General features: G+C 36.2%; 65 protein-coding genes, 1 riboswitch and 1 other annotated feature (1 of these 67 running past the window's edge). Of the genes, 43 read left to right on the top strand and 22 right to left on the bottom strand.

The window, feature by feature from the left end; all coding sequences use genetic code 11:
- Both ACVWY7_RS00325 and ACVWY7_RS00320 read right to left on the bottom strand, forming a co-directional pair.
- Positions 1-382 carry the 5' portion of a MarR family winged helix-turn-helix transcriptional regulator gene (locus ACVWY7_RS00325; protein WP_000445822.1) on the bottom strand. 65 nt of this gene lie to the left of the window's left edge, so only the first 382 of its 447 coding nucleotides appear in the window; its start codon is at positions 380-382; the stop codon falls past the left edge of the window.
- A 72-nt stretch (positions 383-454) separates the two neighbouring features.
- Complete coding sequence (locus tag ACVWY7_RS00320) at positions 455-1,234, bottom strand: GDSL-type esterase/lipase family protein (protein WP_000755833.1); 780 nt, start codon at positions 1,232-1,234, stop codon at positions 455-457.
- A gap of 366 nt (positions 1,235-1,600) precedes the next feature.
- On the opposite strand from ACVWY7_RS00320, the gene cpdB reads away from it, so the two are divergent.
- The gene (gene cpdB, locus ACVWY7_RS00315) at positions 1,601-3,943 is read left to right on the top strand and encodes a bifunctional 2',3'-cyclic-nucleotide 2'-phosphodiesterase/3'-nucleotidase (RefSeq protein ID WP_105989986.1); all 2,343 of its coding nucleotides are present in this window, start codon (positions 1,601-1,603) and stop codon (positions 3,941-3,943) included.
- Positions 3,944-3,992: 49 nt separating this feature from the next.
- On the opposite strand, the gene nhaC is transcribed toward cpdB, so the two are convergent.
- Entirely contained in the window at positions 3,993-5,366 is a 1,374-nt protein-coding gene (gene nhaC / locus ACVWY7_RS00310; protein ID WP_062923496.1) for a Na+/H+ antiporter NhaC, read from the bottom strand.
- A gap of 277 nt (positions 5,367-5,643) precedes the next feature.
- Positions 5,644-5,864, bottom strand: a binding site (T-box leader).
- Positions 5,865-6,004: 140 nt separating this feature from the next.
- On the opposite strand from nhaC, the gene ACVWY7_RS00305 reads away from it, so the two are divergent.
- From ACVWY7_RS00305 to ACVWY7_RS00270, 8 genes are all read left to right on the top strand, one after another.
- Positions 6,005-6,361: a hypothetical protein gene (locus ACVWY7_RS00305; RefSeq protein ID WP_000726890.1), complete on the top strand. Its 357-nt coding sequence runs from the start codon at positions 6,005-6,007 to the stop codon at positions 6,359-6,361.
- A 122-nt stretch (positions 6,362-6,483) separates the two neighbouring features.
- Positions 6,484-7,872: an adenosylmethionine--8-amino-7-oxononanoate transaminase gene (gene bioA, locus ACVWY7_RS00300; RefSeq protein WP_000144310.1), complete on the top strand. Its 1,389-nt coding sequence runs from the start codon at positions 6,484-6,486 to the stop codon at positions 7,870-7,872.
- On the top strand, positions 7,872-8,600 hold the full coding sequence (gene bioD / locus ACVWY7_RS00295) for an ATP-dependent dethiobiotin synthetase BioD (RefSeq protein WP_062923493.1): 729 nt from the start codon (positions 7,872-7,874) through the stop codon (positions 8,598-8,600). Before bioA ends, bioD begins: the two co-directional genes overlap by 1 nt.
- Complete coding sequence (gene bioF / locus ACVWY7_RS00290; protein ID WP_073524981.1) at positions 8,566-9,753, top strand: 8-amino-7-oxononanoate synthase; 1,188 nt, start codon at positions 8,566-8,568, stop codon at positions 9,751-9,753. Before bioD ends, bioF begins: the two co-directional genes overlap by 35 nt.
- Complete coding sequence (locus ACVWY7_RS00285; RefSeq protein ID WP_073524979.1) at positions 9,750-10,490, top strand: alpha/beta fold hydrolase; 741 nt, start codon at positions 9,750-9,752, stop codon at positions 10,488-10,490. Before bioF ends, ACVWY7_RS00285 begins: the two co-directional genes overlap by 4 nt.
- Entirely contained in the window at positions 10,456-11,265 is an 810-nt protein-coding gene (gene bioC / locus ACVWY7_RS00280) for a malonyl-ACP O-methyltransferase BioC (RefSeq protein WP_073524977.1), read from the top strand. Before ACVWY7_RS00285 ends, bioC begins: the two co-directional genes overlap by 35 nt.
- Before the next feature lies 1 nt (position 11,266).
- On the top strand, positions 11,267-12,265 hold the full coding sequence (gene bioB, locus ACVWY7_RS00275) for a biotin synthase (protein ID WP_000815842.1): 999 nt from the start codon (positions 11,267-11,269) through the stop codon (positions 12,263-12,265).
- A 179-nt stretch (positions 12,266-12,444) separates the two neighbouring features.
- Positions 12,445-12,765, top strand: coding sequence for a hypothetical protein (locus tag ACVWY7_RS00270; protein ID WP_105989983.1), 321 nt, complete (start codon positions 12,445-12,447; stop codon positions 12,763-12,765).
- Between the two features lie 28 nt (positions 12,766-12,793).
- Here ACVWY7_RS00270 and ribH read toward each other — a convergent pair whose 3' ends face one another.
- The 5 genes from ribH to ACVWY7_RS00245 form a co-directional block, all read right to left on the bottom strand.
- The gene (gene ribH / locus ACVWY7_RS00265; RefSeq protein WP_000230892.1) at positions 12,794-13,255 is read right to left on the bottom strand and encodes a 6,7-dimethyl-8-ribityllumazine synthase; all 462 of its coding nucleotides are present in this window, start codon (positions 13,253-13,255) and stop codon (positions 12,794-12,796) included.
- Positions 13,256-13,273: 18 nt separating this feature from the next.
- The gene (gene ribBA / locus ACVWY7_RS00260) at positions 13,274-14,467 is read right to left on the bottom strand and encodes a bifunctional 3,4-dihydroxy-2-butanone 4-phosphate synthase/GTP cyclohydrolase II (RefSeq protein ID WP_000469013.1); all 1,194 of its coding nucleotides are present in this window, start codon (positions 14,465-14,467) and stop codon (positions 13,274-13,276) included.
- Positions 14,468-14,479: 12 nt separating this feature from the next.
- Entirely contained in the window at positions 14,480-15,124 is a 645-nt protein-coding gene (ribE, locus tag ACVWY7_RS00255; protein ID WP_000493928.1) for a riboflavin synthase subunit alpha, read from the bottom strand.
- The gene (gene ribD / locus ACVWY7_RS00250) at positions 15,106-16,218 is read right to left on the bottom strand and encodes a bifunctional diaminohydroxyphosphoribosylaminopyrimidine deaminase/5-amino-6-(5-phosphoribosylamino)uracil reductase RibD (protein WP_000131962.1); all 1,113 of its coding nucleotides are present in this window, start codon (positions 16,216-16,218) and stop codon (positions 15,106-15,108) included. Before ribD ends, ribE begins: the two co-directional genes overlap by 19 nt.
- Positions 16,219-16,529: 311 nt before the next feature.
- Positions 16,530-16,673, bottom strand: a riboswitch (FMN riboswitch).
- A 190-nt stretch (positions 16,674-16,863) separates the two neighbouring features.
- A complete protein-coding gene (locus tag ACVWY7_RS00245) occupies positions 16,864-17,070 on the bottom strand; it encodes a CDGSH iron-sulfur domain-containing protein (protein ID WP_001151582.1) in 207 nt (68 codons plus the stop codon).
- Positions 17,071-17,209: 139 nt separating this feature from the next.
- Between ACVWY7_RS00245 and ACVWY7_RS00240 the strand changes: the two genes are divergently transcribed.
- Positions 17,210-17,455 carry a DUF2552 family protein gene (locus tag ACVWY7_RS00240; RefSeq protein ID WP_000360810.1) on the top strand — a complete coding sequence of 82 codons (246 nt, stop codon included), beginning with the start codon at positions 17,210-17,212 and terminating at the stop codon, positions 17,453-17,455.
- A gap of 10 nt (positions 17,456-17,465) precedes the next feature.
- Here the strand turns inward: ACVWY7_RS00240 and ACVWY7_RS00235 are convergent, their stop codons facing one another.
- Positions 17,466-18,389 carry an alpha/beta hydrolase gene (locus ACVWY7_RS00235; protein ID WP_000819224.1) on the bottom strand — a complete coding sequence of 308 codons (924 nt, stop codon included), beginning with the start codon at positions 18,387-18,389 and terminating at the stop codon, positions 17,466-17,468.
- A gap of 81 nt (positions 18,390-18,470) precedes the next feature.
- Here ACVWY7_RS00235 and ACVWY7_RS00230 point away from each other — a divergent pair, with 81 nt between their 5' ends.
- Together ACVWY7_RS00230 and ACVWY7_RS00225 are read left to right on the top strand one after the other, a co-directional pair.
- Positions 18,471-18,953, top strand: coding sequence for a GNAT family N-acetyltransferase (locus ACVWY7_RS00230; protein WP_000233405.1), 483 nt, complete (start codon positions 18,471-18,473; stop codon positions 18,951-18,953).
- Between the two features lie 99 nt (positions 18,954-19,052).
- Positions 19,053-19,916, top strand: coding sequence for a LacI family DNA-binding transcriptional regulator (locus ACVWY7_RS00225; protein WP_073524974.1), 864 nt, complete (start codon positions 19,053-19,055; stop codon positions 19,914-19,916).
- Between the two features lie 23 nt (positions 19,917-19,939).
- On the opposite strand, the gene ACVWY7_RS00220 is transcribed toward ACVWY7_RS00225, so the two are convergent.
- Positions 19,940-21,259, bottom strand: coding sequence for a Na+/H+ antiporter family protein (locus ACVWY7_RS00220; protein WP_000994828.1), 1,320 nt, complete (start codon positions 21,257-21,259; stop codon positions 19,940-19,942).
- A 131-nt stretch (positions 21,260-21,390) separates the two neighbouring features.
- Positions 21,391-22,389, bottom strand: a complete 999-nt coding sequence (locus tag ACVWY7_RS00215; RefSeq protein WP_000898981.1) for an alpha/beta fold hydrolase — start codon at positions 22,387-22,389, stop codon at positions 21,391-21,393.
- A gap of 121 nt (positions 22,390-22,510) precedes the next feature.
- Between ACVWY7_RS00215 and ACVWY7_RS00210 the strand changes: the two genes are divergently transcribed.
- A complete protein-coding gene (locus ACVWY7_RS00210) occupies positions 22,511-22,987 on the top strand; it encodes a ribbon-helix-helix domain-containing protein (RefSeq protein WP_000151914.1) in 477 nt (158 codons plus the stop codon).
- 128 nt (positions 22,988-23,115) lie between these two features.
- Here ACVWY7_RS00210 and ACVWY7_RS00205 read toward each other — a convergent pair whose 3' ends face one another.
- Positions 23,116-24,705 carry a bifunctional metallophosphatase/5'-nucleotidase gene (locus tag ACVWY7_RS00205; protein ID WP_000265568.1) on the bottom strand — a complete coding sequence of 530 codons (1,590 nt, stop codon included), beginning with the start codon at positions 24,703-24,705 and terminating at the stop codon, positions 23,116-23,118.
- A 201-nt stretch (positions 24,706-24,906) separates the two neighbouring features.
- On the opposite strand from ACVWY7_RS00205, the gene ACVWY7_RS00200 reads away from it, so the two are divergent.
- From ACVWY7_RS00200 to ACVWY7_RS00190, 3 genes are all read left to right on the top strand, one after another.
- A complete protein-coding gene (locus tag ACVWY7_RS00200) occupies positions 24,907-25,170 on the top strand; it encodes a YqkE family protein (RefSeq protein ID WP_000727557.1) in 264 nt (87 codons plus the stop codon).
- 69 nt (positions 25,171-25,239) lie between these two features.
- Complete coding sequence (locus tag ACVWY7_RS00195; protein ID WP_001227157.1) at positions 25,240-25,764, top strand: GrpB family protein; 525 nt, start codon at positions 25,240-25,242, stop codon at positions 25,762-25,764.
- A gap of 129 nt (positions 25,765-25,893) precedes the next feature.
- Complete coding sequence (locus tag ACVWY7_RS00190) at positions 25,894-26,721, top strand: aldo/keto reductase (RefSeq protein WP_456523621.1); 828 nt, start codon at positions 25,894-25,896, stop codon at positions 26,719-26,721.
- Between the two features lie 29 nt (positions 26,722-26,750).
- Here the strand turns inward: ACVWY7_RS00190 and lolS are convergent, their stop codons facing one another.
- Positions 26,751-27,665 (bottom strand): aldo/keto reductase, encoded by a 915-nt coding sequence (gene lolS, locus ACVWY7_RS00185; protein ID WP_000747187.1) that lies wholly within the window; start codon positions 27,663-27,665, stop codon positions 26,751-26,753.
- Positions 27,666-27,718: 53 nt separating this feature from the next.
- Positions 27,719-27,847: a Z-ring formation inhibitor MciZ gene (gene mciZ / locus ACVWY7_RS00180; RefSeq protein ID WP_000870298.1), complete on the bottom strand. Its 129-nt coding sequence runs from the start codon at positions 27,845-27,847 to the stop codon at positions 27,719-27,721.
- A gap of 74 nt (positions 27,848-27,921) precedes the next feature.
- On the opposite strand from mciZ, the gene ACVWY7_RS00175 reads away from it, so the two are divergent.
- The gene (locus ACVWY7_RS00175) at positions 27,922-28,461 is read left to right on the top strand and encodes an NUDIX hydrolase (RefSeq protein ID WP_000067038.1); all 540 of its coding nucleotides are present in this window, start codon (positions 27,922-27,924) and stop codon (positions 28,459-28,461) included.
- A 24-nt stretch (positions 28,462-28,485) separates the two neighbouring features.
- On the opposite strand, the gene ACVWY7_RS00170 is transcribed toward ACVWY7_RS00175, so the two are convergent.
- A complete protein-coding gene (locus ACVWY7_RS00170; RefSeq protein WP_144507640.1) occupies positions 28,486-29,037 on the bottom strand; it encodes a GNAT family N-acetyltransferase in 552 nt (183 codons plus the stop codon).
- 155 nt (positions 29,038-29,192) lie between these two features.
- Between ACVWY7_RS00170 and spoIIM the strand changes: the two genes are divergently transcribed.
- The 9 genes from spoIIM to corA all read left to right on the top strand — a co-directional run bounded on the left by spoIIM (position 29,193) and on the right by corA (position 37,251).
- On the top strand, positions 29,193-29,810 hold the full coding sequence (spoIIM, locus tag ACVWY7_RS00165; protein ID WP_223290733.1) for a stage II sporulation protein M: 618 nt from the start codon (positions 29,193-29,195) through the stop codon (positions 29,808-29,810).
- Between the two features lie 106 nt (positions 29,811-29,916).
- Entirely contained in the window at positions 29,917-30,372 is a 456-nt protein-coding gene (gene fur / locus ACVWY7_RS00160) for a ferric iron uptake transcriptional regulator (protein ID WP_000392655.1), read from the top strand.
- A gap of 103 nt (positions 30,373-30,475) precedes the next feature.
- Positions 30,476-30,706 carry a YqzK family protein gene (locus ACVWY7_RS00155; protein ID WP_001255255.1) on the top strand — a complete coding sequence of 77 codons (231 nt, stop codon included), beginning with the start codon at positions 30,476-30,478 and terminating at the stop codon, positions 30,704-30,706.
- Between the two features lie 6 nt (positions 30,707-30,712).
- Positions 30,713-31,603 (top strand): site-specific tyrosine recombinase XerD, encoded by an 891-nt coding sequence (gene xerD, locus ACVWY7_RS00150; RefSeq protein ID WP_000390080.1) that lies wholly within the window; start codon positions 30,713-30,715, stop codon positions 31,601-31,603.
- A 143-nt stretch (positions 31,604-31,746) separates the two neighbouring features.
- Positions 31,747-32,490, top strand: a complete 744-nt coding sequence (locus tag ACVWY7_RS00145) for a FixH family protein (RefSeq protein ID WP_001984077.1) — start codon at positions 31,747-31,749, stop codon at positions 32,488-32,490.
- Positions 32,491-32,895: 405 nt separating this feature from the next.
- Entirely contained in the window at positions 32,896-34,080 is a 1,185-nt protein-coding gene (deoB, locus tag ACVWY7_RS00140) for a phosphopentomutase (protein ID WP_001046067.1), read from the top strand.
- A 12-nt stretch (positions 34,081-34,092) separates the two neighbouring features.
- Positions 34,093-34,914, top strand: coding sequence for a purine-nucleoside phosphorylase (locus ACVWY7_RS00135; RefSeq protein WP_001078446.1), 822 nt, complete (start codon positions 34,093-34,095; stop codon positions 34,912-34,914).
- A 7-nt stretch (positions 34,915-34,921) separates the two neighbouring features.
- Complete coding sequence (locus tag ACVWY7_RS00130) at positions 34,922-36,226, top strand: pyrimidine-nucleoside phosphorylase (RefSeq protein WP_001243079.1); 1,305 nt, start codon at positions 34,922-34,924, stop codon at positions 36,224-36,226.
- Between the two features lie 62 nt (positions 36,227-36,288).
- On the top strand, positions 36,289-37,251 hold the full coding sequence (corA, locus tag ACVWY7_RS00125; RefSeq protein WP_033682433.1) for a magnesium/cobalt transporter CorA: 963 nt from the start codon (positions 36,289-36,291) through the stop codon (positions 37,249-37,251).
- Positions 37,252-37,285: 34 nt separating this feature from the next.
- Here the strand turns inward: corA and ACVWY7_RS00120 are convergent, their stop codons facing one another.
- Positions 37,286-38,575, bottom strand: coding sequence for an NCS2 family permease (locus tag ACVWY7_RS00120; RefSeq protein WP_000676251.1), 1,290 nt, complete (start codon positions 38,573-38,575; stop codon positions 37,286-37,288).
- Positions 38,576-38,709: 134 nt separating this feature from the next.
- Positions 38,710-39,381, bottom strand: coding sequence for an SIMPL domain-containing protein (locus tag ACVWY7_RS00115; RefSeq protein ID WP_144507638.1), 672 nt, complete (start codon positions 39,379-39,381; stop codon positions 38,710-38,712).
- A gap of 159 nt (positions 39,382-39,540) precedes the next feature.
- Between ACVWY7_RS00115 and ACVWY7_RS00110 the strand changes: the two genes are divergently transcribed.
- Positions 39,541-39,960, top strand: a complete 420-nt coding sequence (locus ACVWY7_RS00110; RefSeq protein ID WP_001003313.1) for a MarR family winged helix-turn-helix transcriptional regulator — start codon at positions 39,541-39,543, stop codon at positions 39,958-39,960.
- Between the two features lie 102 nt (positions 39,961-40,062).
- Complete coding sequence (locus ACVWY7_RS00105; protein WP_000820921.1) at positions 40,063-40,608, top strand: hypothetical protein; 546 nt, start codon at positions 40,063-40,065, stop codon at positions 40,606-40,608.
- A 19-nt stretch (positions 40,609-40,627) separates the two neighbouring features.
- Here ACVWY7_RS00105 and ACVWY7_RS00100 read toward each other — a convergent pair whose 3' ends face one another.
- Genes ACVWY7_RS00100 through ACVWY7_RS00085 form a run of 4 tightly spaced genes read right to left on the bottom strand, consistent with a single transcriptional unit; the run spans position 40,628 to position 44,037 of the window.
- Positions 40,628-41,701, bottom strand: coding sequence for an ABC transporter permease subunit (locus ACVWY7_RS00100; RefSeq protein WP_000486517.1), 1,074 nt, complete (start codon positions 41,699-41,701; stop codon positions 40,628-40,630).
- A 12-nt stretch (positions 41,702-41,713) separates the two neighbouring features.
- Positions 41,714-42,781 carry an ABC transporter permease gene (locus ACVWY7_RS00095; protein ID WP_000468542.1) on the bottom strand — a complete coding sequence of 356 codons (1,068 nt, stop codon included), beginning with the start codon at positions 42,779-42,781 and terminating at the stop codon, positions 41,714-41,716.
- Positions 42,771-43,652, bottom strand: coding sequence for an ABC transporter ATP-binding protein (locus ACVWY7_RS00090; RefSeq protein ID WP_000922159.1), 882 nt, complete (start codon positions 43,650-43,652; stop codon positions 42,771-42,773). Before ACVWY7_RS00090 ends, ACVWY7_RS00095 begins: the two co-directional genes overlap by 11 nt.
- Complete coding sequence (locus tag ACVWY7_RS00085) at positions 43,618-44,037, bottom strand: GntR family transcriptional regulator (protein WP_000548032.1); 420 nt, start codon at positions 44,035-44,037, stop codon at positions 43,618-43,620. The genes ACVWY7_RS00090 and ACVWY7_RS00085 overlap by 35 nt, the downstream gene beginning before the upstream one ends.
- A 166-nt stretch (positions 44,038-44,203) precedes the next feature.
- On the opposite strand from ACVWY7_RS00085, the gene dacF reads away from it, so the two are divergent.
- The 14 genes from dacF to ACVWY7_RS00015 all read left to right on the top strand — a co-directional run bounded on the left by dacF (position 44,204) and on the right by ACVWY7_RS00015 (position 54,826).
- Positions 44,204-45,394, top strand: coding sequence for a serine-type D-Ala-D-Ala carboxypeptidase DacF (dacF, locus tag ACVWY7_RS00080; protein WP_000831985.1), 1,191 nt, complete (start codon positions 44,204-44,206; stop codon positions 45,392-45,394).
- Between the two features lie 170 nt (positions 45,395-45,564).
- Positions 45,565-45,915, top strand: a complete 351-nt coding sequence (gene spoIIAA, locus ACVWY7_RS00075; RefSeq protein ID WP_000059134.1) for an anti-sigma F factor antagonist — start codon at positions 45,565-45,567, stop codon at positions 45,913-45,915.
- On the top strand, positions 45,916-46,356 hold the full coding sequence (gene spoIIAB, locus ACVWY7_RS00070) for an anti-sigma F factor (protein ID WP_001243400.1): 441 nt from the start codon (positions 45,916-45,918) through the stop codon (positions 46,354-46,356).
- A gap of 12 nt (positions 46,357-46,368) precedes the next feature.
- Positions 46,369-47,127 (top strand): RNA polymerase sporulation sigma factor SigF, encoded by a 759-nt coding sequence (gene sigF, locus ACVWY7_RS00065; RefSeq protein ID WP_000350729.1) that lies wholly within the window; start codon positions 46,369-46,371, stop codon positions 47,125-47,127.
- Between the two features lie 137 nt (positions 47,128-47,264).
- Positions 47,265-48,791: a sodium-dependent transporter gene (locus ACVWY7_RS00060; RefSeq protein ID WP_000450062.1), complete on the top strand. Its 1,527-nt coding sequence runs from the start codon at positions 47,265-47,267 to the stop codon at positions 48,789-48,791.
- Positions 48,791-48,889: a methionine/alanine import family NSS transporter small subunit gene (locus tag ACVWY7_RS00055; protein ID WP_000016826.1), complete on the top strand. Its 99-nt coding sequence runs from the start codon at positions 48,791-48,793 to the stop codon at positions 48,887-48,889. The genes ACVWY7_RS00060 and ACVWY7_RS00055 overlap by 1 nt, the downstream gene beginning before the upstream one ends.
- A 116-nt stretch (positions 48,890-49,005) precedes the next feature.
- On the top strand, positions 49,006-49,626 hold the full coding sequence (gene spoVAA, locus ACVWY7_RS00050; RefSeq protein ID WP_101194847.1) for a stage V sporulation protein SpoVAA: 621 nt from the start codon (positions 49,006-49,008) through the stop codon (positions 49,624-49,626).
- Positions 49,619-50,035: a stage V sporulation protein SpoVAB gene (gene spoVAB / locus ACVWY7_RS00045; protein ID WP_000572931.1), complete on the top strand. Its 417-nt coding sequence runs from the start codon at positions 49,619-49,621 to the stop codon at positions 50,033-50,035. The genes spoVAA and spoVAB overlap by 8 nt, the downstream gene beginning before the upstream one ends.
- 14 nt (positions 50,036-50,049) lie before the next feature.
- Positions 50,050-50,508: a stage V sporulation protein AC gene (spoVAC, locus tag ACVWY7_RS00040; RefSeq protein WP_000147736.1), complete on the top strand. Its 459-nt coding sequence runs from the start codon at positions 50,050-50,052 to the stop codon at positions 50,506-50,508.
- A 13-nt stretch (positions 50,509-50,521) separates the two neighbouring features.
- Positions 50,522-51,538 carry a stage V sporulation protein AD gene (gene spoVAD / locus ACVWY7_RS00035; protein WP_101194846.1) on the top strand — a complete coding sequence of 339 codons (1,017 nt, stop codon included), beginning with the start codon at positions 50,522-50,524 and terminating at the stop codon, positions 51,536-51,538.
- Between the two features lie 3 nt (positions 51,539-51,541).
- On the top strand, positions 51,542-51,892 hold the full coding sequence (gene spoVAE, locus ACVWY7_RS00030) for a stage V sporulation protein AE (protein ID WP_000384637.1): 351 nt from the start codon (positions 51,542-51,544) through the stop codon (positions 51,890-51,892).
- A gap of 5 nt (positions 51,893-51,897) precedes the next feature.
- Complete coding sequence (locus ACVWY7_RS00025) at positions 51,898-52,467, top strand: stage V sporulation protein AE (protein WP_001254415.1); 570 nt, start codon at positions 51,898-51,900, stop codon at positions 52,465-52,467.
- On the top strand, positions 52,454-53,926 hold the full coding sequence (spoVAF, locus tag ACVWY7_RS00020) for a spore germination protein SpoVAF (RefSeq protein WP_000165582.1): 1,473 nt from the start codon (positions 52,454-52,456) through the stop codon (positions 53,924-53,926). The genes ACVWY7_RS00025 and spoVAF overlap by 14 nt, the downstream gene beginning before the upstream one ends.
- Positions 53,927-54,022: 96 nt before the next feature.
- Positions 54,023-54,826 (top strand): Cof-type HAD-IIB family hydrolase, encoded by an 804-nt coding sequence (locus ACVWY7_RS00015; RefSeq protein ID WP_001989656.1) that lies wholly within the window; start codon positions 54,023-54,025, stop codon positions 54,824-54,826.
- Positions 54,827-54,856: 30 nt separating this feature from the next.
- Here the strand turns inward: ACVWY7_RS00015 and ACVWY7_RS00010 are convergent, their stop codons facing one another.
- Complete coding sequence (locus tag ACVWY7_RS00010) at positions 54,857-55,723, bottom strand: DUF1002 domain-containing protein (RefSeq protein ID WP_071736881.1); 867 nt, start codon at positions 55,721-55,723, stop codon at positions 54,857-54,859.
- 187 nt (positions 55,724-55,910) lie between these two features.
- On the opposite strand from ACVWY7_RS00010, the gene ACVWY7_RS00005 reads away from it, so the two are divergent.
- Complete coding sequence (locus ACVWY7_RS00005; RefSeq protein ID WP_098543978.1) at positions 55,911-56,348, top strand: peptidylprolyl isomerase; 438 nt, start codon at positions 55,911-55,913, stop codon at positions 56,346-56,348.
- Positions 56,349-56,483: the final 135 nt, after the last annotated feature.

Below are 56,483 nucleotides of genomic sequence, written 5' to 3'. Positions count from 1 at the left end.
CTTCCTCAGATAATGTTTGAAAACTTTCTTTTAGTTTGTCTAAAATGAATTGCTGATACTGATTTACTAACAATTTCCCTTCAGCTGTTAGGGAAATTAAAATGACCCGTCGATCTTTTTCGCTATAATGACGCTCTATTAGTTCTTCTTGAATCAGTTTGTTTAATAGAGGTGTCATGTTAGGCCGTGAAATCGCTAGCCGCTTGCCGATTTCGGAAACTGCTAATGTGCCATTTTCATGCAGAAGCAGTAATACTTGTGTATGTGATGGCGGCATATGTCTTTGAGAAGAAAATTCTCCAGGAAGCATAAATTTGCGATAAAAAAGAGGCACTAGCGAAAGAAGATGATCAACAATACGTTCCCACTCGCGTGATTCCATATAAAGGCCCCCTTCCACTCTCATTGTAACAAAAAAGACATGTTATAAAAATAGAATTGTTTCATAGGAATTTTAATATTTGTAGGCCAACACTTTTTTTGTAAATGAATCGGCAATAATCGTATAGCCTTTATCATTTGGGTGTACTTGGTCAAAGAGTAATTCTTTTTTATCATTCGATATTAATTTACGAATTGGCAAAACGATAGATGGTTGATTTGCTTTTGAAATGGAATAAACGGATTCATTCCAGCCATCTAAAAACATATCTGCATAACTTGCGATGGAGTCATCGAGTTGTAACGGGTTATAGAGTTCAGAAAGAATGAGTAAAGCATCCGGATTTTGATCTCGGACTGTCTTTACAATATTTTTTACATCCGCTTCAAAATGAGCTTTTTCCTTATTTAACATTTTAATACCGTCTATAACACCGACATCACGATTTAAGCGAAATAAATTATTTCCTCCAATATTAATTGTAATGATATTTGCTGCTCTAATTTTTTGTTTTACATCTTCTGATTGAACTTTTTTAGCGAGGCGATCTGTTGTAAGACCGTTTATCCCAAGGTTTTCTACAGTAATTGGTTTATGAATTTGTGCTTCTATTTGTGTAGAGGCTAATTCAGCAAATCCACCTTGTGTCGATCCATATCCTTTGGCGAGCGAATCACCTAGTACGAGATGATAAAAGGAATCGTTTGTTTGCTTATCAATCCAACTGGGAGTAGATGTTTTTTCTATTTTTTCTGCGGGTTCATTTTGTTTTGTCTCATCGTTCTTTTCAAAATAAGAATAAGAAATGATTAGAAGGAGGAGACAAACAATTGTTAAGATGACTTTTTTCATAAATTCATCCTCCTTGTAATTGGTAATTGTATCATATTCAGCAGTATTAACAATGTAAGGGCATATTATATGTTTATGAAAAGTTTACAATAACTTTACAGAAAATTTGTAGAAGTATGTCAAAAAATATTGACGATATGAAAGGACATTATATATGATAATGTCAGATAAGGTAAAATTCTACATAGTGGGAGCTTTATCTCCCGTTAATTGCTAGTCTTCATCAATTGATCGTTTAAGGGGACTACCCGTTAGCGTAGGGTGAAATGAAAATCGTGTATCTAATAGAAGAAAAAAGGTATGTGGTTAGAGACTGATAGAAATTCATTTCATTATTTTTTGGTAATTGTATAAGGGGGATTTTTTGTGAAAAAGTCAAAAAAAATGCTGGCTGGAGCAACTCTTGCTATTGGTGTAATAGCGCCGCAAGTATTGCCAGCAACAGCTCATGCGGATGAGAAAACTGGGGAGAGTACAGTTAACTTACGAATTCTAGAAACATCAGATATTCACGTTAACTTAATGAATTACGATTATTACCAAACGAAAACAGATAATAAAGTAGGTCTTGTGCAAACTGCAACACTTGTTAATAAAGCGCGTGAAGAAGCGAAGAACTCTGTCCTATTTGATGATGGGGATGCATTACAAGGGACACCGCTTGGAGATTATGTAGCGAATAAAATAAATGATCCGAAGAAGCCTGTGGATCCTAGTTATACACATCCATTATATCGTTTAATGAATTTAATGAAGTATGACGTCATCTCTCTTGGGAATCATGAATTTAACTACGGTTTAGATTATTTAAACAAAGTGATTAGTAAAACAGAGTTCCCGGTTATTAACTCAAACGTCTATAAAGATGATAAAGATAATAATGAAGAGAACGACCAAAATTACTTTAAACCATATCATGTTTTTGAAAAAGAAGTAGAAGATGAATCAGGGCAAAAACAAAAAGTGAAAATTGGCGTAATGGGATTTGTTCCACCTCAAGTTATGAACTGGGATAAAGCAAATTTAGAAGGAAAAGTGAAAGCAAAAGATATAGTTGAAACAGCGAAGAAAATGGTGCCAAAAATGAAAGCAGAAGGTGCGGATGTTATCGTTGCACTAGCGCATTCCGGTGTTGATAAGAGTGGATACAACGTCGGTATGGAAAACGCGTCGTATTATTTAACAGAGATTCCTGGTGTAGATGCAGTATTAATGGGACATTCACATACTGAAATGAAGGATGTATTTAATGGTGTTCCAGTTGTAATGCCTGGTGTCTTTGGAAGTAACTTAGGTATTATTGATATGCAATTGAAAAAAGTAAATGGAAAATGGGAAGTACAAAAAGAGCAATCGAAGCCGCAACTTCGTCCGATTGCTGATAGTAAAGGAAACCCACTCGTACAATCTGATCAAAATTTAGTTAATGAAATTAAAGATGATCATCAAGCGACAATTGATTATGTGAATACAGCTGTAGGAAAAACGACAGCGCCAATTAATAGTTATTTCTCATTAGTACAAGATGATCCTTCTGTACAACTTGTGACAAATGCACAGAAATGGTATGTAGAAAAGTTATTTGCTGAAAATGGACAGTATAGTAAATATAAAGGAATTCCAGTTTTATCTGCAGGTGCACCATTTAAAGCAGGTGGCCGAAACGGTGCTACATATTATACGGATATTCCAGCTGGAACGTTAGCGATTAAAAACGTTGCAGATTTATATGTATATCCAAATACGTTATATGCTGTAAAAGTAAATGGGGCACAAGTAAAAGAATGGCTTGAAATGTCTGCAGGTCAGTTTAATCAAATTGATCCAAAGAAAACAGAAGAACAGCCATTAGTAAATATCGGATACCCTACATATAACTTTGATATTTTAGATGGCTTAAAATACGAAATTGATGTAACACAACCAGCGAAATACGATAAAGATGGAAAAGTTATAAATGCTAATACGAATCGTATTATAAATATGACATATGAAGGTAAGCCAGTAGCTGACAATCAAGAGTTTATCGTCGCTACAAATAACTATCGTGGAAGTAGCCAAACGTTCCCAGGTGTAAGTAAAGGGGAAGTTGTATACCAATCACAAGATGAAACACGTCAAATCATTGTGAAGTATATGCAAGAAACACCAGTTATTGATCCGGCAGCAGATAAAAATTGGACGTTTAAACCGATTGTTGCAGATAAATTAAATACAACATTTGATTCTTCACCAAATGCACAAAAGTATATAAAGAAAGATGGGAACATATCATATGTTGGACCATCTGAAAATGAATTTGCTAAATATGCAATTGATATAACGAAGAAGACCGATGATGATAAGGAAACTGGTGGAGAGAACCCGACAACACCGCCAACTGGTGAAGGAAATAATGGAGAGAACCCGACAACACCGCCAACCGGTGAAGGAAATAATGGAGGAAATCCAACGACACCACCAACCGGTGAAGGGAATAATGGAGGAAATCCAACAACACCATCAACAGATGAAGGTAATAATGCTGGATCTGGACAAACTACAACGGATAATCAAAACTCAAAAGAAACAACAACTGTAAGTGAGAACAAAGAAGAACGTGATTTACCGAAAACAGGTACAAGTGTTGCGTCTACAATTGGAGCAGGTTTGGCGTTTATCGGAGCTGGATTCCTTCTGTTATTTAGAAGAAAGAAAGCAAATAGATAATCGAGAAATAGAAAAAGGATTACCGATTAAGGTAATCCTTTTTCGTATATTATGAAATTGTTACTGCCTTTTCTTTCTTCCATGAAAGGCCAAATCCAGTGAAACCAACAATAATTGTTACGATTGGACAAGCTAAGCAGAAGATTGCGAATGGAACGTAATCAAATGTCGGAACACCAAGGACGTTCGATAAGAATACACCACTTACTCCCCATGGTACGAGGGGGTTAATAACTGTACCTGCGTCTTCTAATACACGTGATAAATTACGACGTTCTAAACCGACTTCATCGTATTTATTAGCAAATGCTTGTCCTGTTAAGACGATAGATAAGTACTGCTCACCAAGTAAGAAGTTTACACCGATTGCAGTTGAGGCAGTAGAGATGATTAAGCGTGTGCTAGTTTTTACGAAGCTAGAGATGATATTCATTAGCTGCGTGATAATACCCATCCCTTGTAATAATCCTCCCATACAAAGAGCTAGGAAAATAAGAGCGATTGACATCATCATACTTTGCAGGCCACCGCGAGATAATAAGCTATCAATATCTTTTATACCAGTTTTAGAAACGTAACCGTCTTGCATAATTTTCATTAAATCAGTTAAAGAAGTACTAGGTTTAAATATAAAGAGGATAATGATCCCTACTATAATTCCAGCAAGTAATGTTGGAACTGCGGGTACCTTCTTAAATGCGAATAGGAACAGTAATAAAATTGGAATAAGTGTAAAGATAGAAATCGTTGCATTTTTCTCTAATGTGCTAATGAAGTTTGTGAAGTCAACGTCTCCACTAGTACCGCTTCCTAAAATGAAAAATGCGATAAAAGCAATAATGAAAGCTGGAACTGTTGTCCAAAGCATATTGCGGATGTGCTCAAATAAATCTACACCTGTTACAGCTGGCGCTAAGTTTGTTGTATCAGATAAAGGAGACATTTTATCTCCAAAGAATGCACCAGAAATAATTGCACCAGCGATTAGAGCTGGATCGTATCCGAGAGCACTACCCATACCCATAAAGGCAAGTCCTACAGTAGCAGCAGTTGTAAAGGCACTACCGATACTTGTTCCAACAATTGCACACACAACAAAAACAGTTGGAATGAAAATTTTAGGAGATACAAGTTGGAAGCCGTATACCATTAAAGTTGGAATTGTTCCGGCAGCGATCCAAACACTAATTAATACGCCTACAAGTAAGAAAATAAAAATAGACGGAATACCAGCTGAAATACTACTTATCATTCCTTTTTCCATAGTAGACCAATCAATTTTTTTTATAAATCCAAATGCTAATAAAAGAACGATACCAAATAAAATTGGGATGTGTGGTGAAACTTCTAATTTGATAACACTAAAGCCAATGCAGAAAAAGATAAAAATTGTTAAAAGAACAGATTCAATTTTTGAAACCATTGTTTTCCCCTCCTAAGTAATCTAAAATAACTCTTTTTTATATAAAATTCGCCAATATTGTTTATTTCCTTCTAAAATTTAGAATTTTGTGACAAATTACCGGTAATTGTCCATATCTCAATATAATGTGGAAATGATTGGATAAAAAAACGCCCCTGCATATAATTATGCAGGGACGAAGAAATCGCGGTACCACCCTAGCTTGTGAAATGAATGTATCACAAAATAAAGGGTCGTATGATATGCGTTAATAAAATAAAAACGTCCCTGCAATATATGCAGGGACGAAAAATTCGCGGTACCACCCTAAATTGTGAAACAGTTTCGTTTCACCACTCTTTAGACATAACGGTCTATAACCGTCTTTCACTACTCCTTACGTTTCGTAAAAGAAGCTCCAGGGGGTAATTCATAATTCGCTCTGTACTGGTTCGCACCGACCACCAGCTCTCTGAAATCAGAAATCGAAATACTACTAAATCCTATCAACGCCGATTCATATGATGTTAGTTAAATTTTTATCATATATTCATCATACATGTCAATAAAAATGTATGATATTTTTTTAGGGAAATAAAGGAGATAGGTTTTAACACTGAAAAACGTGCGTTATAATGAATTTGAAAGGGGAGGAAAGAGTGAAGAAAAAAATAATTCTTTTTACCACCTTACTAGTCATTGGCGGAAGTGCTGGAATTTACACAGCTTTTGCAGCTGAATCAGAGCAGGCGAAGCAAAAGCAAATACAGCAGTCAGAAGTGAAGAAAGCGAAAGAAGCTGAAGAGAAGAAGTCGATGGAAAAAGCAGCTACGAAACTAGGAGTTTCTACGGATGGAAAAACAAAAGAAGAAATTACGAAAGAAGTAAATAAGGCTAGATTTGAGCAGCGTCATGATTTATTAATTGAGCATGCTAAGCAACTTGGAATTGATACAGAAGGAAAAAAAGATGAAGAGATTATTTTAGAAATTGGAAAGATACAACATGGAAAGTAGAACAACTTATCGTATGATAAGTTGTTCTTTTTTAAGAACTACTTGATTTAAAAAGAATTGACAGTCATTTAGATTTAATGTTAACTATATTTATAAACTAGTTAACATTAGGGGTGACAATTGTGACTTTTAGTAAGAGTACGACTGACAAACCATTTTATACATATGAAGAGTTATCGGAAAAAAATAAAGCCTATGTATGGCACCCATTTACACAAATGAAGGATTATTTAGAAGAAGATCCTGTCATTATTGAACGTGGAGAGGGAAGAAAGCTATATGATGTAAATGGAAATGAATATTGGGACGGTGTTTCGTCTATTTGGTTAAATGTTCATGGGCATCAAGTGCCAGAATTAGATGAGGCAATTCGTGAGCAATTAAATAAAATTGCCCATTCTACTATGTTAGGGCTTGCTAACGTTCCGTCTATTTTATTAGCAGAAAAAATAATTGAAGTTGTACCAGAAGGCTTGAAAAAAGTATTCTATTCGGACTCCGGTTCTAGCGCTGTTGAAATTGCAATTAAGATGGCCTTTCAATATTGGCAGCATAAAGGAAAACCGAAAAAACAAAGATTTGTTACATTAAAAGAAGCGTATCACGGTGATACAATTGGAGCTGTTTCAGTAGGAGCAATAGACTTGTTTCACCAAGTGTATAGTTCACTTTTATTTGAGGCAATTAAAATGCCTTATCCATATACATATCGTTCTCCTTATGGAAATGATAAGGCGGAAATTGTAAAAAAACATTTAGAAGAAATGGAAGAGCTACTGAAAGATAAACATGAAGAAATTGCGGCGATTATTGTAGAACCTTTAATGCAAGGTGCTGGCGGTATGATTACAATGCCAAAAGGATACTTAAGAGGGCTACGTAATTTATGTACAAAATATAACGTTTTATTTATTACAGATGAGGTAGCGACTGGGTTTGGGCGTACTGGGAAAATGTTTGCATGTGAACATGAACATGTAACGCCGGATATTTTGACAGCCGGAAAAGGTTTAACGGGCGGATATTTACCAGTTGCAATCACCGTAACGACAGATGAAATTTATAATGCCTTTTTAGGGAGCTATGAAGAACAAAAAACGTTTTTCCACGGTCATAGTTATACAGGGAATCCGTTAGGTTGTGCGGTAGCAATTGCGAATCTAGAACTATACGAGAAAACAAATTTAATAGAAGAAGTGGCGCGCAAAACAGAATATGTGGCGACACAATTAGAAGAGCTCTTTGCATGTAAACATGTAGGGGATATTCGTCAGTGTGGGTTAATGGTTGGAATTGAACTTGTGAAGAATAAGGAAACGAAAGAAGCGTTTGAATGGACAGAGAGAGTCGGTGTTCAAGTATGTAAACGCTCAAGAGAGCTGGGTATGATTTTGCGTCCGCTCGGTAACACGATTGTATTTATGCCTCCCCTTGCTTCCACAATTGATGAGATTGATGATATGTTACGTATTTTATATAAAGCAATCTCGGATATTACGGAGGGAGAATAATGAGCGGTTTTTTTATAACAGCGACGGATACTGAAGTGGGAAAAACTGTAGTTGCAGGTGCATTAGCAGGTGTATTTAGAGAATTAGGATATAACATAGGGGTATATAAACCGTTGCAAAGTGGACATGTTGCATCAAATCCAGAGGGAGATGCAGCAAGGCTAAAAGTATTATCAGGTGTACCGACAAAAGAAGATGAAATTTGCCCTTATTCTATTGAAGAACCGCTTGCTCCGAGACTTGCCATGAAAAGAGCTGGAAGGGCAGTAACGTTAAAAGACATTATTCACCACTATAATGAGCGATTGAAAGATTTTAATAGCCTATTTGTAGAAGGTGCAGGTGGACTAGCTGTTCCATATACAGAAGACGCTTTAGTAATTGATTTCGCAAAAGAATTACAGCTTCCACTTATTGTAGTAGCACGTCCTACATTAGGAACGGTAAATCATACAGTTTTAACGATTGCTTATGCAAAGGCACATGGCTTAACAGTAGCAGGTGTCATTTTATCTGGCTGTAAAGAATGTGAAATGGAAAGGGTACAAGAAAATAAAGTAATGATTGAAGAGCTAAGCGGGGTACCGGTTTTAGGCTTATTACCATTCTTTGAAGGTAAGTTTACAAGAGAAGAAGTATTGGAATCTGCTAAAGAATATATAATGATTTCAAAATTAGAGGAGTTCATCCGAAATGAATCAACCGTGGCGCACACATCTTCAAACTAAGTTACAACAATTACATGAGCAAGGGCAGTATCGCAATTTGCACGTAACAGAACAAGCAGAAGAGACATGGCTTATTCGAGATGAGAAAAGGATGCTAAATTTAGCGTCAAATAATTATTTAGGGTTAGCTGGAGATGAAAGGTTAAAAGAAGCTGCTATCGTATGCACAAGAAAATATGGAACTGGGGCGACAGCATCAAGGCTCGTGGTAGGAAACTATTCACTGTATGAAGAGGTTGAGAGAAGTATATGCAATTGGAAAGGCACTGAAAAAGCCTTAGTTGTAAATAGTGGATTTACCGCAAATGTTGGAGCGATTTCTTCATTAGCCTGTCGTCACGATATTGTTTTTAGCGATAAATTAAATCATGCGAGCATTGTTGATGGAATTATATTAAGCGGGGCAGAGCATAAAAGGTATCGACATAATGATTTAAATCATCTGGAGGCGTTGTTGAAAACAGCATCTCCTGAAAAGCGGAAATTAATCGTAACAGATACTGTTTTTAGTATGGATGGTGATACTGCGTATTTGAGGGAGTTAGTGCAGCTGAAAGAGAAATACGGGGCAATCATTATAGTTGATGAAGCACATGCGAGTGGAATATATGGAATTGGTGGAGCAGGATTATCTCATATAGAAAAAGATCTTGCTCAAAAAATAGATATACATATGGGGACGTTTAGCAAGGCTTTAGGGTGTTATGGTGCGTATTTGACAGGTGATGCAATTTATATGGAGTATTTACAAAATATGATGAGAAGCTTTATTTTTACTACAGCTTTACCGCCAAGTACGTTAGGAGCAGTGCAAAAAGCAATTGAAATTGTACAAGAAGATCATAAGAGAAGAGAGAACCTTATAGCAAATGGAGAATACTTCAGGAGTAAATTACGAGAAGCTGGATTTAATATAGGGAATAGTTCAACTCATATTGTACCGATTGTAGTTGGTTCAAATGAAAATACTTTACGGTTTAGCAAAAGGTTACAAGAGGCAGGTATTGCAGCTATTGCAATTCGTCCGCCCACTGTACCGGTCCATAGTTCTCGAATTCGCTTTGCAGTTACATCTCAACATACAATAGCTGATTTAAAATGGGCTATTGACCGAATTACCCACATTGCGAAAGAAGAGGAGCTTTTCGTATGAAAGAGCTGAAAATCATTTTTATCCCTGGATGGGGAATGGAAGAAAATATTTGGGATTTAGTACTTCCGCATTTTAAAGGATATTCTGTTCAATGCATTGATTGGCGTAACGTGAAAGAACAAAGTGAATTTGCGGGGCGAATAATAGATGTAGCAAAGGATGAAAATGTAATTTTAGTTGGATGGTCACTAGGAGCGTTAGCGGCAATTCAAGCTTATAAAAAAATTAAGGCAAAGGGTATCGTACTAATTGGTGGTACTGCCAAATTTACAAATGCAAGTGACTATAGTAATGGTTGGAATGCTTTGCATGTAGAACGGCTGAAAAGAAATTTGGCGAGAAGGAAAGAAGATACGCTCAAGCGGTTCTATGAAAATATGTTTACGAAAGATGAGTTGAAAGAAAATAAAAGTTTTGAAGACATCGTAAAACATTTTAAAGGTGATTCTATCCAGTCTTTACAATTCGGTTTGGATTATTTAATAGAAACGGATATGAGAGAAGCATTGAAAGAAATTAACGTCCCTATACTACTTATTCACGGAGAGCGGGATGTAATATGCCCATTGTCTGCAGCATGTAGTATGGCTGAGAATAAGACGGCCAAGCTTAAGGTAGTGAGTGAGGCTGGACACGCATTATGTGTAACGGATTTTGAATATTGTGTAAATGAGATAATTCAATTTGTAGAGGGGATACGACATGATCAACAAAACGTTACTACAAAAACGGTTTAACGTGGCGGCTGTATCCTACGATCAATATGCAAATGTACAAAAAAAGATGGCACATTCATTACTCTCTAAATTAGATCGGCGATATAGTGCAAATTCATCGATACGTATTTTAGAACTTGGATGCGGGACAGGATATGTTACAGAGCAATTATCAAACTTATTTCCGAAAGCACATATTACAGCTATTGATTTTGCTGAAAGTATGATCGCAGTTGCCAAAACTAGACAAAATGTGAAAAATGTAATGTTTTACTGTGAGGATATCGAAAGGTTACAACTAGAAGAAACATATGATGTCATTATTTCGAATGCCACATTTCAATGGCTAAATGATTTAAAACAAGTGATAAGAAATTTATTTCATCATTTGTCTATAGATGGGATATTACTCTTTTCAACGTTTGGACAGGAAACATTTCAAGAATTGCATACTTCGTTCCAGCGGGCGAAAGAAGAAAAAAATATACAAAATGAAACATCGATTGGGCAACGTTTTTATTCGAAAAATCAATTACGCCATATATGTGAGATAGAAACAGGGGATGTGCATGTTTCTGAAACATGTTACATAGAGAGATTTACAGAAGTTAGGGAGTTTTTACATTCTATTCGAAAAGTAGGAGCGACCAATAGTAATGAAGAATCATATTGTCAAAGTCCCTCACTCTTTCGTGCGATGCTTCGCATATACGAAAGAGACTTCACGGAAAATGAAGGGATAATGGCGACGTATCACGCTTTATTTATGCATATAACAAAAGAGGGGAAGAGATGAAATGAAACAAGTACAAACAAAAAGGGATTGGAAAAAACTTGCATATGACGTAGTAGAAGAAAAAATGATTGCAAAAGAGGATGCAATAGCGATATTAGAAGCTGATGATACAGAAGTTTTAGAGATTATGAATGCTGCTTACATTATTCGCCATCATTACTTTGGTAAGAAAGTAAAATTAAATATGATTATTAATACGAAATCTGGATTATGTCCTGAAGATTGCGGATATTGTTCACAGTCGATTATTTCAGAAGCACCGATTGATAAATATGCATGGTTAACGCAGGAAAAGATTGTAGAAGGAGCACATGAAGCGATTCGCCGTAAAGCTGGTACATATTGTATTGTAGCATCTGGTCGCCGCCCGACGGATAAAGAGGTGAATCATGTAATTGGAGCCGTTAAGGAGATTCGTGAAACAACAGATTTGAAGATTTGTTGTTGTTTAGGTTTCTTAAACGAAGATCAAGCAGGACGTTTAGCTGAAGCTGGTGTACATCGTTATAATCACAACTTAAATACACATGCGAATAATTACGAAAGCATTTGCTCCACTCATACGTATGATGATCGTGTTGATACAGTTCAAAAAGCGAAACAAGCGGGTATTTCACCATGTTCTGGGGCAATCTTTGGAATGGGAGAGACAATAGAAGAGCGCGCTGAAATTGCATTCGAATTACAACGTATAGATGCAGATTCAATTCCATGTAATTTCCTAGTTGCTGTAAAGGGTACGCCGCTTGAAGGACAAAAGGAGTTAACACCAGTAGAATGTTTAAAAGTGTTGGCGATGATGCGTTTTGTAAACCCAACGAAAGAAATTCGTATTTCAGGAGGGCGTGAAATCAATTTGCGTTCTGTACAGCCAATCGGTTTATTTGCAGCAAACTCTATTTTTGTTGGAGACTACTTAACGACAGCTGGACAAGAACCGACTGCAGACTGGGGTATGATTGAAGATTTAGGATTTGAGATTGAAGAATGTGCACTTTAAGATAGAAAAAAGCAAACTTGTAAAAGAGTTTGCTTTTTTTGTAAATAAAATGTAATAAATAGTTGTGAACGCTTGATACTAGTGGCTTTTGAGCGAAAAAAGAATTTTGGTGGACGAATTTTCCAAGCACCAATTGTACATAGTAAATATGTAATTTATATTGGGTTGGAGGATTTTACATGCACAAATATATATTAGCGATTATGACTTGTCTCATTTTACTAAAAGCAATAAGTGCTGATCCAGTTAAGGCCGCCGAAAATCCTGAACAAAAAGAGATGCAACAACGAATTGAACAACATTTTCGAACGAAAGCTGAACATTTTGGATTGAAAACAGAAGGGAAAGATTTAAAGGAAGTACGAAAAGAAATTACTATTATAGAAGAAGTGAAGAAAAGAGAGAATGTATGGAGAACAGCACAAACACTTCGTATACAAACAGAAGGAAAAACAATGAATGAATTAATAAAAGATGTACGGAAAAAAGTAAAAAAATAAAAAGAGGCCGCAGCCTCTTTTTATTTTTTTATGCCCATTGTTTTGATAAGTGAGCCATTTCAATTGCAGCAACTGCAGATTCATAGCCTTTATTACCAGCTTTCGTGCCCGCGCGTTCAATCGCTTGCTCAATCGTTTCTGTCGTTAATACACCGAAAATAACTGGGATGTCTGTTTGAAGTGATAAAGATGCAACACCTTTTGCTACTTCATTACAAACATAATCGTAATGTGTTGTAGCACCTCGAATTACTGTACCTAACGTAATAACAGCATCATACTTCCCGCTATTTGCCATCTTTTTAGCGATTAAAGGAATTTCGAATGCGCCAGGAACCCAAGCAACATCAATATCGTTTTCTTCTACACCGTGACGCTTTAACCCATCTAAAGCTCCGCCTAGTAACTTACTTGTAATAAATTCATTAAAACGTCCAACAACAACCCCAACTTTTAATCCTGTACCAACTAAATGACCTTCGAATACCATAATAAATCTCTCCTTTAATTATAAGTTTAATAAATGTCCTAATTTGTTTACTTTCGTTTGTAAATACGTTTTATTCTCTTCTTTTGCTGGCATTTGCAACGGTACGCGCTCCGTAACTGTTAAATCGTAACCTTGTAAGCCAGCGATTTTTCTTGGATTATTCGTTAATAATCGTAAATGTTGTAAACCTAAATCTTTTAATATTTGAGCGCCGATACCGTAATCACGAAGGTCAGCGGGAAAACCAAGCTTTTCATTTGCTTCTACAGTATCGAAGCCTTCTTCTTGTAACTTATAAGCGCGAAGCTTATTAAGAAGGCCAATGCCTCGTCCTTCTTGTCTCATATAAAGAAGAACGCCTTTTCCTTCACGCTCAATTTGAGCAAGTGCAGCATGGAGTTGTGGTCCGCAATCACAGCGGCACGAGCCAAATACATCTCCTGTTAAGCACTCTGAATGAACGCGTACAAGTACAGGCTCACCTGTTGAAATATCACCTTTTACGAGTGCAATATGTTCTTTCGTATCTAATGAGTTAGAATAGCCAATTGCTTGAAAAGTACCGAAATCTGTAGGTAATGTAATTTCCACTTCTCTCGTCACAAGTGTTTCATGATGGCGGCGATAAGCAATTAAATCTTCTATTGTAATCATTTTTATATCAAATTGTTTTGCGCACTGTAGTAAATCAGGTACACGTGCCATCGTACCGTCCTCATTGATAATCTCGCAAATGACTCCAGCTGGTTCTGCCCCGCAAAGCTGTGCTAAATCGACAGCAGCTTCTGTATGACCAGCACGACGCAGGACACCGCCTTCTTTCGCGATTAATGGAAAGATATGTCCAGGTCGATTGAAATCAGCACCTTTTGATGCAGGATTTAACAATTGTTGTATCGTAGTTGCACGTTCGTGAGCGCTAATGCCTGTTGTTGTAGAAACATGGTCAATGCTCACTGTAAATGCAGTATGATGCGAATCTGTATTATGAGATACCATGGGTTCTAATTGTAGACGTTCTGCGTATCCTTCCGTAATCGGTACACAAACGAGACCGCGTCCATGTGTAATCATAAAGTTAATTGTTTCGGGCGTAATATACTCTGCTAAAGCGATAAAATCGCCTTCGTTTTCACGGTTTTCATCATCACATACGATAACGACTTTTCCTTGTTTTAAATCTTCTAGAGCTTCTTCAATACGATGAAACATAATGCTTCCCCCTTATAGAAATCCGTTTTCTTGTAAAAAGTTTTCGGTCATTGAACCTGTTCGTTTTACAGGCTTAGTAATAAATCGTTCGATATATTTACCAATCATGTCACACTCAATGTTTACGATGTCACCGGCATTCTTTTCTCCGATAACAGATTCACTTACTGTGTGCGGGATGAGTGAAATTGTAATGGAAGATTCGTCTATATCGAATATTGTTAAGCTCGTTCCATCAACAGCAATGGATCCTTTATGCAAACAATAGCGCAGCAGTTCATCAGAAATAGCTATTTTGTAATAGATGGCATTATAGTGTTGTTTTTTGTTTAATATCGTCCCGATGCCATCAATATGTCCTGAAACGAAATGTCCACCGAATCGTCCATTTGCAGCCATTGCTCGCTCTAAATTCACTTTAGATTGTGATTTGAGTAGGCGAAGTGATGTCGATTTCATCGTTTCGGGCATTGCATCCACTGTGAATGAAGTTGTTGTGAAACTCGTTACAGTTAAGCAAATACCGTTAATCGCGATGCTATCACCTAAGTGAACATCTGATAAAATTTTATTGGCATGTATCGTTAACTTCATTGCTTCTCCGCTTTGTTGCATATTTGTTATCGTTCCTAATTCTTCTACAATTCCTGTAAACATTTCGTCACCTCGTTTCGGGCATGCGCAACGATTTTTATATCATCGCCAATTTGTTTCATCTCTTGAATTTTTAAGGAAAGTGCATCTTGTAATGTTGAAAAACCATTGCCGCCAAATAAAGTAGGGGCATCTTTCCCACCAATTAATTTTGGGCTTATATAAGTTACAATTTCATTGAAATTGTTTGTTTGTAAGAAGCTTGCATGGACGGTTTGCCCACCCTCAACGAAAAGAGATAGGATTTGTTTTTCACCGAGTAAATCTAAAATATCTTGAATTTCAATCTGTTTCGTTTTCATTTGGAATATCGTTATATTTTCAGATTCATAAGAAGCTATTTTCTCTTTATTTACATCCCTGCCAACCATAATCCATGTCGGTGCTAAAGAATCTGTTATGACATGAGAAGACGGTGGCGTTCGTAAATGGGTATCTAAAATAACGCGTATAGGATTTTGCCCCCCGTTAGGAATTCTTGTCGTTAAATGCGGATTATCAGCTATAACTGTATTCACTCCAACGAGAATCGCATCGTGTGTATGGCGATATTGATGAACATCAGCGCGTGCATCTTCACCTGTAATCCATTTACTTTCACCAGTAACAGTTGCTGTTTTTCCGTCTAAGCTCATCGCTGTTTTTATTGTTACAAATGGACGTTTCGTTTTCATGTAGTGAAAAAAGTAGCGATTTAATAAAACTGCTTCTGCTTCCAGAACACCGGTAGTTACTTCGATGCCAGCTTCCTCTAATTTTCTTTTTCCATTACCAGAAACGAGCGGATTGCAATCAAGAGTAGCAATTACAACCCGTTTGACTTCTTTTTTGATGAGCAATTCACAGCAAGGTGGTGTTTTTCCAAAATGGCTACATGGTTCAAGGGTTACATACACGGTGGCTCCTTTTGCTTTGTCACCAGCCATATGAAGAGCATGAACTTCTGCGTGTTCTTCACCAGCACGTAAATGAGCTCCCATACCGACGATGTTTCCGTCTTTTACAACAACAGCACCAACCATAGGATTTGGACTTGTTTGCCCACATGTTCCTTCTGCTAATTGCAGGGCAATCCTCATATATTCTTGATCTGTCATTTTCTTCACCTCTCCTAAAAAAATCAAAAAACCCCAAGGATTTTAATATCCTTGGGGTTTGGGAGACGTGATTTCTAGAAATATAGTTCGAATACGAAAGTATAGGAAAGAAACCTAACGATGATTGATATTTTGGCATAAGGAAGAAACCTAGCAAAAATATCAAATTTTTCAAACGCTAGTCGTATCTTTTTATTTCAGCATAGAAAGATAAGTATACAAAATAAAACATATATATAGATTTGAATTGAATCTATAAAAATATGCATACTGAAATAAAAGTGTATTCGCTATATAAAATTACTAGAAAACATATCCTTCTCCCATCCAGACTATACTGTCGGCCCTAGAGTTTCACTAGATCCACCGTTTTCGAGTTGAAAACGGGTCACGGACTTAGAAGTTTGCACTTCATCACCGCCGGTTGGGAATTTCACCCGACCCCGAAGGATGCTGTTTGCTCAAATTATAGCACAAAAAAAATAAAAGGCTAGCAAAAAGTATTCGAATGTGAAGAATTGTGTGAAAATATATGTAGGCTGGAATGGAGACAAAAGTATTAGAAATGTTGTAAGGAGAAGGGATATAAAGGAGTTGTTAAAAAGAAAAAACATGCACAAAAAAATGTGCATGTCACATGTAAAATTATTCTGCCTCTGGTGCTCTAACAACAGATTCGAATTTCCCTTTATGCGAAGCATCGCAATAAGGCATATTTTTTGATAAACCACAACGACATAAAGAAAATGCCGGTTTTGCCGGGAATACATTCCCTTGTGAATCAACTAATTCCACGTCCCCTGTAACGCGAAAAGAGCCATTATCATTTACTTTAATTTGTACTTTAGCCAACGCTATCCCTCCTTCCCAAACGCTTAATTTCATCATATAATCAAGAGAAGTACTTGACAATATAAAAAGAGCACTTTCTTTGGGAGAGAAGAGAGTGTTATAATGTTTTTTATAACTGACTAGAGTAAGGTGACGAAAGATGGATAAACAATTACGTACATTACGAAATATTGCAAATGAGCGCACGTGGGCTTCATTTTTGAATGATAATCATCCATATAGTTTGTTACATTGGTCCATTGCTGGTGTAGGACAAGAGTCGAAGGATGTTTGGTTACTGCAAGATGAGGTAACATTTCAAACGACAGAATTTCCAACGTTAGATGATGCAATGCAATGGATTTCTGAAAATATGGAACAAGTTACAGACGTTTTAGCGCAATAAAAAAACAGGCTTATGCAAGCCTGTTTTTTGTTTCTTTTACATATGAGTTTAAAAATTGATCGACTGCCGCTTCATACTCTTCTTTATTTTCGTTATAAGAGCAAGCGTGAGCACCGTGTTCTGCAATATAAAGTTGTTTATTATTCTCTTTTGCTTCATATAACGCTTTTGTCATATCAGCTAAAATATAATCGTCATCTTTACTATGAATAAAGAGAACGGGATTGTTAATGTTCTTGATACAATCGATTGGTGAAACTTCACGAATCGTATAACCGTCACGCACTTTTAAGAAAGCATTTGCTAAAGGTAATAAAGGCCATTTCGGTAAATGGAATTCAACCTTTAAACGGTGCTGTAATTGTCCGTAAAAATCAGAGAAAGGACAATCTGCAATATAGAAATCAGCGCCATCTTCTACAAGTCCTGCGTATTGAAGAAGTGTTGCAGCTCCCATCGATTCACCATGAATACCGAGTGTTATATTTGTTCCAAAACGACTTTTTAGCCAGTCAACTACGGATTTTAAATCATGCTTTTCATAGTATCCATAGCTTGTTGTTTTCCCACCAGTTTTACCATGACGACGATGATCGTAAATAACGACATTATATCCTCTGTTTAAAAATAACCTTGCATATTTTACAGAGTTCATTTTATTTACAGTTACGCCGTGACAGAAAATCATAAATTTGTTGGAATGATCGGCAGGAATGTAATATCCGTGGAGATCATATCCGAATTGCGAAGGAATATGAATTTCTTCTTTATGAAGAGCATCAAAATCTTCTATACGAAAATGTTTTTTCGTTTCTCTTTCGAGTACTTCTTCCTCTGTTTTTTTCTTTAAGTACATCACTTTATTTGTAAAGAAAATTCCAAGGGCAGTTATCGCACCTAGTATAGTAAACAATGCTGCAAAAAAACGTTTCATACTTTACCTCATCCTCCAAATACCGTTACATGTGATACACTTATATTGTATCACAATGATAGAAAAGGGGAGAAATAGGAAATGGTGCATATACAAGAAATTACGCCAGCGATGAAAGAAACAATCCGAATGTTCATGTGTGAGAACTGGGGGAGCTCATTGATGGTTTCACGTGGAAAGGGGCATCGGTTAGAAGAGTTGCCAGGATTTGTTGCGCTCTCAGAAGACAGAATAATCGGAATTATAACGTATGAAGTGATCGGAAATATGTGCGAAATTGTATCGTTAGATAGCTTTGAAGAAAGAAAAGGAATAGGGACAAAACTTGTGGATTGTGTATTAAAAGTTGCAGAAGAAGAACAGTGCAGGCAGATTTGGCTTATAACAACAAATGATAATATGAATGCGTTACGTTTTTACCAAAAACGTAATTTTGTGATGACTCATTTATATGTGAATGCAGTGGAAAAGGCACGAAAAATAAAGAAAGAAATTCCACGTATTGGGTATGATAATATCCCAATTTTACATGAGATTCAGTTAGAGTATCGTTTAATGAAATGATGTAACAATTTTCAGAAATATAAGTTATTAACCTTGACGAATATTGTAATTTAGGTTACCGTAAAATTGTAATCTATTACCATATTAAGGGGTGACGATGTGGCAACTATACGTGATGTTGCAAAATTGGCAGGTGTTTCAGTCGCAACCGTTTCACGAGTTATGAATGAAAAAGGATACGTTCATGAGGACACAGTAAAACAAGTAAAGGAAGCAATTGAGGAGTTACGTTATAGGCCAAATAGTGCAGCAAAGCCATTATTTAAAGAGAATTCAACAATAATTGCATTACTTGTAGATAATTTATATAATCCATCAAACATCACTTTGCTACATTGTATTGAGGAAATAGCATATAAAGAAGGATATCAAATCATTGTTTGTAATATAGAGAATAAAGATAGATGCATACATATGTTGAAGGAAAATAACGTTGCAGGTGTTATTTTGACAAGATCGGTTTTTAAAAGTATAGGAGAAATTCCACTTCCGTTTGTTGTGATTGATGAAAAAAAATCGCATGTAAATTATTATGAAAGTGGACAAAGAGCGGTTTCTGTATTAAAAGAAAAAGGCTGTCACTTCCTTGCTTATTTCGGTGAGGGAGAAGATAGTGAAGAAATGGAAAATCACATATCAGGATTTTTAGACGCTGTTTGGGAGGGAGGAATCTCTTATCGAGAAGTATGTGTACAAGGGTATACGAATAAACAGTTTATTACATTATTGCGAAACAATCCGTATATAGATGGAATTGTAACTGGAAGTGATAAGGTTACTTTTGAGTTAATTCAAGCAGCAAAAAATTTAAATATCCGTATACCGGATAAATTAAAAATTATTGGACTGAACGGGAGTATAGACAGTGAGTGGATAGGGCCGTCATTTATGAAAATTGAAAGTTGTATCGAAGAAAATGGGGAAATAGCGTTGCAACAATTAAAAGAAAAAATAAAAAAGTAAAAGGTGCGTATAAAACGCACCTTTTATAATGTAATTGCGGCAATAAAGCCAAATATAAGTAAAGGTATATTGTAATGTAGAAAAGTTGGTACACATGTATCCCATATATGATGGTGTTGACCGTCAGCATTTAAACCGGATGTTGGTCCAAGTGTGCTATCTGATGCTGGGGATCCTGCATCGCCTAGCGCTCCTGCCGTACCGATAATTGCAATTGTAGCCATTGGACTAAATCCAAGCTGAATGCAAAGCGGTACAAAAATGGTTGTTAAAATAGGGATGGTTGAAAAGGATGAACCAATCCCCATCGTAACGAGAAGTCCAATCACAAGCATAAGAAATGCAGCGAGTGGTTTGTTATTTCCAATTATATGTGCACTCGTTTGTACAAGAGATTCAACATGTCCTGTTTTTCGAAGAACAGCTCCGAACCCAGCGGCAGAAATCATAACAAATCCGATAAAGGACATCATACGCATTCCGCTTGTTAAAATTGCATCAGCTTCTTTAAGAGGTAGACTACCACTAACTGATAAAACGATAATCCCCGCTAGAGCGCCGAAAATCATTGATTCTGTTGCTAATTGAACAGTCAATGTAGCTAAGATAGATACTAGCCCGAAAGTAATGCTTCGTTTTGTATAGGGAACGATTTCATTTTCGGTAGTATGAATTTGTTCTGTTTCATACGTACGAGGTTTTCGGTACGTAATAAATACCGCCACACATAATCCGATAATCATACCGATTGCTGGAATAGTCATTGCTTTTGGAATAAGCGCGACATCAAATGTAAGACCGCTTTGCGCAGCATTTGTTTGCAATACGTCATGATAAATTTTTCCAAATCCTGCTGGAATCCACATATAAGGAGTAATCAATCCGAATGTAATAATACATGTAACAAGTCTGCGATCCACTTTCAGCTCATTTAATACTTTTAAAAGTGCTGGAATTAAGATGGGGATGAAAGCGATATGAACAGGAATCACATTTTGTGAGAAACAAGCCATCGTTAAAATGATAAATAGAATAAGTATTTTAGAATAAACTTGTTTTTTCGTGTCTTGTTCATTGCCGATCCATTTTAATGCAGTTTGAATCATAGCATCTGGAAGTCCTGTTTTGGAAAGAGAAATAGCAAAACCGCCAAGCATTGCATAACTTAAAGCGATTGGAGCACTGTTTCCAAGACCAGTTGTAAAAGTGTTAATAGTTTCTGAAATACCGAGTCCACCGATTATTCCGCCTGTTAAAGCTCCAACAATAATGGCGACAATGACCTGGACACGTAACAAACTAAGCAATAGCATAACTGCTACTGCGACGAGTACAGCATTCATAATAAATGTAATCTCCCCAAAATTTTATTGTGTTAAGGCAAGTAAATATGAAGCACCTTGCTATATTTATACATAGTTGCGACATATTATTATAAATTGTTTTCTATGAAATGTAAAAGAGCCTTTTGTTATTAATGCTGAAAAGCTAGCTCTTGTTTAATTGATTGTAAAGAATGAGCGAATAATTCTGGTTCTTCTAAATCAGGAGAATGTGCTGAATTTGGGAACCAAATCATCTTTTTTATGGGTGCTTCTATCACATCACAATATTCCTGAACAAGTGCATAAGGAGTTTGATAATCATAGCGACCAGAACAAAAATAAACAGGTATAGATAAACTCGTAATAGAAGAAAAGAAATCGATTGTCAACATTTCTTCCCATAAAACGCCAGATTTCAAATTTCCTGCTAGAAACTTGAACCAATCTAATAGCGTATATTCAGGAGAAAAGAAACCTTTTCGTATGAACGAAAAGGAAGATCCGTTTTGGATTGCTCCTCCGAATGTGCCAAGCCACTTTCTTTGAATAATAAGACGTCTCGTATCTAAAAATGGCGGTTTACCTAATTTTAAAAGGGAGGCTAATGCTTTTTTATGATCATGTTTTTTCGCAGAACGAATTAAATGCTGATATAGTAATTCTTCGTTTTGTTTCATATGTACAATTTGCCCAATACCGATATAAGCCTCGATATATTGTGGATATTGGTGTGCTATGTTAAGTCCGATAATGCTGCCCCAAGAATGACCAGCGAGAAATAGTTTCTGTTTACTGAACTTTTTCAGTACATATTGAATCACTTCTTTTGCATCGGAAATGAATTGTTCGATTGTAAAATTTGCTCCAAAATCTTTCGTTGAAAAGGATTTACCTGCCCCGCGCTGATCCCAATTAATTACGATAAAGTGTTTCTCCAATTCTTTTTGAAAATGACGAATAAATCCGATTTGTGCCATACCGGGTCCACCGTGACAGCATAATAAAATAGGTTGCTCTACGTTTTGCCCGCGAATAAGGAGAGTTTGTTTTCGGTTGTTAATCATAACGCTTTCCATCGTAGCGATACTATTTGGAATGGGTTGTTTATTTTCATTATAGAACTGCGGGGTATAGCTACGAAAAAGCATATTGAAAACCTCCTTTTCTAAAATCGTATGAATCGCACAGGCTCTACGTTTTGCATATACTGTTAGAAAATCATTGTAACATACCATACTAGTGTCATTTCAACACGGGAGGAGGGAAAATGTGACGATTGGAGAAATTATCGATTGTTTAAATAGACGTGAATCCATCGCTATTATAGCAAAACGTCTTGAAATAAGCCCGTATACATTATCGAAGAAATTAAGATTGATTGGATATGAATATGATGGAGAACAGAAAAAGCGTATTTTTGTAGGAGATGGAGAAGAACCGCGTCACTTACAACTCCAAGAAGCGACAGCCCTTCAATATGCGAAAACGGATTATCAACTATTAATTTATGAGCAATTACAAAGTATTTATGAGCTATTAAGAAAGAGAGAAGAAGTAATTGTGCCCATTATGAATATAAGTACAGAAAAAAAGAAACGTACCTTTTCTATTAATAAAGAAATATTAGCAAAACTAGACGTTATATCAGAATCGAAAGGAATTCAAAAATCTAAACTTGTAGAAGAGGCGTTACAACAATTTTTACAACAATATGATTTTAACAACACATCACATTTTGATAACTAAAGAAAAGGATACTATGTTCATTGTAAGAACGAGTATCCTTTTTAGGTTTCACATATATGACGGATAAAATAAAAGGTCCATGTGTATTTTTTACGATAAAAAATTAAGACTGTTTATTATGAGTGTACTTAATTTATTTTTTGAATTCTACCATCGATAATTGGCTGAATAGGTTCTTTTAATTGTTTTACGTAATCGACTAGCGCTTCAAAGTCATTTGGACCAGTTTCTGTATTTTTACCATTTTTAAATGATACAAATCCATCACCGCCAGAAGCTAAGAAAGCATTCGCAACTACGCTATACGTTTTAGATGGAGATAATTCTTCTCCGCTTGTTAAACGTATATTTGTAACTTTTTCACCGTTTGGTTTATTTGCATCCCACGTATATTGAATACCTGAAATTTGAAGCATTCTCGTCGTTCCTTTTTGCCATTGTTGATTTAAAATGTCGCGAATATCTTGGCCTGTTAAATCTACTTTAATTAATTGGTTTCCAAAAGGTTGAATACCGTATAATTCGCCCCATGTAATATCACCAGCATCTAAGTCATTACGAATGCCACCTGGATTCATAAGTGCGATTTGAGTTTGCATCGTTTGGCGCTGGGCATCGGCAACTAAATTTCCAAGAGTGGACTCACCAGCATCGTTTTGTTTACGGTCGATAGGCGCTGTAGATTTTCCGACAACTTCATTTACAAGTGGTGCGATTTTTTCTTTATACTGATCTAATTTTTTCTTTACTTGTTTATCAGGTTCTACACCTTCATGGTATGTTGTAACAACTTCAGCTTTTTTCTTTACAATATCTTTTGTTTTACGATCAATTGTTACATCTACGTCTGAGAAAGCTGTTCCGTAAGAGTTCGCTTGGACGATTAGTTTATTATTTACAGTACCATTTACATACGTATGACTATGCCCACCAAAAATAACATCAACTTCCGGATCTGTTTCATTTGCAATTCGAGTAAGGTCTCCATTTGTCACACCAGATTCATCTGTTGTTCCGCCAACATGAGCAAGGACGACCATGGATTTAACGCCAAGACGTTTTAATTGTTGCGCGGATTTATTGATAGCTTCTACTTCGTCAGTGATTTCTACATTTTTAAGCATAGTAGGCATCACGACATTTGGTGTATCAGTTGTAACAACGCCAATGAATCCTACAGGCACACCATTTACCATTTTGACAGTAAATGGCGGTAAAAATAAGCGGCCAGTGGATTTATTATAGAAGTTTGCAGCGACATAAGGGAAGTCTGCGCCTTTAAAATTGCCAGTTTTCTCATGGTAACCGCCATAAATGAGGCGGCGCATTTCCTCAATACCTTCATCAAATTCGTGGTTTCCGATTGTACCAACATCAAATTTTAAATCATTTAAAAATTCAATTGTAGGCTCATCTTGTAATAATGCTGAAACTGGTGGACTAGCACCTACAATATCACCAGCATGTACAAGAAGTGTATTAGGGTTTTGTTTTTTACGTTCTTTTAAATAAGTAGCTAAGTAATCAGCGCCACCAGCTTCTTTGTTATTAATTTTTTTAACAGTATCTAGTTGTCCATGGAAATCATTAATACCAAGTATTTGTACGTCTATGTAACGGTTTTGTTCAGCTGGAGTCTGAGATGGGGGAGCGGCAAATACGCTTGAAAAAGTAATGGTACTTAAAACGGCAACAGCAGGAATGATTTTTTTCCACATAATATAATTCTCCTTTTTTTATAATCTGACATCATACGACATAATTTTAATAGATTCATAGGATTATATCTATATAAAAATTTAGTTTTTTCGAAAAATTAACATATTTACAAAAGGTGAATAATTGAGTAACGTTCCTTTTTTGTTGTCGATTTCATGGTGTATCTACTATAATGGAGAAAAAAGTAAAAGGTGAGCAGCATGAAGAAAAAGAAACAAAGACAAATGCAAAGACAATCGCAAGTGAATCAACCAAAGAAAGAATCTCTTACATTAGGTGATCAATTAAACGATTCACTTATGCAGCAATTAAAGGATAAGAAGAAAGAGTTGCAAGTGAGAGAAGAGAAAAAAGAGGCAGCAGAATTGGAAAGAAAGCGTCAAGAACAAAAAGAACGTGAAAAGAATAAATCATTTGAAGAACTGTTAAGTGAAAGTAACCTTACTTGGAAAGACTTTAAATAATAAAGAAAATGATCAGTGAAATAACGCTGATCATTTTTTTGACGAGCTTGTAAGAAAAGGGGAGTTAGAATGAGAAAAATTGTAGTTGTTCCGCATGAAAATCATTGGGGTGAAAAATTTCAAATAGAGGCTGAAAGATTAAAAGCTGCGATGCCAGAAACGGTGAAAATTCATCATATTGGAAGTACGTCAGTGCCAGGACTGGCAGCTAAACCAATTATAGATATGATTATGGAAGTAGAGAATATCGATAGAGTAGATAGGTGGAATGAACGATTTATAGAGCTTGGTTACATCGCAAAAGGAGAAAATGGTATTCCAAGACGCCGCTATTTTATTCATGGAACGGAGGAAAAACGTTCGTATCACTTACACGTGTTTGAAAAAGGAGATCCTGAGATAGTAAGGCATTTAGCATTTCGTGATTATATGATGGCTCATTGTGAAGAAGCTGAGGCATATGCAACTTTAAAGAAAGAATTAGCTGAAAAGTATACATATGATGGTGCGTTATATTCGGAAGGGAAAACTGAGTTTGTACGTAATGTTGATGAAAAAGCGAAGAAATGGATAGAAAATAGCGCGAATGAATGAGTTCGCATTATTTTTGAATATGTATAAATTTATTATGTAAACTGTACATATGTTTTGACTTTTTGGTTGAATCTTGTTCAAATAAAGTGGTGGCTTATAAAAAAATGTAATAATGAAAGGGAGACGACTGTGCACATTCCAACAACTACACTTCATAATGGCGTAAAAATGCCGCTGATTGGTTTAGGCGTTTATAAAGCGAAAGAAGGCGACGAAGTAAAACAAGCAGTAAAAACAGCGCTAGAAGTTGGATACCGTTCGATTGATACAGCAACTGTATATGAAAATGAAAGCGGTGTCGGAGAAGCGGTTCGTGAATCAGGAATTCCGAGAGAAGACATCTTTATTACAACAAAAGTTTGGAACGACGATCAAGGATACGAGGAAACACTTGAGGCGTTTGAGAAAAGCTTAAAAAAATTACAAATGGACTATGTAGATTTATATTTAATACATTGGCCAATAAGAGGGAAGTATGTTGATACGTACCGAGCATTAGAAAAACTGTATGAAGAAGGTAAAGTGCGCGCGATTGGTGTTTCGAATTTCCATAAACATCATTTAGAACTGCTATTACCAAATTGCAAAATAAAGCCGATGGTAAACCAAGTGGAACTGCATCCCATGTTAACACAATTTGAATTGCGTAATTTTTGTCAAGGTGAGCAAATTCAAATGGAAGCATGGAGTCCATTAATGAGAGGTGGAGAAGTATTTCAGCACCCGATTATTCAGGCCATTGCTACTAAATATGAAAAAACACCTGCGCACGTTATATTAAGGTGGGATATTCAAAGCGGGATTGTGACGATTCCTAAGTCTGTTACACCATCTCGCATTCAGGAGAATTTTTCTATCTTTGACTTTTCACTAACAGAAGAAGAGATGACTGAAATTAATACGTTAAATCGTAATTTACATGTAGGAACGAACCCTGATAAATATGATACGTTATAAAAAGACGCTACCAGTATGGTAGCGTCTTTTTAACGATGTAAAGCGTACGTATCACATTTAGCGATTTGCTGAAGCTGTATATATTCTTCTGTTGTTAACTGTGTTTGCTTACAGGCTTGTACATTTTCTCGTAATTGTTGAATAGAGCTTGCACCAGGTATTACAGCTGCTACAGTGTCGTTATGTAAGCAATATTGAATAGCTGTTCCTGTTAAAGAACTTTCCACGATTAATTCTTTTACATTCGCGAGTGTCCCATATAATTCATCGTAAGAATAAGAAAGGTAATCCTTTTCTTTTACTCTTTCTATCTTTCTTGCATTGTTGTCAGTTAGAATTCCTTTTGCAAGCGGTCCGCGGGCAATGACGCTAATTTGATGTTCATTAAGAAGCGGGAACCATTCTTCAGGGCGACGATTTAAAAGGCTATATTCCATTAGTACACTGACGATATTTGAACGTTTTGCATACTCACGGATGACATTTGGACGTATAGAAGAAATACCGTAATGGCGAATGATACCTTCTTTTTTTAATTCTTCAAAGGCTTCAATTGTTTCATCTATAGGATCTTCAATCGTCCCGCCATGAAGTTGATATAAATCAATATAATCGGTTTGAAGTCTACGTAAACTTTCTTTCACTTCAGCTTTTATGTAATTTTTAGAAGGATCCCAAGACCAGCCGTTTTTTTCTTCTGTCCATCGATTTCCAACCTTCGTTGTAAGAACAATTTGATCTCGTTTCCCTTTTAATGCTTTTCCAACAAATTCTTCGTTTAATCCATAATCATATAAATCTGCTGTATCAAAAAAATTGATTCCTAAATCGATTGCTTCGTCGATAATACGCATAGCTTCTGCTTCAGATGTACCGAGAGACATACAGCCAAGTCCCATTTCTGTCACAAATAAATCTGAGTTTCCTAATTGACGTTTTTTCATAAGTCAACCTCCTTACTCTTATTGTACGAAAGGGAAAAGAGGTTGACAAACTTTTACTTTTTACTAGCTGTAATCCACTCTTGTACAGTTGTATACTCTTTGCCATATTGTTTTAGCTTATGGCGAATTTGCCATGCTTTTCCGACTAAAGTGACGCGATTTGGTAAAATATAAACTTTCATTTCTATCACGCTCCTTTCAATGTGGTAAAATGTATGAGGAAAGAATAGGAAATAGAACAGGGAGATGAAGTAGTATGAGTAATCTTGCAGAGAGAACAGTAAAAACTGAGCCGATTTTTGATGGTAGAGTTATAAAAGTTCGTGTTGATGATGTAGTATTACCAAATGGAGCAATGAGTAAACGTGAAATTGTAAATCACCCTGGTGCAGTTGCTATTATTGCTATTACGGATGAGGGGAAAATTGTACTTGTTGAGCAGTATCGTAAAGCGCTTGAAAAGGCGATTATAGAAATTCCGGCCGGCAAGTTAGAACCCGGTGAAAAACCTGAGGTGACAGCAGTTCGTGAATTAGAAGAGGAAACAGGTTATGTATGTGAAAATATGGAGCTTATTACTTCTTTCTATACATCTCCAGGATTTGCAGATGAAATTTTATATGTATATAAAGCGACAGGTTTGACGAAAAAAGAAAATAAAGCTGCGTTAGATGAAGATGAGTTTGTGGAATTGATGGAAGTATCATTAGAAGAAGCAACTACTCTTATGAAAGATCTTCGTATTCATGATGCGAAGACGATGTTTGCAGTACAATATTTACAACTACAAAAATAAACACTCGCCAAAGGCGAGTGTTTTTTAATTAATTTTTGCATATACGCGTGCATCACGTAAGCTACCATCTGGTGCTATGAAATCATTTTTCATTGTACCTTCTAGAATAAATTCTAAACGTTCTGCTAGTTTACATGCATTTGTATTTGTTGCATCAATACGAATTTCAATTCTTCTAGCACTTAGCTTATCGAAGGCAAATTGAATGGCACCTTTAACAGCTTCGGTCATATAGCCTTGTTTTGTATAAGCGCTATGTAGCCAGAAGTGAAGTGAAAACTTTGGAATATCCCAGTTCTCAGGCTTGAGCGTTATAGCTCCGATGAATGTACCAGATACTTTATCGTATAAGTGAAAATCAAGTGTTTCACGAAGTAAAAACTGTCCGTGAGCATTACGAACGATTTCTTCAGCACTTTCTTCTGTTTCAGCGTTAATTGGCATCCACGGTACTAAGTCTTCTAGAGAAGCTTGGATTGCTTCATACACTTCTGCACCATCACCTGGAAATGGCTTACGCACTTGTAAGCGTTCAGTTTGAAATAATGTTGGAAAATCTAATAATAATGGTTTCAAGAGAAATCCCTCCTATTCTCTACTTTTTAGTTTAGCAAAGTAGAGCGGAATTTCAATGTTAATTCGTCATACTTTTTTCTTTCTTTCATACATTTTTAGTAAGAGTGTGAACGGAGGGAAGAAAAATGTGGAGAAAAACTTGGCAAGACCGTGTAATGTCTCACATACAGGAAAACTCTTCATTATATATATTTAACGCTGTTTTGTTATTGATGGGAGTAATATTTGGAGCGATTCTTGTAAATAGTTTACAATTAAATCAAAAACAAGATCTATCATTTTATTTGCAACGTTTTTTTGGACAAGTTTCTAAAGGAGAATTTGCTATTGCAGGCGAAATGTTTCGAGAAAGTTACTTTTCACAATTAAAATACATTGGATTTATTTGGATTTTAGGAATTTCAATTATTGGATTGCCACTTATTTTTATTTTATTATTTGCAAAAGGGGTAGTTGTCGGATTTACAGTAGGTTTTTTAGTAAGTCAGCATGGATGGAATGGATTATTATTAGCATTCGTTTCTGTATTGCCACAAAACCTCATTATTATCCCAGTATTTCTCGTTATGACAACAATTGCCGCAAGCTTTTCTTTACGCATGATTAGGCATCAATTTATCCGGAAAATAACTGAGCCGCTATTACCATTATTGATCCGTTATACATGCTTCTTTCTTGTAATTGGAGCGGTGTTAGCTCTTGCTTCTAGTGTAGAAGCTTATGCATCACCAGTTTTAATGAAAGAAGTCGTTGAGGCTATTAATAAACAATAAATACTTTATGAGAATAATTATCAATTTGTTTTTATTGTTTTTCTTTTGACAGAAGCCCTTCTTCTGATATAATGGTGTAAGAGTGGCGAGGAGGGAGTAGTACCGAATGGAAGAAAGAATTGAACGAATTAAGAAGCAATTACATGCAGCGAGCTACAAATTAACACCGCAACGTGAAGCAACAGTTCGTGTGCTGCTAGAAAATGAAGAAGATCATTTAAGCGCAGAAGATGTTTACCTCCTTGTAAAAGAAAAGTCGCCAGAGATCGGATTAGCAACCGTCTATCGAACTTTAGAACTATTATCTGAGTTAAAAGTTGTCGATAAGATTAACTTCGGAGACGGTGTTTCACGCTATGACTTACGCCAAGAAGGTGCGCAGCGTTTCCACCATCATTTGATTTGTACACAATGTGGTGCTGTACAAGAAATACAAGAAGATTTACTTGGTGAAGTGGAAAGGAAAGTAGAACATGACTGGAGCTTTAAGGTGAAGGATCATCGTTTAACATTCCATGGGATTTGTAAAAATTGTCAAGAAAATGAAACGGATGAAAAATAACCTTTTCCTATTTAACTAGGAAGAGGTTTTTTATTTGAATAAGGTATAAATTGGTGAAAGCTTGGCATATGTTGTAATAACTTATATTTTGGAGGAATTTACAATGCGCCGAGTTTTAAAATTAACTTTTGATGGAATAAAAGTATTTTTATTATTTACAAGTTGTACGATTTTGTTTTATTTCGCTATACTATGGATAAATGAAGAATATGAAAGCTATCATCGTTATGAAAAGCCAAAAGAAGAGACTGTAGAAAAAGTATCAGGGAATGAAGAGCCGGCAAAGGATGCTTTCGTAAATAGAATGATGTTTTTCTATGAAAATGGGGAGTAGTGTAGATTGGAAGATCAATTAAAAGATTTTATTCATTATATGGTTGTTGAAAAAGGGCTAGCGAAAAATACAGTAGTATCTTATGAACGTGATTTGAAAAGTTATGTAAAGTATTTGCAAAAGGTAGAACAAGCGAAAAGCTTTCACGAAGTGACACGCTTGCACATTGTTAATTTTCTGCAGCACTTAAAAGAAAACGGAAAATCTTCGAAAACATTAGCACGTCATATTGCATCGATTCGTTCGTTTCATCAATTTTTACTTCGTGAACGAGCAGTAGAGCACGATCCATCCGTACATATTGAAACGCCGCAAGGAGAACGGAAATTACCGAAAGTATTGTCAGTTGATGAAGTGGAGGCTTTACTTCAGACACCCAAAATGACGAGTGCTTTTGGGGTTCGTGATAAAGCGATGCTAGAGTTACTGTATGCAACAGGACTTCGTGTTTCAGAATTAATTGCATTAAATTTAGAAGATGTACATTTAACGATGGGATTTGTTCGTTGCGTAGGGAAAGGGAATAAAGAAAGAATTATTCCACTAGGAAGCTTAGCGACGGAAGCGATTCAAAAGTATATTGAAAAGGGAAGAAGAGAATTGATGGGAAAAAAAGTAGTAGATGCACTCTTTTTAAACCATCATGGAAATCGATTATCAAGACAAGGATTTTGGAAAATTTTAAAACGATTAGCGAAAGAAGCAAATATTGAAAAAGAGCTTACACCTCATACGTTGCGCCATTCTTTTGCAACGCATTTATTAGAAAATGGAGCAGACTTGCGTGCTGTGCAAGAAATGCTTGGACATGCAGATATTTCAACGACACAAATTTATACGCATGTTTCAAAAACTAGATTAAAAGATGTATATAAACAGTTTCATCCGAGAGCATAGTTACTATGCTCTTTTTTCATAGATTCAAAAGGCTATAATACTTCACAGAAACTTCACAAACATTTCGTACATTGTTTTCAGCAGAAGACTAGAATATTACAATGTTTTTCCTCTATACTAAATAAAGTATGAAGGAGGAAATGATGATGAAAAAACTTATTATGACTTTATTTATCGCGATGCTAGCATTGGCTGGCTGTAATACAAACAAAGAAGAACCGAAAAAAGAACAGAAACTGGAAGCTGTAAAAGTAGCAGTTCAAACAAATCCGAAAGAAATTAAACCAGGTGAAAAAACAGAAGTACAAGCACTTGTTACACAAGGAAAAGAAAAAGTAACAGATGCTGATGATGTAAAGTTTGAAGTTTGGAAAGCTGGCGACGAAAAGCACGAGATGCTAGAAGGTAAGCATAAAGGAAAAGGTGTTTATGCTGTAGAGAAAACGTTCGAAACGGATGGAGTATACCATATTATTGCTCACACAAATGCGCGTGAAATGCATGTTATGCCAGAAGTAAAAGTGGCTGTAGGAAATGCGAAAGTAGAAGATGCGAAAAAAGAAAATAGTGATCATGGTGCAGGGCATGGTGATCATAAAAGCGATACAATGATTCACCTTATGGCTGGTGACATAAAAGCAAATGCTGAATCAACAATGAAAGTTCATTTAAAACAAAAAGAAGAAGCGTTAACTGGTGCTGAAGTACAACTTGAAATTTGGAAAGATGGTGTGGAAAAACACGAATTCATTCCAGCAAAAGAAGGAAATAAAGGGGAGTATGAAACAAAACATACTTTCAAAGAAAACGGTTCTTACAAAGTGAAAGTTCATGTTAAAAAAGGCGAATTGCATGAACATAAAGAAGAAACAGTAGAGGTAAAATAAAAAAGGTAGCTCTTTAGAGCTGCTTTTTTATTTTTATCCTGAAAAATGATCAGTGGGGTAAAATTTCACTTTAGTATGAAGAAATAAATCATAAAATGATTAGCACTTCTGTGCATAATGGATTACAATAGAAGTGTGAAGAAAATGAGAAATTCTACGAAAATGTATTAAAAAGAAAGCGTAAACATGTTATGATATCAGTATCAGATGTCTGACATCTGACTTAGAAAAAACTAGAAATGTTTTTGCGTCGTTTCAAGGTAAACGAAATAGGTTAGAGAATGATTTAAAGAAGTACTGTTTGATAATGAGAACGAAAGATAATTCTTATGGAGAACAGTTTCACTTTATAGCGTTTTGAACATACTACAAGAAGTAGAACTGAACTTATAGGAGGTCGCAGTTATGAATAAATATAAACGTATATTCCTAGTCGTAATGGACTCTGTTGGAATCGGTGAAGCACCAGATGCTGAACAATTTGGTGATTTAGGATCTGATACAATTGGTCACATTGCTGAACATATGAATGGATTACACATGCCTAACATGGTGAAATTAGGTCTTGGTAACATTCGTGAAATGAAAGGCATCTCTAAAGTAGAAAAACCACTTGGATATTATACAAAAATGCAAGAGAAATCTACTGGTAAAGATACAATGACAGGACACTGGGAAATTATGGGTCTTTACATTGATACACCATTCCAAGTGTTCCCTGAAGGATTCCCAAAAGAATTACTTGATGAATTAGAAGAAAAAACAGGCCGTAAAATCATCGGTAATAAACCAGCTTCTGGAACTGAAATTCTTGATGAACTTGGTCAAGAACAAATGGAAACAGGCTCTTTAATTGTTTACACTTCTGCTGATAGCGTTCTGCAAATCGCAGCACACGAAGAAGTAGTACCGCTTGATGAGTTATATAAAATTTGTAAAATTGCACGTGAATTAACGTTAGATGAGAAGTACATGGTAGGTCGCGTTATCGCTCGTCCATTCGTTGGTGAGCCTGGAAACTTTACACGTACACCGAACCGTCATGACTATGCATTAAAACCATTTGGCCGTACGGTAATGAATGAATTAAAAGATAGTGATTATGATGTGATTGCTATCGGTAAAATCTCTGACATCTATGATGGTGAAGGAGTAACTGAATCACTTCGTACGAAGTCTAATATGGATGGAATGGATAAGCTTGTAGATACATTAAATATGGACTTTACAGGTCTTAGCTTCTTAAACTTAGTTGACTTTGATGCACTATTTGGTCACCGTCGTGACCCACAAGGATACGGAGAAGCTCTGCAAGAATATGATGCACGTCTTCCAGAAGTATTCGAAAAACTAAAAGAAGATGATCTATTATTAATTACAGCAGACCACGGTAATGACCCAGTTCACCACGGTACTGACCATACACGTGAATATGTACCGTTATTAGCATATAGCCCAAGCATGAAAGAAGGCGGACAAGAGTTACCACTTCGTCAAACATTTGCTGATATTGGTGCAACTGTAGCAGAAAACTTCGGTGTGAAAATGCCAGAATACGGAACAAGCTTCTTAAACGAGCTAAAGAAATAGGGGGATAAACAAATGAATCGTGAACTTATTACAAAATCAGCTTCATACTTAAAAGAGAAATTTCAAGAGACACCACAAGTAGGACTAATCCTTGGATCTGGACTAGGTGTATTAGCAGATGAAATCGAGAACGCAGTAACAGTACCTTACAGTGAAATCCCTGAATTCCCAGTATCAACTGTAGAAGGTCATGCAGGCCAACTAGTATTCGGTACACTTCAAGGTGTAACAGTAGTAGCAATGCAAGGACGTTTCCACTTCTATGAAGGATACGATATGCAAAAAGTAACATTCCCAGTTCGTGTTATGAAAGAACTAGGTGTAGAAACAGTTGTTGTAACAAATGCAGCTGGTGGTGTAAATACATCATTTGAACCAGGCGATCTTATGTTAATTTCAGATCACATTAACTTCATGGGTACAAATCCATTAATCGGACCAAATGATTCTGAAATGGGTGTACGTTTCCCTGATATGTCTACATCATATACAGTGGAGCTACGCGAAATGGCGAAACAAGTTGCAGCAGACTTAAATATTAAAGTACAAGAAGGGGTATACGTTGGAATGACAGGTCCTGTATATGAAACACCTGCAGAAATTCGTATGCTTCGTACACTTGGCGGAGATGCAGTTGGTATGTCAACAGTACCTGAGGTAATTGTAGCGCGTCACGCTGGTATGAAAGTACTTGGTATTTCTTGTATTTCAAATATGGCAGCTGGTATTTTAGATCAGCCACTTCACCATGATGAAGTAATCGAAACGACAGAACGTGTTAAAGCTAACTTCTTAGCATTAGTAAAAGCAATTGTAAAACAAATGAAGGGGTGACCTCACAATGAGAATGGTGGACCTAATTGCAAAAAAACGTGACGGACATGCATTAACGACAGAAGAAATTAACTTTATTGTTGAAGGATATACAAATGGTGATATTCCTGATTATCAAGTAAGTTCACTTGCAATGGCAATTTTCTTCCAAGATATGAACGATCAAGAACGTGCAGATTTAACGATGGCAATGGTAAATAGTGGTGATACAATCGACTTATCAGCTATTGAAGGTGTAAAAGTAGATAAGCACTCAACGGGTGGCGTTGGTGATACAACGACACTTGTATTAGGTCCATTAGTAGCCGCTTTAGGTGTACCGGTTGCAAAAATGTCTGGACGTGGTCTAGGACATACTGGCGGTACAATTGATAAATTAGAAGCAGTTCCAGGATTCCATGTTGAAATCGAAAATGATGAATTTATGCGTCTTGTAAATGAAAATAAAATCGCAGTTATTGGTCAAAGTGGAAACTTAACACCTGCGGATAAAAAATTGTATGCACTTCGTGATGTAACGGCAACAGTAAACTCAATTCCGCTTATTGCAAGCTCGATTATGAGTAAAAAAATTGCTGCTGGTGCAGATGCAATTGTTCTTGATGTAAAAACTGGAGCAGGTGCATTTATGAAAACGGATGAAGATGCAAAACGTTTAGCAGAAGCAATGGTGCGCATTGGTAATAACGTTGGTCGTAATACGATGGCTGTTATTTCTGATATGAGTCAACCACTTGGTGAGGCTATTGGTAACGCACTTGAAGTACAAGAAGCAATTGATACATTACAAGGTAAAGGACCGAAAGATTTAGAAGAGTTATGTTTAACGCTTGGAAGTCAAATGGTATACCTTGCTGGACAAGCTTCATCTTTAGAAGATGCGCGTGAGAAATTAATTGAAGTAATGAACAACGGTAAAGCGCTAGAATCATTTAAAACGTTCTTATCAGCACAAGGCGGCGATGCATCTGTTGTTGATGATCCTTCTAAATTACCACAAGCACAATTTAAAATTGAAGTGGAAGCGAAGGAAGACGGTTATGTATCAGAAATCGTTGCAGATGAAATTGGAACAGCAGCAATGCTTTTAGGAGCAGGACGTGCGACGAAAGAATCTGAAATTGATCTAGCAGTTGGCTTAATGCTGCGCAAAAAAGTAGGGGACAGCGTGAAAAAAGGTGAATCCCTTGTTACCATTTACGCAAACCGTGAAAATGTAGAAGATGTAAAAGCAAAAATTTATGAGAACATGAAGATCTCTAAAGAGCATGTAGATGCACCAACATTAGTGCACGGCATCGTTACTGAATAATAAAGAAGGGCCAGGGAGTATTTCTCCTTGGCTTTTTTTGCTATTTTTTGTTTATAATAATAATGGGTGAAATTATGATTAGAATTTGTGCAATAACAAAAACAGATGAAGTATTATATGATGTTTCGCTAGAGGAAACAACGAAAGACCATATTGTATGGTATTGGCTAGATTTATATAAGCCGACGAAAGAAGAGTATACATACATTTTGCAAGATCATTTTAAGTTCCATCCCCTTGCAATTGAAGACTGTATAGAATATGTACAGAGGCCAAAAGTTGATTTTTATGATGGATATAACTTTTTAGTTCTTCATGCATTTGGTGAGGATGGATTAGAACCGCACGAGATTGATTTATTTATAAGTGATCGTTATATTGTTTCTTTCCATTTTTCTCATAACAATGCAATCGAAAGAGTATGGAAAACACTTGGAGAAAAGAAGCGTATTAAAAATAGTCCTTTACACGTAGCGCATACAATTATCGATCAAATTGTAGATGACTATTTTGCACCTGTATATTACATTGAGGATCATTTAAATGCAATTGATGATAATTTAACGGGTGAGACGGCAGGAAGTGTACTAGAAGAAGTATTTGATATACGTGCAGATTTATCAAAGCTAAGGCGTACAATCATTCCGATGCGTGATTTATTGTATCGTATTTTAAATTCGACCCGTTTTTACGGTATAAGTGATCATGAAATTTACTTTAAAGATATACATGATCATTTGCTTAAACTGACAGAAATGATTGAAGCAAGCCGGGAGTTAACAGCAGATATTCGAGATAGCTATTTTTCATTAAACTCGCATCATATGAATAACATTATGAAAACATTAACGGTATTCTCGACTATTTTCATGCCATTAACATTTATTGCGGGAGTATACGGAATGAACTTTGAGCATATGCCAGAGCTTGGTGGACAATATAGTTATTTTATTTGTTTACTTATCATGGCTTTAATTGGCGGTGGTATGATGGTTTGGTTTTATAAAAAAGGATGGTTTAAGTAAAAAAACACCGAGGAATTTTCCTCGGTGTTTTTACTTAACCAATAGCATGTAATACGAACATGGCTAAGAATAAGCATGTAATGATATACATAGACGGTGCGACTTCTTTACGCTTTCCAAGAGCAACTTTTAAAATAGGATAAGCAATAAATCCGAACGCAATGCCATCAGCGATACTATATGTGAGCGGAATCATGACGATAATTAAGAACGCTGGAAATCCTTCTGAAAAATCGTTCAGAGGAATTTGTTGAATGCTTGTAATCATCAGGCCGCCAATAATAATTAGGATTGGTGCAATGGCACTATCAGGAATTAATTTGACAAACGGAAGTGCAAACAGTGATGCAAAGAATAACAGCCCTGTAACGATAGACGTCAGACCTGTCTTTCCGCCTGCAGTAATACCTGCGGCACTCTCTACTGTTGATACGGTAGGGCTTGTGCCAAACAGACCACATGTCATTGCTGAAATTGCATTGGCTTGGTAAGCACGTGGGAATTTACGGTCATCTTCTAATAAACCGTGCAGAAGTCCCATGTTTTCAAAAATAAGCACCATGCTTAAAGAGAATGTTGCAATCCAAAACGGTAAGGAAGAGAGTTTGCCAAATGACATAGCTCCAAACACATCGCCGTAATTAGCGAATGAGAATGAACTATTTCCAACTTGACTTGTATCAACAAGACCAAATAGCCATGCGATACCAGTTCCTATTGCAATCGTCCATAAAAAATTTCCACGTACGTTACGAATAAATAATACGAGTGCAACGATAAGAGTAAGCACGGTCGCAAGAACGACAGGGTTACTTAATTTCCCCATTGCAACAGCAGTATTTGGATTCGAAACGACTAAACCACCTTTTTGCAATCCGATAAACGCTAAAAACAATCCGATACCGACAGTAATAGCTTCCTTTAATGACTTTGGAATCGATACGGAAAGCACGCGAGCGATTGGTGTAAACGCAGCAATTGCAAAAATAATACCAGAGATGAAGACAGCTGCTAATGCTTCCTGCCAAGTTAATCCGAGCGTATGCACAGCAGTGTACGTGAAGAATGCATTTACACCCATACCAGGGACAAGAATAGCAGGTGCATTTGCCCAAAATGCCATGAGCAGACATCCAACAAATGAACTGAAAACAGTTGCTAAAATTCCAGCTTCAAGAGGAATGCCAGCATCTGATAAAATGGATGCATTTACAATCATAATGTATACGATTGTGAAAAATGACGTAACTCCAGCTAAAACTTCTTGTTTTGGTGATGTTTCGTGTAAACCTAATTTAAAAGTTCTTTCAAGTATTCCTTTCATGTTAAACCTTCTTTTTCATATCCCTCTCCCACCCGTGATATCTCTTTCGTAAGAGCTCACCGTCCTTTATTATATCAGAACATCATGTTTTTACAACAAGGAAAATGATAACGTTTACTTATAAATGGAATTATTTATAAATACGTAAAAATCGCCCGTATTGTAGAAATGATCTCTAATTCTCCCGATTGAATGGGAGGAGCTGCTTGTGCATGTAAAGTAGCATAGGCCGTCACTTCCCGTGGCAATTGGGCAGATTCTTCAACGAATGAGAGGGGAACAGGATTAATGTTTAAATTGTATGTACTCGCAATAGCACGAGCTTTTTCTACCGCTTGTTGCAGAGCTTGAACGAGAGCTTGCTCATAATATTTATTTGGGTGAGATATTCGAAAACGTAATCCTTTTGCTACGTTTGCTCCATTTGAAACGGCTATATCATATACTTCCCCTGCTTTTTGTACATTTAAAACGGTAATTTCATACAAATGTTCCACACGGTATCCTTGTAGTAACGCTTTATCATTTACATACTCGTACTGGGGCGTAATCGTATATGAAATGGTTTCTATATTTTTGTCAGCAATACCTAGTTGTTTTAGTGCATCTAATAATTGTTTTGATTGCACTGCATTCTCTTCTTGTGCCTGCTTTACATTTTTATGATCTGTACGAATACCAATCGTTAATATAACAACATTTGGTTTTGCTTTTACAACGCCTTCACCTTGTACAGTAATAGTCGCTTCTTTACCAGTATTAGCTGTGCGTACGTTGTGTAAATAAGGATTTATTCCACCCTGCATTTTTCATCACCATCCTTTTTATATGTATATGTGTGAACAAAAAAGAAATTTATATGAAAAAAGTTACATAAATGAGAATGTTGAGGGAAGAAAGCATATACAACATAGGTATTTATAGATTATAATATGTGTAAATATGATAAAAAAGGGACGAGGCTAGTGAACGAAAAAAGAGAAACATTGATTTTAGAGTTATCCGGATCATTTCGGAAGATGATACGTTTATTACAAAATGATATTAATACACGTTTTGCAGAACATATGCCATATAATGAATTTTCTGTATTACGCGCGTTATTTTTAAACAGTCCACAGATGGCTTCGCAAATTGCGAGTGAAGTAAACGTAACCTCCAGTCATATTACAGCTGTTACTGATCGTCTCGTACGAAAAGGATTTGTAGAAAGAAAGCGTTCAAATTCAGACCGTCGTATCGTGTACTTAGAAATTACAGAACACGGAAGAGAAGTAACTGAAAAACTTGAAGCTGTGCGTAAAGAATATTATAAAGAGAGATTTAAAGGTTGGAGCGACCAAGAAATAGAAATGGTGTTAGAGCTATTTGGCCGCGTATTATAATAAATGAGGATAGGAAGCAAAAGCTTTCCTATCCTTTTTCTTTTGAATAAAAACATTTTGAAACTCCAATACTTTAATTAAAAAGAATCGGAGTGAAAAATTATGAAACGTATTTGTACGCTTTTCATTATGATTGGAAGTTTTTTCTGCTTTCATCAATTCGTAGATGCTGCAACGCCTCTTCAAGTCGTTCAGAAAGAATTACAACACATTTCAAATAAGCAACCTGTTTTATACTCAAAACTATGGATTCGCTCAATGCAGAATGCTATTTTATTTCATCACAGTGATAACATTCGGCATGAAGATACGATAAGCAATGTAACAAAGTCTTCTCTTGTAAAAGTAAAACAACTTCCACTTCAGAAAGCATCACAGTACATCCCGAGATTATCACAATATATTTCTAAGTTTGAGGCTGAGAATGTGCAAGTGTATTATGTTGCAGCTCGTTATGAAGTAAAAAAAGAAAATCCGTATCAATTAAATGGAATGAATTATTTTATGCAAGTGTTTATTCAACAAGGGGGAGAATGGAGAATTGCTGAAAGTATAGTTGCTCCAACAGATCAAATCGTTGCAAATGGTGACGGGTTTGGAACGAAGCAAGAAAAAGAGTATGGGAAAAGAAGAGAGAATGTGAAATAACCTCCTCAATAAGAGGAGGTTATTTCACATTCCAGGAAAATTTAAGTTTTAGTAAGCGAGATAAGAGTAAGTAGACTATCGTACTAGTTCCTATGAAACCAATATAATAGTTCAAGATAGAGCGACTTCCGCCTACTAACATTCCTCCGAACATTCCAATAAAGATTACACAACATATCATGCATAGTTTTTTGAGATTCGGATATAATAGAAAGTTTCCATTTTGTTCATTAGGTGATCTTGTATATAAGTACATTCCTAAAGGTAATAGAATAAGTATATTTGCGATTGGACCAATAAGTTTCGTCGCTGAAGGAATATACGTAAAATTCGGTTCGTCATGACGTATGCCTTGTTCATCAGTATAAGCACGTTGAGGGTCATAATTAAAATTAATCTTGAATTCGCGAACTGGCGCTAAAACACTCACTTTTTCTATTATTGAGCCGTAACGATCTACATATTTTTCCGTATAGATAGTATGGTTACCAGTATGAATAGAAATAACTCCAACAATTAGAGTAGGTAAAATAAAAGGGAGTCCAAGTATAGAGATACTGAAGAATCCTTGTGAGATCATATTACCAGCAATTGTACCTATGCATAATGCAAGTGTATAGATAGCGATTAAGACGATGACCATGTATAAGAAATAAGTATGAAATGGTGAAAATATTTGATATTTATTATGAAAGGTTGTCTTTTTCATAATAGCAAAAAGACCCCAATTTAAAATAACGATAGCTACTATATTACATACGCCAAAAAGCCATTTAGTCATGAAGAGGTCTTTCCGTTTAAATGGCATAGACCATAGAAAGTCACTTGATTGATTTTGACGTTCCCATCCAATAAGTGCGCAGGCTAATACAGTGATGATAGCTCCTTGAATCATGATAGCATCGGTAAGTGAAAGATGATAATTGTATCGGTATATATATTTCCATTCATTATGTTCATGTAAATATTTTAGTTGCTCGGCAGCTGCTAAATAGTATTTATATGATAGTACGTAGAAACTTACTAACCAAAATAACCAAACTATATATTTACTTTGTTTATATGCATGTATCCATAATGCTTTTTGAAACATAGGATCTCTCCTTTAAAAAACTTTATAGTTTGTAAGACGTGACAATATAAAATATGTGACGATTCCAAATAAAAAGACCCCAACATAGTAACTAAATAATAAATCAAAACGTTTTAACATTTGTCCACCTATTAATGCGAAATAAAAAATAGTACTCCATATCCAGAGTGAGTTGTATTTTTGAAAAAGGAAGATTTTCTTATTATGCTCATTAGGTGATCTTGTATAAAGAAACATACCAATAAGTAAGCTACAAATTGTATAGAAGATAGGAACAAGGATTACTTTTGCAGAGTAGTAACTATGAAAAGTAGGTCCTCTTTGTATTGTTTTTCCATGATCTTCATATGATTGGGCAGTAGGATGATAATTATAACTAATTGAAAAGTCTAATATGGCGCTTGAAATATTGGTTTTTTTATTGAATTTATAAATGTTTTCGAAAGTCGTATAACTTTTATTCCCCTGTATAGCCTCAGCGTGAGTTGTAAAGAAAACGAGCAAGAGTGAAAAGATTCCCATTCCCATAATGCAAAAAGTAATGCTAAAGATACCTTGTGAAAGAATACTGCCAGTAAATGTCCCAATACATAAGGAGACAGTATAGATAGCAATATATGTGAGAATTGCATATAGAAAATATCGATGAAACGGTTCGAAAGATTGATAATCAAAGTGAATAGTAGATTTATAAATAAAATACATAAGACTCCAATTAATTAGAAGTGATAGTACAATGAAAAATCCACCGAAAACCCACTTCGATAAAAATATATCACGTCTTTTAAATGGAAATGTCAAAAGTGAATTTCCATTTTGATTACTTCGCTCCCAACCAATTAATATACAGGCTAGGATAATTGTAATAATACCTAACCCAAAGCTATTGGAGGAATAAAAAGAATAATGGTAGTAGAACTTTTCTTCCCCTAGTCTTTCTGGGTGGAGAAAGAGAGACTGTTGCACTTCTGCTGCTTGATAGTATTCGAAAGATAAAAGATAAAGCGAACTAAAGAAGAATAGTAACACAGCATATTTCCCGCGCTTCCAATTCCACATCCATAACGCCTTATGAAACATATCCATCCTCCTCCAGTGTCGTAACGAAGACATCTTCAAGTGACATTGTTAATTCTTCAATGAGCAGTGGTTGTTCTTTATAAAACTTCTCCAGTGTTGTAGCCACATTTCCCTCAATTAAGATTGTATATACTTTTCCTGTTTGATTTAATATTTTAATATTGCTTAAGTTTTCTAGTTTTTGAGGTAATGAACGTTCGTAAGCAACTTGTATTTTAGCGAATCGTGATTTTGTATCGTCTAGTGATGTAATAGACGATATAGTATGGCCTTTTAATATAATGATTGTATCTGCAATTTGTTCCACTTCATCTAAATGGTGAGTTGAGACGAAAATCGTAATCTCTTTTTCTGCCACTTCTCCTACGAGAAACTGTAAAATTTGCCTTTTCACGATAGGGTCAAGTCCGTTTGTCGGTTCGTCTAGAATGATATATTCTGCTTTTGTAGAAATAGCTAAAATGATGGCAAGCAGTGCTTTCATTCCTTTTGAATAACTACGAATTCGTTTGTTTGGTAAGTTAAAACGTTCTAACAGTTCATAGAAATATACTTCATCAAACGCGGTATAAACGGTTTTATAAAACTTTACAATTTCTTTTACTGTATATCCGTTCAATATGTTAGTAGAATCCGGAACATATACGATTTTTTGTTTCGTTTCAGGATTCTTATGAATGTCAGTATCCTCATATGTAACAGATCCTTCATCAGGGTCTAAAATACCGACCATCGTTCGTAATAAAGTTGTTTTCCCCGCACCGTTTCTTCCGAGTAATCCGATGATACTTCCTCTCTGTAATGTGAAAGAAACATCGTCTAAAATCGTTTGACTATCAATCGTTTTCTTCAAGCTTGTCACTTTCAGCATCTGCATTTCCTCCAATCTCTTTGTAGTATGAATCTATCCAATCGTGAATTTTATCTTTCGTAACACCAAGATAAGAGGCTTCTAATAGTAATTGATGAAATTGCTTTTCAACCATAGCGATTTTCCTTTCGTCTAATGTTGGGGTAATCGATTGGGATACAAATGTTCCTTTTCCTCGTAATGTTTCAATAATCCCTTGTCGCTCTAACTCTTGGTACGCTTTACTCACTGTATTTGGATTAATAACGAGTAAAGAAGCGAGTTCACGTACAGAAGGAAGTTTATCACTTGGAGCTAACATGTTTTTCAATACGAGTTCTTTTATATTTTGAACAATTTGTTCCCATATCGGAGTGTTGCTTCTTGGATCAAGTTGAATATGCAAGAGCAATGTCTCCTTCCTGATATGTATTAAGTGTACTAATGTGTGTAGTACACTTAATACGATATAGGTGATGAATGTGTTTGTCAACTGAAAATGTTAGAAAAATATGGTATTAAAAAATAATAAATTGGAAAAAATAGGTTTGATATAGAATGGAGGGTTGGTCATGAAGCGAGTTTTTGGAATACTTGTTTGTTTCATGTTATTGCTTTCTGGTACTTCAGTTAGTTTCGCACAATCTGAGAAAACGAAGCAGGATAAAACAGAAGAAACAACGCCGAAGTTAGCAGAACAAGCGTCGTCAGCAATTGTAATTGAACAAGATACAGGTAAAGTTTTGTTTGATAAAAATCCAAATGAGAAATTACCGCCTGCTAGTATGACGAAGATTATGACAATGCTATTAATTATGGAACAAGTTGAAAAAGGAAAATTAAAACTGACCGATAAAGTTAGAGCGAGTGAGCATGCAGCTTCAATGGGTGGATCACAAATCTTTTTAGAGCCTGGAGAAGAGATGACTGTAAATGAAATGCTAAAGGGTATTGCAATTGCATCTGGAAATGATGCGTCTGTTGCAGTAGCGGAGCATATCGCTGGTTCAGAAGAAGGTTTTGTAAATATGATGAACAAAAAAGCGAAAGATTTAGGGCTGAAAAATACTCATTTTCAAAATCCAACAGGTCTTCCGGCTAAAGACCATTATTCTACAGCAAATGATATGGCTATCATGGCGAAAGAATTGATGAAGTACCCACTTATTCGCAAATACACAGGTAAATACGAAGACTATTTACGTGAAGATACGGATAAGAAGTTTTGGCTCGTTAATACGAATAAGTTAGTACGTTTTTATCCTGGAGTAGATGGTGTAAAAACGGGCTTTACGACAGAAGCAAAATATTGTTTAACAGCATCGGCTGAGAAGAATGGGATGCGTGTTATTTCAGTTGTTATGGGAGCACCTACATCAAAAGAACGGAACAATCAAGTAACGAAGCTTCTTGACTACGCATTTGGTCAATATATGACAAAGAAATTGTATACACGAGGCGAAAAAATTAAAACTGTCCAAGTAGGAAAAGGGAAAAAAGAAAAAGTAGATTTAGTTGCGTCAGACAATGTATCTCTTCTTATGAAGAAGGGCGAAAATATGGACAAGGTAAAGCAAGAAGTAATTGCTGAAAAGAAAGTGAAAGCGCCGATTAAAAAAGGTGATGCACTTGGTACGCTTGTTATTAAAAAAGATAAAGATGTTTTATTAAAACAAACAATTGTAGCAAAAGAAGATGTTGCTGCAGCGAGCTGGTGGGAGTTATTTAAAAGAAGTTTTGGGATGTTTTCAACATCAAAATAGCGGCAAACATTTTGCCGCTTTTCTATTCGTATGTAAGTAAATAATTGCTGAATGGTTTCACTTTATGGCGAAATAGTTCTTCTTTTGTCAGTAGGAAGGATTCTTATGTTGTATCACGAAAATCTTTATGTATGTAAATGAGTAAAGTTTGAGCATAAGGAGGAAATCGTGTGAGTCTTTCCATGCAATTAGAAGTAAAACGTGACGTCCTATGTGTGAGACTAGCGGGTGAATTAGATCATCATACTGCTGAGGAGTTGCGAACGAAAGTAACAGATATGATTGAGACAAATGGTGTTCATCATATTGTTTTGAGCCTAGAGAACTTATCGTTTATGGATAGTTCTGGTTTAGGTGTTATATTAGGCCGATATAAGCATGTAAAGGGATTAGGTGGAGAAATGGTTGTTTGTGCAATTTCACCTCCTGTTAAACGTTTATTTGAAATGTCGGGCTTATTTAAAATTGTTCGTCTAGAAGAAAGTGAAGCGCATGCGCTCGCGACGTTGGGGGTGGCATAAATGAGAAATGAAATGAACCTTCAATTTTCAGCATTAAGTCAAAATGAATCGTTCGCTCGCGTTACAGTAGCTGCTTTCATTGCACAACTAGATCCAACGATGGAAGAACTTACGGAGATTAAAACAGTTGTGTCAGAAGCAGTCACAAATGCAATTATTCATGGGTACGAAGGAAATGCAGAAGGTGTTGTTTATATTTCTGTAATTTTGGAAGAAGCAATGGTGAAACTCACGATTCGAGATGAAGGGATTGGCATCTTTAATTTAGATGAAGCGAGACAACCCCTTTTTACAACTAAACCTGAATTAGAGCGTTCCGGAATGGGATTTACTATCATGGAAAATTTTATGGATGAAGTAGAAGTTATTTCAAACGAATCTTTCGGGACAACAATCCATTTGACAAAATACTTATCAAATAGTAACGCTCTATGCAATTAAGGAGAATAGCCTATGGACATAGAGGTCAAAAATGAGAAGAAGAAACCTCAGTTAAAGGACCACGAGCTAAAAGCGTTAATTCAAAAAAGTCAAGATGGAGATCAACAAGCGAGAGATACAATCGTTCAAAGTAATATGCGTCTCGTATGGTCGGTTGTACAGCGTTTTCTTAACCGCGGATACGAACCAGACGATTTATTTCAAATTGGATGTATTGGGCTCTTAAAATCGGTAGATAAATTTGATTTATCTTTCGACGTGAAATTTTCAACATATGCAGTTCCAATGATTATTGGCGAAATACAGCGATTTTTACGTGATGATGGATCAGTGAAAGTAAGTAGGTCTTTAAAGGAAACAGGAAACAAAATTCGAAAGATGAGAGACGAGCTTTCGAAAGAATTTGGAAGGGCTCCAACGATTAATGAAGTAGCTGAAGCGTTAGAACTAACGCCAGAGGAAGTGGTTCTGGCGCAAGAAGCGAGTCGTGCTCCTTCATCCATACATGAAACGGTGTATGAAAACGACGGAGATCCAATTACTATTTTAGATCAAATTGCAGATCAATCTGAAACGAAATGGTTTGATAAAATTGCTTTAAAAGAAGCAATTAGAGAATTAGATGAGCGAGAACGTTTAATTGTATATTTACGCTACTATAAAGATCAAACGCAATCAGAAGTAGCGGAACGAATAGGTATTTCTCAAGTGCAAGTTTCAAGACTTGAAAAGAAAATATTAAAACAGATGAAAGATCGAATAGATGAATAGTTATCTATTCGATCTTTTTTTATGAATGTAATAGGAGGAGATTATAAACTTTCGTAAAAATTAACAGAATTTATTGATAATTTAGTAAATTTAAAATATAATCCAATTATGAACTTGTCACAAAGGGGGAAGGAAGTATGGAAACGAGGCAACAATGGGGAACGAGGGCTGGATTTATTTTCGCAGCGGTCGGCTCTGCCGTTGGATTAGGAAACATATGGCGTTTTCCTTATACAGCGTATGAAAATGGAGGAGGCGCATTCTTTTTACCGTACTTATTCGCATTATTAACGACTGGTATTTCATTGTTAGCATTCGAATTTGCTCTTGGGCACCGTCACCGTGGTTCAGCACCACTTACGTTCTTTCGTATTCATCCGCGTGCTGAATTTATCGGATGGTGGCAAATGTGTGTAACATTTATCGTTTCAACATATTATGCAGTAATTATTGCTTGGTCTATTTCGTATACGTATTTTGCAATTACTGGCGCATGGGGGAAAGACACGGAATCATTTTTATTTAAAGAGTATTTGCATGTTGCAGATAAGCCTGGACAGTTTGGAGGGCTCGTACCGGAAGTATTAATTCCACTAGCTCTCGTTTGGATTATTGTGCTTGGTGTTGCATTTAAAGGAGTTAAAAAAGGAATCGAAGTTGTTAACCGTATTTTCATCCCTTTACTAGTTGTTATGTTCCTTATTATCGTAGTTCGTGCAGTGACAATGGAAGGTGCGATGCAAGGATTAGATGCATTCTTTAAACCAGATTGGAGTCGCATTTTTGATGGGAAAGTATGGCTTGCTGCTTACGGTCAAATCTTCTTTAGTTTATCTTTAGCATTTGGAATTATGATTACGTATTCTAGTTATTTACCGAAAAACTCAGATACAACAAATAATGCCTTTATTACTGGATTTGCAAACTCAGGATTTGAATTATTAGCAGGGATTGGGGTCTTTGCGGCTCTTGGGTTTATGGCACACAATATGGGAGTACCGGTTGATAAAGTAGCAAGTGCGGGTGTAGGGCTTGCGTTCGTAGTATTCCCGCAAATTATTAATGAATTACCGATGTCACCGTTATTTGGTGTATTATTTTTCTTATCATTAACGGTTGCTGGAATTACGTCCCTCATTTCGCTTGCGGAAGTATGTTTTGCTGCTGTATCTGAAAAGTTCAGCTTAAGTCGCCAAAAAACAATTGGAATTATGGGGACGCTTCTCGTACTAGTTTCTCTAGTTTTTGCAACACGTGGCGGGCTTATGTTCCTAGATGTTGTCGATTATTTCGCTAATAACTTTGGATTAATTACAATTGCACTAGTGGAAGTAGTTACGATAGGGCTCATTTTACGCCGTTTACCAGTTTATCAAAATCATGCAAACTTCGTATCTGATATTAAGTTAGGGACGTTTTGGAGAGTGAGTTTACTCGTTATTACTCCGCTTATGTTAGGGTATATGTTAATTGATGGTACAATCCAAAATATTAAAAAGAACTATGGAGGTTACCCAACGGAGTTTGTCGTAACATATGGTTGGTCAATTGCAGCAGCGTTCCTTATCGTTGCGCTAATTATTAGTTTGAAAAAATGGAATGCACAAATACATTCGGATTCTGCTAAGCTTGAAAAAGAATGGAAAGATCGAGGTGTTTCATAATGAGTGGATCAGCGATTATGATGATGGTTATTGGAATAGTAGTCATTTGGGGAGGGCTCGCATTAAGTATTGCAAATTTATTTAAGAAAAAGGCATAAGCAAAAAAACATCTGTACCGAAATGGTACAGATGTTTTTTTGTGAAAAAATTGTATTAGAAAAAAATTGAATAACCATACTACAACTACGAGGAAGAGTGAAGAGGTGAATGGAAATTGGAACAAACAATTTATATTAAAATGCGTAATCGATTAAAAGTTTCTCCTACGTATGAAGTAAAGCTTGGTGATGTTGCTCAACTTGCCGGAGATGCTGTAGTAGTTGAGTCGTTACAGGATGAGGTAATTTATAAAATTACAGCGCGTGATAAAACGCATGTTGTCATTGATGTTATGAAAATAATTGAGATTATTACGCAAAAAGCCGCTCATATACAAATTAATTTACTTGGTTCTGGACAAACTCTTGTTGAAATTATATATGAAAAAAAGAAAGTACATCCGATTTTTTTCGGACTTGTATGGTTGTTACTTTTTATTGGAGCGGCTCTTGCCATCATATATTTCCATGAAGATGTAAGCATGCAACAAGTGCATCAACGATTATACTACATGATTACGGGAGAATTTAAGGCGCAACCACTTTTATTTCAAATTCCTTATTCATTAGGTCTTGGGTTAGGTATGGTCTTATTTTTTAATCATGTGTTTCAAAAGCGAATTAATGAAGAACCGAGTCCGTTAGAAGTGGAAATGTTCCAATACCAGCAGTCACTTGACCAATATGTAATTGTTCATGAAAACAAGGATAATATGAAACAACTTACCGATGATTGAGTCTGGATTCGTTATTTTAATTGCTTTAGCAGGAGGAATTGCTGTAGGTAGCGGATATGTTGCATTTTTAGCTGTACTTGGTATAATCCCCCGTCTAGCTCAATTAACGAGAAGTGGAAAGCACATTCAATATTTTGAATGGGCAGTTATTGCAGGTACGTTAACAGGAGCTTGGTGTAGTTTGAAAAACATTACATTTCAAACGTCGCAATATTGGCTTGTAATATTAGGAATATTTTGTGGCACATTCATTGGAATGCTCGCTGCGGCATTAACAGAAGTGTTAAATGTTTTACCTATTTTAGCGAAACGAGTAGGGGTAGAGGGGAAGATTGTTGTTTTACTCATTGCTCTTGTACTTGGAAAAGTAATAGGCTCGTTGTTTCACTGGATTTATTTCGTAAAGTAGGAGGCAATATATAAATGACAGGGCGAAAACTAAAGGATGATTACGTAAATAAAGTGAAGGAATACCATCCGAAACCAAATTATTTTATAAATTGTGTTAAGGCATTTTTTGTAGGTGGACTCATTTGTACAATCGGAGAAGTATTGATGAAATTTTATATACATTATTTTCATTTCAGTGAACAAGAGGCAGGGAATCCAACAGTTGCAACTCTTGTACTATTATCGGCGATTTTAACAGGTTGTGGTGTATATGATAAAATCGGTCAATTTGCTGGAGCAGGGTCGGCCGTACCTGTTACGGGATTTGCGAATTCTATGGCGAGTGCTGCGCTAGAGCATAAGAGTGAAGGAATTGTGCTTGGCGTTGCTACAAACATGTTTAAGCTAGCGGGAAGTGTCATCGTTTTTGGGGTCGTTGGCGCATACATTATTGGTTTAATAAGATATACTTTTAAAATTTTTATGTCTTAAAGGAGGGGCTAGTATGAGGTTGACAGGAAAACAAACGTGGGTATTTCAAAATGATATTTATGTGAATGCAACCGGTACTGCCGTCGGTCCAAAAGAAGCTGAAGGCCCTCTTGGAAAGGAATTTGATATTTCATATGATGATTTACATTGCGGAGAGGGAAATTGGGAGCTTGCTGAACGAAGGTTAATGTCAGATTCTATTCAACAAGTCATGCAAAAAGGAAATGTAGAAACATCACAAATTGATTTCTTTTTAGCGGGTGATTTATTAAATCAAACAGTAACAGCAAATTACGTTGCGCGTAAGTGGGGAATTCCTTTTTTAGGGATGTTTAGTGCTTGTGCGACTTCGATGGAGACGTTAGCAGTTGGATCAGCCTTTATAGACGGCGGATTCGCAAACCGTGTTTTAGCGACAGTAAGCAGTCATAATGCAACAGCTGAAAGACAGTTTCGTTATCCAACAGAGTATGGGGGACAAAAACCAGGAACAGCCAATTCCACTGTTACAGGTGCGGGATCCATATTAATTAGTAAAGAAAAAAGCGCCATTAAAATTACAGCGGCTACGATTGGGAAAGTGCAAGATTTAGGAATTGCGAATCCGCTAGATATGGGATCGGCGATGGCACCTGCTGCGGCTCATACAATTCAGCAACATTTTGAGGATTTGAAGAGAAGTGCCAATGATTACGATTTGATTGTTACCGGTGATTTATCAGCTATTGGGACACCAATCGCGAAACAACTGTTACTGGAAGAAGGTTATGATATTGGGCATATATATAACGATTGCGGATTAATGATTTATGATTCCGGTCAAGAAGAAGTATTTGCTGGTGGTAGTGGTTGTGCTTGTTCAGCTGTTGTCACATATGGTCATTTATTAAGCGAGATGCAAAAAGGGAATTTACAACGAATTTTTGTCGTTGCCACTGGTGCTTTATTAAGCCCGATGATGATGCAGCAGAAAGAAACAATTCCAACAATTGCACATGGTGTCGTATTTGAGAGAGTGAAGGGAGAGTGAATTGTGGATTATATTTATGCATTTCTTGTAGGAGGCGCTATTTGTGTAGTTGGACAAGTGTTGTTAGATTTCGCAAAGTTAACACCAGCCCATTTAATGGCTACCTTTGTAGTTATAGGAGCAGTTTTAGATGGATTCGGATTGTACGATAAGCTTATAAAGTTTGCTGGTGCTGGTGCGACAGTTCCTATTACAAGTTTTGGACATTCCCTATTACACGGGGCAATGCATGCAGCAGAGAAACACGGATATATAGGGATTGGTATGGGTATGTTTAGTTTAACGTCTGCAGGTATTTCTGCAGCAATATTATTTTCATTTTTTGTAGCACTTATATGTAAACCGAAAGGATAAATCAAATGAGACGAAGGGTTGTTTTGGTTACAGATGGAGATGAATATGCAAAGCGAACAATTGAGCTTTTAACGAAGGAATTTGGGGGAAGGTGTATTTCAGCATCACAAAGTAATCCAACCAAATTGACAGGGAAGAAAGTTGTTGAGCTTATTATGCAAACGCCATATGACCCTGTATTTGTCATGTTTGATGACAGTGGATTTATTGGAGAAGGATCTGGTGAAAAAGCTTTAAAATATGTAGCCACGCATAAACAAATTGATGTACTTGGGATTTTGGCAGTAGCGTCTAATACACACCATTGGGAATGGGCACGTGTAGATGTAAGTGTAGATCGGAACGGGAATTTAACGGAATACGGTGTTGATAAATTTGGACTTCCAGATGGTGAAATTGGCAGAATTAGCGGAGATACAATTTATTGTTTAGATGATTTGAATGTTCCAGTCATTGTTGGCGTTGGTGATATTGGTAAGATGTGTGGAAACGATGAATGGGAGAGAGGCTCACCAATTACGAAAAAAGCAATTCAGTTAATTTTGGAAAGGAGTGGATTTTATGACGAAGCCTAAAAAAATAGATATTCCTATTTCAACTTTCATAAGTGACAATGAAAATTATTTAAAACAAACGGCTGGATTAGGCGTCACATTTGATGTTGGGATTCGTAAATTTCAAATTTTGAATAAAGAAATTGCAGTGTTATTTGTAAATGGACTTTGTGATACAAATTATATTATTCCTATTTTAGAAGAAGCTGTGGATACGAATGAAATAAGGGATGTTGAAGAAGATACTGTAAAGCTTTTAGAGAATCGTTTAATTCATCAGCAAGTAAGTAAAGTGAAAACGATGGATGAAGTAATGCTTCAAGCGTTATCAGGGCTTATTGTTATATTTGTGGAGGGCGAAACAGAAGCGTTCGTGATAGATGTTCGTAGCTATCCAGGACGAACACCGACAGAGCCAGATACCGAAAAAGTAGTACGCGGTGCGAGGGATGGATTTGTTGAAAATATCGTTGTAAATACAGCGTTAATTCGTAGAAGAATTCGAGATCCACGTCTTCGAAATGAAATTATTCGAGTAGGGGATAGATCGCAAACGGATATTTGTATTACATATGTACAAGATGTTGCAAATCCAGATTTAGTAAAGATTATAAAACAAGAATTAAATAACATCGATGTCGATGGCATTACGATGGCGGATAAAACAGTGGAAGAATTTGTTGTAAAGCAAAGCTATAATCCATTCCCGCTTATTCGATATACAGAAAGACCGGATGTAGCAGCAAATCATTTATTAGAAGGACATGTTCTAGTACTAGTTGATACATCACCGAGTGCTATGATTACGCCAACAACATATTTTCATCATTTACAGCATGCAGAAGAGTTTAGACAAAATCCAGCTGTCGGAACATTTTTACGTTGGGTACGCTTTTTAGGTGTCTTATTCTCCTTGTTTTTACTACCGTTTTGGTTAGTGTTTGTATTTGATCCAACTCTTTTACCAGAAAATCTTGCTTTTATTGGACCGACTAAGATGACACATTTACCCATTCTATTACAGGTAATAATGGCAGAAGTAGGACTTGAATTTTTAAGGATGGCAGCCATTCATACTCCAACGCCGTTATCGTCTGCAGCAGGATTAATTTCTGCCATATTAATTGGTCAAATAGCAATTGATGTAGGTTTGTTTGTACCAGAAGTTATTTTGTATGTAGCAGTTTCTATGATCGGGGCATATGCAACACCGAGTTATGAATTGGGACTCGGAAATAAGGTTGGAAAATTGTTTGTTATTATTTTGACAGGCCTCTTCCATGAGATGGGATTTGTAATTGGTATGACGATATTGATTTTATTTTTAACGTCTATAAAAAGTTTGCAAACACCTTACCTATGGCCATTTTTACCATTTGATTGGGGCGCATTAACAAAAATTTTACTCCGTCCGACGATGTCTAGTTTAAAAGTACGACCAAGTATTGTAAGACCTCAAAATGTAAAAAGACAAAAATAAACGGGATTATACACCCGTTTATTTTTTTAGCAAAAATTTATTGTTTTTTAACAAAAATCAAACATTTTTTGTGTACACTTAGAGTAGATATTGTGTATGGAAGGGGAAGAGGACATGATTAAATTATTTGTAAGTGATTTAGATGACACGCTCGTTTACAATGTGAATGATATGCAAAAAGAAGATGAACGTGCAATTTGTTGGTTAGCTGAAAAAGGGACAAATATTTGTTTTGCCTCGGGCCGCTTTACTCATCGAATTGATGAAGTCGTAAATAGGTTTGCATTCCCGTACTACACAACTAGTTTAAATGGAGCGACGATGTTACTACCAGATGGGAAAATATTTCATGAATCAAGTTTTGAAGATGGGGTTGCCCAGGAAATATATCGATATATCCATAAAAAGGGACTAGCAGATATTGTTTGTGCAAATGAGCAACGGTATACAAAAAGAAAGAATGAACATCATCATACTTTTGAAACGTATATGGGTGTGCATATTGCTGAGATAGAAGCTTTGGAAGAGGAATTTGGTAAAACTGTACACCCTGCGAAATTGTTTGTTTTTGGGGAAGAAGAGACAATTGAAGCGTTAGATCAAGAATTACGATATACATTTCAGAGCGAAGCGGAAGTTTTCATGTCTGGTAAACGCTATGTTGACATTATGCCAAGGGGAGTAAGTAAAGGAAGTGCTTTAAGGAGACTAATGGAACATTTGCAAATTGAAGCAAATGAGGTTGCATGCATTGGAGATTCTTTCAATGATATTTCCATGTTTGAAGTAACCCCGCATTCATTCACTTTGCATCATGCTCACCCATATGTGAAGGAGAAGGCAAATCATATAGTTCGTTCGGTCGAAGAAGCTATTATGAAATTGCCATTACTTGCATAAGAAAGAAGCTCGTCAGTGACGAGCTTCTTTTTACTTGAATAACGATTTAACAAAATCAATGATACTTGAGAAGAAATCTTTAACTTTATCTAGGAAACTTTGCCCTTCTTCAGATCCTAAAAAGGCAGAAACGTGTTCTTTTGCTTTATTTAACTGACTGCCAACTTGATTCCAATCGATGTTAAGATTTTTCATTTTATCGAATAGCGCAACTAAGTTATCTAACTGTTCATCCGTTAATGTAATACCAAGTTGATCCGCGATTTTTTTAATTAATGAACGTAAATCTTCAGTCGTTTGTGGTTGCTCTTTCGCAATTTCTTCTTTAATTTTTGCAACAAGTTGTACTGCTTTTTCTTCACCAATTTTATCGCCGAGCTGGGATGTTTGCACCATTTCTTCATTGGCTACTTTTTTTACTTCCTCAGGAATTGCTTTGTTTGATGTTGTTTCATAGGCTTTCATTAAACCAGTTAAAGCAGCAGTTCCAGAAACTTTAAATGGGGCAGTAATTTGGATTTCTGCATCTTTCACACCCGCTGTAATAAGGGCGTTTGTGTACATTGCATCTGTTATTGAATTAATGTTTTTTGAACGTACAATGAGACCAGAACCTGGCTTTGTGTATGTGATCATAGAAGAGGAAATTGCTCTCGTACCAATTTGTGCTTTTGGAACAATCCCTTCTAGAAATTTATGTTCTTCCGCATTAGACACAGTAATGATTGTAGCATCTTTTGGTGCTTTCATTTCTTTTAACAGATCTTGTTTTTGTTGTTCAGACAAGTTTTCTCCTAGTGTAACAATTGATTCTCCTTCGATGATGTCTGCAAACGAAGCTGTTGGTATCATAAATACTGCTACAGCTAATAGCAGAGCTAGTAATTTCGTTTTCACGAAAAATCGCTCCCTTTCTCTTTCTAAAATTTTCGGGCAACACAGTTATTATAGTATATATTTCTTATTTGTCACCTAGCTTTTTCCACATTTCAAAAAAGAAGTATGTAGATTGTCGGATTCTTTTTGTTTCTAGTCATGAATGTGGTAATATAGTGCTGAGATAGTTGAAAGGAGACATATACGTATGAAAACTTTAGGATACATATTAATGGAAAATGGTGAAAAAATCGAATTAGAATTTTTCCCAGAAGAGGCACCAAAAACTGTAGAAAACTTTAAAAAACTAGCAGAGCAAGGATTTTATGATGGTGTGACATTCCACCGCGTTATTCCTGGCTTCGTAAGCCAAGGTGGAGATCCAACAGGAACAGGTGCAGGTGGCCCAGGTTACTCTATCCCATGTGAAACTGATGGAAATCCTCATAGACACCTTGTAGGATCACTTTCTATGGCTCATGCTGGCCGTAACACAGGCGGGAGCCAATTCTTTATCGTTCATGAGCCACAGCCACACTTAGATGGTGTACATACTGTATTTGGTAAAGCAACAAGCGGTATTGAAACAGTATTAAACATGCGTCAAGGTGATGTAATGAAAGAAGTTAAAGTTTGGGAAGAATAATTTAATGAGAAAAGAGAGCTATTGCTCTCTTTTTTATTTTGCGTGCCCAGCTAAGCTGGGCACTGCTTGCTGGTGAAAGTCCAGCCTAGGTAAGAGCCAAGTCGCCTAGTAGCTGACAGGCAACTGGTGGAGAAA

The sequence above is a fragment of the Bacillus sp. TE9106W genome (assembly GCF_054062215.1).
Note: the sequence above shows the minus strand (reverse complement) of the source record. Positions and strands in the feature narration are given on the sequence as shown.

What these genes read in the sequence shown, in the direction of transcription:
- spoVAF (WP_000165582.1), top strand. Translation starts at nt 52,454, where the DNA reads ATGACGAAGCCTAAAAAAATAGATATTCCTATTTCAACTTTCATAAGT.
- ACVWY7_RS00105 (WP_000820921.1), top strand. Translation starts at nt 40,063, where the DNA reads ATGAAACGTATTTGTACGCTTTTCATTATGATTGGAAGTTTTTTCTGC.
- ACVWY7_RS00235 (WP_000819224.1), bottom strand. Translation starts at nt 18,389, where the DNA reads ATGAAACGTTTTTTTGCAGCATTGTTTACTATACTAGGTGCGATAACT.
- bioF (WP_073524981.1), top strand. Translation starts at nt 8,566, where the DNA reads ATGAATCAACCGTGGCGCACACATCTTCAAACTAAGTTACAACAATTA.
- ACVWY7_RS00060 (WP_000450062.1), top strand. Translation starts at nt 47,265, where the DNA reads ATGGAAACGAGGCAACAATGGGGAACGAGGGCTGGATTTATTTTCGCA.
- ACVWY7_RS00240 (WP_000360810.1), top strand. Translation starts at nt 17,210, where the DNA reads ATGGATAAACAATTACGTACATTACGAAATATTGCAAATGAGCGCACG.
- fur (WP_000392655.1), top strand. Translation starts at nt 29,917, where the DNA reads ATGGAAGAAAGAATTGAACGAATTAAGAAGCAATTACATGCAGCGAGC.
- dacF (WP_000831985.1), top strand. Translation starts at nt 44,204, where the DNA reads ATGAAGCGAGTTTTTGGAATACTTGTTTGTTTCATGTTATTGCTTTCT.
- lolS (WP_000747187.1), bottom strand. Translation starts at nt 27,665, where the DNA reads ATGAAAAAACGTCAATTAGGAAACTCAGATTTATTTGTGACAGAAATG.
- spoVAB (WP_000572931.1), top strand. Translation starts at nt 49,619, where the DNA reads ATGATTGAGTCTGGATTCGTTATTTTAATTGCTTTAGCAGGAGGAATT.
- ACVWY7_RS00145 (WP_001984077.1), top strand. Translation starts at nt 31,747, where the DNA reads ATGATGAAAAAACTTATTATGACTTTATTTATCGCGATGCTAGCATTG.
- ACVWY7_RS00195 (WP_001227157.1), top strand. Translation starts at nt 25,240, where the DNA reads ATGAGAAAAATTGTAGTTGTTCCGCATGAAAATCATTGGGGTGAAAAA.
- ribH (WP_000230892.1), bottom strand. Translation starts at nt 13,255, where the DNA reads ATGGTATTCGAAGGTCATTTAGTTGGTACAGGATTAAAAGTTGGGGTT.
- spoIIM (WP_223290733.1), top strand. Translation starts at nt 29,193, where the DNA reads ATGTCTCACATACAGGAAAACTCTTCATTATATATATTTAACGCTGTT.
- nhaC (WP_062923496.1), bottom strand. Translation starts at nt 5,366, where the DNA reads ATGGTTTCAAAAATTGAATCTGTTCTTTTAACAATTTTTATCTTTTTC.
- bioD (WP_062923493.1), top strand. Translation starts at nt 7,872, where the DNA reads ATGAGCGGTTTTTTTATAACAGCGACGGATACTGAAGTGGGAAAAACT.
- ACVWY7_RS00115 (WP_144507638.1), bottom strand. Translation starts at nt 39,381, where the DNA reads ATGCAGGGTGGAATAAATCCTTATTTACACAACGTACGCACAGCTAAT.
- ACVWY7_RS00015 (WP_001989656.1), top strand. Translation starts at nt 54,023, where the DNA reads ATGGAAGGGGAAGAGGACATGATTAAATTATTTGTAAGTGATTTAGAT.
- ACVWY7_RS00100 (WP_000486517.1), bottom strand. Translation starts at nt 41,701, where the DNA reads ATGTTTCAAAAAGCATTATGGATACATGCATATAAACAAAGTAAATAT.
- deoB (WP_001046067.1), top strand. Translation starts at nt 32,896, where the DNA reads ATGAATAAATATAAACGTATATTCCTAGTCGTAATGGACTCTGTTGGA.
- ACVWY7_RS00025 (WP_001254415.1), top strand. Translation starts at nt 51,898, where the DNA reads ATGAGACGAAGGGTTGTTTTGGTTACAGATGGAGATGAATATGCAAAG.
- spoVAC (WP_000147736.1), top strand. Translation starts at nt 50,050, where the DNA reads ATGACAGGGCGAAAACTAAAGGATGATTACGTAAATAAAGTGAAGGAA.
- ACVWY7_RS00220 (WP_000994828.1), bottom strand. Translation starts at nt 21,259, where the DNA reads ATGAATGCTGTACTCGTCGCAGTAGCAGTTATGCTATTGCTTAGTTTG.
- ACVWY7_RS00135 (WP_001078446.1), top strand. Translation starts at nt 34,093, where the DNA reads ATGAATCGTGAACTTATTACAAAATCAGCTTCATACTTAAAAGAGAAA.
- ACVWY7_RS00270 (WP_105989983.1), top strand. Translation starts at nt 12,445, where the DNA reads ATGCACAAATATATATTAGCGATTATGACTTGTCTCATTTTACTAAAA.
- spoIIAB (WP_001243400.1), top strand. Translation starts at nt 45,916, where the DNA reads ATGAGAAATGAAATGAACCTTCAATTTTCAGCATTAAGTCAAAATGAA.
- ACVWY7_RS00090 (WP_000922159.1), bottom strand. Translation starts at nt 43,652, where the DNA reads ATGCTGAAAGTGACAAGCTTGAAGAAAACGATTGATAGTCAAACGATT.
- ribBA (WP_000469013.1), bottom strand. Translation starts at nt 14,467, where the DNA reads ATGTTTCATCGTATTGAAGAAGCTCTAGAAGATTTAAAACAAGGAAAA.
- ACVWY7_RS00120 (WP_000676251.1), bottom strand. Translation starts at nt 38,575, where the DNA reads ATGAAAGGAATACTTGAAAGAACTTTTAAATTAGGTTTACACGAAACA.
- ACVWY7_RS00215 (WP_000898981.1), bottom strand. Translation starts at nt 22,389, where the DNA reads ATGCTTTTTCGTAGCTATACCCCGCAGTTCTATAATGAAAATAAACAA.
- ACVWY7_RS00230 (WP_000233405.1), top strand. Translation starts at nt 18,471, where the DNA reads ATGGTGCATATACAAGAAATTACGCCAGCGATGAAAGAAACAATCCGA.
- ACVWY7_RS00200 (WP_000727557.1), top strand. Translation starts at nt 24,907, where the DNA reads ATGAAGAAAAAGAAACAAAGACAAATGCAAAGACAATCGCAAGTGAAT.
- ribD (WP_000131962.1), bottom strand. Translation starts at nt 16,218, where the DNA reads ATGACAGATCAAGAATATATGAGGATTGCCCTGCAATTAGCAGAAGGA.
- ACVWY7_RS00130 (WP_001243079.1), top strand. Translation starts at nt 34,922, where the DNA reads ATGAGAATGGTGGACCTAATTGCAAAAAAACGTGACGGACATGCATTA.
- ribE (WP_000493928.1), bottom strand. Translation starts at nt 15,124, where the DNA reads ATGTTTACAGGAATTGTAGAAGAATTAGGAACGATAACAAATATGCAA.
- ACVWY7_RS00285 (WP_073524979.1), top strand. Translation starts at nt 9,750, where the DNA reads ATGAAAGAGCTGAAAATCATTTTTATCCCTGGATGGGGAATGGAAGAA.
- corA (WP_033682433.1), top strand. Translation starts at nt 36,289, where the DNA reads ATGGGTGAAATTATGATTAGAATTTGTGCAATAACAAAAACAGATGAA.
- ACVWY7_RS00095 (WP_000468542.1), bottom strand. Translation starts at nt 42,781, where the DNA reads ATGTTTCATAAGGCGTTATGGATGTGGAATTGGAAGCGCGGGAAATAT.
- ACVWY7_RS00320 (WP_000755833.1), bottom strand. Translation starts at nt 1,234, where the DNA reads ATGAAAAAAGTCATCTTAACAATTGTTTGTCTCCTCCTTCTAATCATT.
- ACVWY7_RS00175 (WP_000067038.1), top strand. Translation starts at nt 27,922, where the DNA reads ATGAGTAATCTTGCAGAGAGAACAGTAAAAACTGAGCCGATTTTTGAT.
- spoVAD (WP_101194846.1), top strand. Translation starts at nt 50,522, where the DNA reads ATGAGGTTGACAGGAAAACAAACGTGGGTATTTCAAAATGATATTTAT.
- ACVWY7_RS00205 (WP_000265568.1), bottom strand. Translation starts at nt 24,705, where the DNA reads ATGTGGAAAAAAATCATTCCTGCTGTTGCCGTTTTAAGTACCATTACT.
- bioC (WP_073524977.1), top strand. Translation starts at nt 10,456, where the DNA reads ATGATCAACAAAACGTTACTACAAAAACGGTTTAACGTGGCGGCTGTA.
- ACVWY7_RS00055 (WP_000016826.1), top strand. Translation starts at nt 48,791, where the DNA reads ATGAGTGGATCAGCGATTATGATGATGGTTATTGGAATAGTAGTCATT.
- ACVWY7_RS00005 (WP_098543978.1), top strand. Translation starts at nt 55,911, where the DNA reads ATGAAAACTTTAGGATACATATTAATGGAAAATGGTGAAAAAATCGAA.
- mciZ (WP_000870298.1), bottom strand. Translation starts at nt 27,847, where the DNA reads ATGAAAGTTTATATTTTACCAAATCGCGTCACTTTAGTCGGAAAAGCA.
- bioB (WP_000815842.1), top strand. Translation starts at nt 11,267, where the DNA reads ATGAAACAAGTACAAACAAAAAGGGATTGGAAAAAACTTGCATATGAC.
- sigF (WP_000350729.1), top strand. Translation starts at nt 46,369, where the DNA reads ATGGACATAGAGGTCAAAAATGAGAAGAAGAAACCTCAGTTAAAGGAC.
- ACVWY7_RS00155 (WP_001255255.1), top strand. Translation starts at nt 30,476, where the DNA reads ATGCGCCGAGTTTTAAAATTAACTTTTGATGGAATAAAAGTATTTTTA.